The organism is Metallumcola ferriviriculae, assembly GCF_035573695.1.
GTDB classification, from domain to species: Bacteria; Bacillota; JADQBR01; order JADQBR01; family JADQBR01; genus Metallumcola; species Metallumcola ferriviriculae.
Window position 1 is genome coordinate 115344 of sequence record NZ_CP121694.1, and the last position, 42157, is coordinate 157500.

Annotated in this window: 40 protein-coding genes, 4 tRNA genes and 2 other annotated features (2 of these 46 only partly in view); of the genes, 3 read left to right on the top strand and 41 right to left on the bottom strand. The window is 45.3% G+C overall.

Going from position 1 to position 42157, the window contains the following annotated elements:
- The 32 genes from tuf (MFMK1_RS00625) to MFMK1_RS00780 all read right to left on the bottom strand — a co-directional run.
- A protein-coding gene (tuf, locus tag MFMK1_RS00625) for an elongation factor Tu (RefSeq protein WP_366923265.1) crosses the window boundary here: on the bottom strand, positions 1 to 841 show its 5' portion. It extends 362 nt beyond the left edge of the window; 841 of the gene's 1203 nt are visible here — the first part of the coding sequence; it begins with the start codon at positions 839 to 841; the stop codon falls past the left edge of the window.
- A 32-nt stretch (positions 842 to 873) separates the two neighbouring features.
- Positions 874 to 2949, bottom strand: a complete 2076-nt coding sequence (gene fusA, locus MFMK1_RS00630; protein WP_366923266.1) for an elongation factor G — start codon at positions 2947 to 2949, stop codon at positions 874 to 876.
- 51 nt (positions 2950 to 3000) lie between these two features.
- Entirely contained in the window at positions 3001 to 3471 is a 471-nt protein-coding gene (gene rpsG, locus MFMK1_RS00635; RefSeq protein WP_366923267.1) for a 30S ribosomal protein S7, read from the bottom strand.
- A 17-nt stretch (positions 3472 to 3488) separates the two neighbouring features.
- Positions 3489 to 3863 (bottom strand): 30S ribosomal protein S12, encoded by a 375-nt coding sequence (gene rpsL / locus MFMK1_RS00640; protein ID WP_366923268.1) that lies wholly within the window; start codon positions 3861 to 3863, stop codon positions 3489 to 3491.
- 152 nt (positions 3864 to 4015) lie between these two features.
- On the bottom strand, positions 4016 to 4264 hold the full coding sequence (locus MFMK1_RS00645; RefSeq protein WP_366923269.1) for a ribosomal L7Ae/L30e/S12e/Gadd45 family protein: 249 nt from the start codon (positions 4262 to 4264) through the stop codon (positions 4016 to 4018).
- A gap of 49 nt (positions 4265 to 4313) precedes the next feature.
- Positions 4314 to 7811 (bottom strand): DNA-directed RNA polymerase subunit beta', encoded by a 3498-nt coding sequence (rpoC, locus tag MFMK1_RS00650; protein WP_366923270.1) that lies wholly within the window; start codon positions 7809 to 7811, stop codon positions 4314 to 4316.
- Between the two features lie 83 nt (positions 7812 to 7894).
- Positions 7895 to 11335 (bottom strand): DNA-directed RNA polymerase subunit beta, encoded by a 3441-nt coding sequence (gene rpoB / locus MFMK1_RS00655; protein ID WP_366923271.1) that lies wholly within the window; start codon positions 11333 to 11335, stop codon positions 7895 to 7897.
- 318 nt (positions 11336 to 11653) lie between these two features.
- Entirely contained in the window at positions 11654 to 12025 is a 372-nt protein-coding gene (gene rplL / locus MFMK1_RS00660) for a 50S ribosomal protein L7/L12 (protein WP_366923272.1), read from the bottom strand.
- 38 nt (positions 12026 to 12063) lie between these two features.
- On the bottom strand, positions 12064 to 12594 hold the full coding sequence (rplJ, locus tag MFMK1_RS00665; protein ID WP_366923273.1) for a 50S ribosomal protein L10: 531 nt from the start codon (positions 12592 to 12594) through the stop codon (positions 12064 to 12066).
- A 54-nt stretch (positions 12595 to 12648) separates the two neighbouring features.
- Positions 12649 to 12793 (bottom strand) — a sequence feature (ribosomal protein L10 leader region).
- Between the two features lie 44 nt (positions 12794 to 12837).
- Entirely contained in the window at positions 12838 to 13536 is a 699-nt protein-coding gene (gene rplA / locus MFMK1_RS00670; protein WP_366923274.1) for a 50S ribosomal protein L1, read from the bottom strand.
- Between the two features lie 86 nt (positions 13537 to 13622).
- On the bottom strand, positions 13623 to 14045 hold the full coding sequence (gene rplK / locus MFMK1_RS00675) for a 50S ribosomal protein L11 (protein WP_366923275.1): 423 nt from the start codon (positions 14043 to 14045) through the stop codon (positions 13623 to 13625).
- Between the two features lie 57 nt (positions 14046 to 14102).
- A complete protein-coding gene (gene nusG, locus MFMK1_RS00680) occupies positions 14103 to 14627 on the bottom strand; it encodes a transcription termination/antitermination protein NusG (protein ID WP_366923276.1) in 525 nt (174 codons plus the stop codon).
- Between the two features lie 48 nt (positions 14628 to 14675).
- A complete protein-coding gene (secE, locus tag MFMK1_RS00685) occupies positions 14676 to 14903 on the bottom strand; it encodes a preprotein translocase subunit SecE (protein ID WP_366923277.1) in 228 nt (75 codons plus the stop codon).
- Positions 14904 to 14946: 43 nt separating this feature from the next.
- Positions 14947 to 15096: a 50S ribosomal protein L33 gene (gene rpmG / locus MFMK1_RS00690; protein WP_366923278.1), complete on the bottom strand. Its 150-nt coding sequence runs from the start codon at positions 15094 to 15096 to the stop codon at positions 14947 to 14949.
- A gap of 666 nt (positions 15097 to 15762) precedes the next feature.
- Positions 15763 to 16965 carry an elongation factor Tu gene (gene tuf / locus MFMK1_RS00695; protein ID WP_366923265.1) on the bottom strand — a complete coding sequence of 401 codons (1203 nt, stop codon included), beginning with the start codon at positions 16963 to 16965 and terminating at the stop codon, positions 15763 to 15765.
- 204 nt (positions 16966 to 17169) lie between these two features.
- A complete protein-coding gene (locus tag MFMK1_RS00700; protein WP_366923279.1) occupies positions 17170 to 18390 on the bottom strand; it encodes a M48 family metallopeptidase in 1221 nt (406 codons plus the stop codon).
- A gap of 205 nt (positions 18391 to 18595) precedes the next feature.
- Positions 18596 to 18671, bottom strand: a tRNA-Thr gene (locus MFMK1_RS00705).
- Between the two features lie 9 nt (positions 18672 to 18680).
- Positions 18681 to 18756, bottom strand: a tRNA-Met gene (locus tag MFMK1_RS00710).
- Between the two features lie 51 nt (positions 18757 to 18807).
- Positions 18808 to 18893: transfer RNA gene (locus MFMK1_RS00715), tRNA-Tyr, on the bottom strand.
- A gap of 15 nt (positions 18894 to 18908) precedes the next feature.
- Positions 18909 to 18984 (bottom strand) — tRNA-Thr (locus MFMK1_RS00720).
- 103 nt (positions 18985 to 19087) lie between these two features.
- Positions 19088 to 19735: an RNA polymerase sporulation sigma factor SigH gene (gene sigH, locus MFMK1_RS00725; protein WP_366923280.1), complete on the bottom strand. Its 648-nt coding sequence runs from the start codon at positions 19733 to 19735 to the stop codon at positions 19088 to 19090.
- Between the two features lie 169 nt (positions 19736 to 19904).
- Positions 19905 to 20414, bottom strand: coding sequence for an NYN domain-containing protein (locus MFMK1_RS00730; RefSeq protein ID WP_366923281.1), 510 nt, complete (start codon positions 20412 to 20414; stop codon positions 19905 to 19907).
- An 8-nt stretch (positions 20415 to 20422) separates the two neighbouring features.
- Positions 20423 to 21154: a 23S rRNA (guanosine(2251)-2'-O)-methyltransferase RlmB gene (rlmB, locus tag MFMK1_RS00735; RefSeq protein ID WP_366923282.1), complete on the bottom strand. Its 732-nt coding sequence runs from the start codon at positions 21152 to 21154 to the stop codon at positions 20423 to 20425.
- Between the two features lie 12 nt (positions 21155 to 21166).
- Entirely contained in the window at positions 21167 to 21844 is a 678-nt protein-coding gene (gene thyX, locus MFMK1_RS00740) for an FAD-dependent thymidylate synthase (RefSeq protein WP_366923283.1), read from the bottom strand.
- A gap of 3 nt (positions 21845 to 21847) precedes the next feature.
- Positions 21848 to 22264: a Mini-ribonuclease 3 gene (locus tag MFMK1_RS00745; protein ID WP_366923284.1), complete on the bottom strand. Its 417-nt coding sequence runs from the start codon at positions 22262 to 22264 to the stop codon at positions 21848 to 21850.
- 2 nt (positions 22265 to 22266) lie between these two features.
- The gene (gene cysS, locus MFMK1_RS00750; RefSeq protein ID WP_366923285.1) at positions 22267 to 23736 is read right to left on the bottom strand and encodes a cysteine--tRNA ligase; all 1470 of its coding nucleotides are present in this window, start codon (positions 23734 to 23736) and stop codon (positions 22267 to 22269) included.
- The gene (cysE, locus tag MFMK1_RS00755) at positions 23726 to 24391 is read right to left on the bottom strand and encodes a serine O-acetyltransferase (RefSeq protein WP_366923286.1); all 666 of its coding nucleotides are present in this window, start codon (positions 24389 to 24391) and stop codon (positions 23726 to 23728) included. The genes cysS and cysE overlap by 11 nt, the downstream gene beginning before the upstream one ends.
- A 128-nt stretch (positions 24392 to 24519) precedes the next feature.
- Positions 24520 to 24747: a binding site (T-box leader), on the bottom strand.
- Positions 24748 to 24802: 55 nt separating this feature from the next.
- The gene (gltX, locus tag MFMK1_RS00760; RefSeq protein ID WP_366923287.1) at positions 24803 to 26263 is read right to left on the bottom strand and encodes a glutamate--tRNA ligase; all 1461 of its coding nucleotides are present in this window, start codon (positions 26261 to 26263) and stop codon (positions 24803 to 24805) included.
- Positions 26264 to 26365: 102 nt separating this feature from the next.
- Positions 26366 to 26833, bottom strand: a complete 468-nt coding sequence (ispF, locus tag MFMK1_RS00765; protein WP_366923288.1) for a 2-C-methyl-D-erythritol 2,4-cyclodiphosphate synthase — start codon at positions 26831 to 26833, stop codon at positions 26366 to 26368.
- Positions 26824 to 27468: a 2-C-methyl-D-erythritol 4-phosphate cytidylyltransferase gene (gene ispD / locus MFMK1_RS00770; protein ID WP_366923289.1), complete on the bottom strand. Its 645-nt coding sequence runs from the start codon at positions 27466 to 27468 to the stop codon at positions 26824 to 26826. Before ispD ends, ispF begins: the two co-directional genes overlap by 10 nt.
- Before the next feature lie 35 nt (positions 27469 to 27503).
- Positions 27504 to 28631 carry a PIN/TRAM domain-containing protein gene (locus MFMK1_RS00775; RefSeq protein ID WP_366923290.1) on the bottom strand — a complete coding sequence of 376 codons (1128 nt, stop codon included), beginning with the start codon at positions 28629 to 28631 and terminating at the stop codon, positions 27504 to 27506.
- Positions 28632 to 28833: 202 nt separating this feature from the next.
- Entirely contained in the window at positions 28834 to 29310 is a 477-nt protein-coding gene (locus MFMK1_RS00780) for a CarD family transcriptional regulator (RefSeq protein WP_366923291.1), read from the bottom strand.
- 275 nt (positions 29311 to 29585) lie between these two features.
- Between MFMK1_RS00780 and MFMK1_RS00785 the strand changes: the two genes are divergently transcribed.
- Together MFMK1_RS00785 and MFMK1_RS00790 are read left to right on the top strand one after the other, a co-directional pair.
- On the top strand, positions 29586 to 29996 hold the full coding sequence (locus MFMK1_RS00785; protein ID WP_366923292.1) for a nucleoside triphosphate pyrophosphohydrolase family protein: 411 nt from the start codon (positions 29586 to 29588) through the stop codon (positions 29994 to 29996).
- A 205-nt stretch (positions 29997 to 30201) separates the two neighbouring features.
- A complete protein-coding gene (locus MFMK1_RS00790; protein ID WP_366923293.1) occupies positions 30202 to 30570 on the top strand; it encodes a hypothetical protein in 369 nt (122 codons plus the stop codon).
- 4 nt (positions 30571 to 30574) lie between these two features.
- Here the strand turns inward: MFMK1_RS00790 and disA are convergent, their stop codons facing one another.
- The 6 genes from disA to MFMK1_RS00820 form a co-directional block, all read right to left on the bottom strand.
- Entirely contained in the window at positions 30575 to 31651 is a 1077-nt protein-coding gene (gene disA / locus MFMK1_RS00795) for a DNA integrity scanning diadenylate cyclase DisA (protein ID WP_366923294.1), read from the bottom strand.
- Between the two features lie 112 nt (positions 31652 to 31763).
- A complete protein-coding gene (radA, locus tag MFMK1_RS00800; protein ID WP_366923295.1) occupies positions 31764 to 33119 on the bottom strand; it encodes a DNA repair protein RadA in 1356 nt (451 codons plus the stop codon).
- 181 nt (positions 33120 to 33300) lie between these two features.
- On the bottom strand, positions 33301 to 35802 hold the full coding sequence (locus MFMK1_RS00805) for an ATP-dependent Clp protease ATP-binding subunit (protein ID WP_366923296.1): 2502 nt from the start codon (positions 35800 to 35802) through the stop codon (positions 33301 to 33303).
- A 12-nt stretch (positions 35803 to 35814) separates the two neighbouring features.
- Entirely contained in the window at positions 35815 to 36882 is a 1068-nt protein-coding gene (locus tag MFMK1_RS00810) for a protein arginine kinase (protein ID WP_366923297.1), read from the bottom strand.
- Positions 36883 to 36898: 16 nt separating this feature from the next.
- Positions 36899 to 37408 (bottom strand): UvrB/UvrC motif-containing protein, encoded by a 510-nt coding sequence (locus MFMK1_RS00815; protein WP_366923298.1) that lies wholly within the window; start codon positions 37406 to 37408, stop codon positions 36899 to 36901.
- A gap of 3 nt (positions 37409 to 37411) precedes the next feature.
- Positions 37412 to 37891 (bottom strand): CtsR family transcriptional regulator, encoded by a 480-nt coding sequence (locus tag MFMK1_RS00820; RefSeq protein ID WP_366923299.1) that lies wholly within the window; start codon positions 37889 to 37891, stop codon positions 37412 to 37414.
- A 437-nt stretch (positions 37892 to 38328) separates the two neighbouring features.
- Between MFMK1_RS00820 and prpE the strand changes: the two genes are divergently transcribed.
- Entirely contained in the window at positions 38329 to 40221 is a 1893-nt protein-coding gene (gene prpE, locus MFMK1_RS00825; protein WP_366924844.1) for a propionate--CoA ligase, read from the top strand.
- A gap of 98 nt (positions 40222 to 40319) precedes the next feature.
- Here prpE and MFMK1_RS00830 read toward each other — a convergent pair whose 3' ends face one another.
- The 3 genes from MFMK1_RS00830 to lysA form a co-directional block, all read right to left on the bottom strand.
- Positions 40320 to 40802 carry a nucleoside recognition domain-containing protein gene (locus tag MFMK1_RS00830; protein WP_366923300.1) on the bottom strand — a complete coding sequence of 161 codons (483 nt, stop codon included), beginning with the start codon at positions 40800 to 40802 and terminating at the stop codon, positions 40320 to 40322.
- Positions 40803 to 40811: 9 nt separating this feature from the next.
- Positions 40812 to 41231, bottom strand: coding sequence for a nucleoside recognition domain-containing protein (locus tag MFMK1_RS00835; RefSeq protein ID WP_366923301.1), 420 nt, complete (start codon positions 41229 to 41231; stop codon positions 40812 to 40814).
- Positions 41232 to 41399: 168 nt separating this feature from the next.
- Positions 41400 to 42157, bottom strand: the 3' portion of a protein-coding gene (gene lysA / locus MFMK1_RS00840) for a diaminopimelate decarboxylase (RefSeq protein WP_366923302.1). The gene runs 580 nt beyond the window's last position; the window shows 758 of its 1338 coding nt (coding positions 581-1338); its start codon lies off the right edge, out of view — the gene reads right to left on this strand; its stop codon occupies positions 41400 to 41402.

Consider the following 42157-nt stretch of genomic DNA (forward strand, 5'->3'; position numbering starts at 1 on the left):
TATTGTCTCCTGCTTCCGCCTGGTCCATCAGCTTGCGGAACATTTCTACGCCGGTTACTATAGTCTTTCTGGTCGCTTCTTGTAAACCAACGATTTCTATCTCGTCGCCTACTTTGACAATACCGCGCTCTACTCTGCCGGTTGCCACTGTGCCACGGCCGGTAATACTGAATACGTCCTCTACCGGCATCAGAAATGGCTTATCTGTATCCCGTACTGGCGTAGGTATATATTCGTCAACTGCTGCCATCAGATCGTGAATCTTACCACACCATTCGCAGTCTTTTTCACCGCAGCCGCATTCCAATGCCTTTAGTGCAGATCCGGATACTATGGGAATGTCGTCACCGGGGAACTCATATTCACTTAGAAGCTCTCTTACTTCCATTTCTACAAGTTCCATTAATTCTTCGTCATCTACCATGTCCGCTTTATTTAGGAATACTACGATATAAGGTACGCCTACCTGACGCGCCAACAAAATGTGCTCACGTGTCTGGGGCATCGGACCGTCTGCTGCGCTTACTACCAAAATAGCTCCGTCCATTTGAGCTGCTCCGGTGATCATGTTTTTCACATAGTCTGCGTGGCCGGGGCAGTCAACGTGTGCATAGTGCCGATTGTCAGTCTCATATTCTACGTGGGCTGTGGAAATGGTGATGCCACGCTCTTTCTCCTCTGGGGCGTTATCAATCTGGTCATATGCCGTAGCTACGGCACCGCCGCCCTTTGACAGGGTAAAAGTAATCGCTGCTGTCAGCGTAGTTTTGCCGTGGTCCACGTGACCAATTGTCCCTACGTTTACGTGCGGTTTTGTTCTCTCAAACTTTTGCTTAGCCATTGAGTATTCTCCTCCTCACAAATAGATACTTTTTAAAGTGTTCTTTTTTCAATAATTTTCTCAGCAATATTCTTGGGCACTTCATCATAATGGTCGAACTGCATTACGTAAGTACCTCTTCCCTGAGTCTTAGAACGCAGGTCAGTAGCATAACCGAACATTTCCGATAAAGGTACAAACGCACGAATTATCTGGGCACCCGCCCGCGGTTCCATGCCTTCCACCTTGCCCCGGCGGGAACTAACATCACCAATTATATCGCCCATGTATTCTTCCGGGACTGTTACCTCAACCTTCATCATTGGCTCTAGCAGCACTGGACTTGCCTTTCTCGTACCATCTTTAAAAGCCATTGATCCAGCAATCTTAAAGGCCATTTCCGAGGAGTCAACATCATGATAAGACCCATCATACAATGTAGCGCGGAAGTCAATAGCGGGATATCCGGCCATGACACCGTTTTCGGCTGCCTCGCGAATACCGGCCTCCACAGGCGCAATATATTCTTTCGGCACCGAACCGCCTACAATTTTATCGACGAATTCTATGCCGCTACCCGGTTCAAGTGGTTCAAGTTCTACCCGAACATGCCCATATTGACCACGTCCGCCACTCTGGCGAATAAATTTACCTTCGGCCTTCACAGCACCTCGGATAGTTTCTTTATAAGCCACCTGCGGCCGGCCGACATTAGCATCAACCCTAAATTCACGTAGCAAGCGGTCTATAATAATTTCTAAGTGAAGCTCCCCCATGCCCTGAATAATCGTCTGGCCAGTTTCATGGTCAGTATAGACACGGAAAGTGGGGTCTTCCTCCGCTAGTTTCTGTAGTGCAATGCCCATCTTTTCTTGGTCCGCCTTGGTTTTGGGCTCGATGGCTACATCAATGACAGGTTCAGGGAACTGCATGGATTCCAGCATAATAGGATGGTCGCTATCACATAATGTATCACCGGTAGAAGTATTCTTTAATCCTACTGCACCGGCAATGTCACCGGTGTAAACTTCCTCCACTTCTTCCCGATGGTTAGCGTGCATTAACAATATCCGCCCAATACGTTCTCTCTTGCCCGTAGCCGCATTATAAAGATAGGACCCAGACTTCAAGGTTCCCGAATAAACTCTAAAGAAGCATAACTTACCCACATATGGGTCGGTAGCAATCTTAAAAGCCAATGCGGAAAACGGCTCAGAATCGTCAGCAATCCGCTTTCCTTCCTCGTCAGTATCAGGAATAATACCCTGAATGGGAGGGACGTCGGTAGGTGCAGGCATATAGTCTACAACCCCATCCAGCAAAAGCTGAACCCCTTTATTCTTAAAAGAGGACCCACAAAAAACTGGAATTATATCTACCGCCAACGTGGCCTTTCTCACTGCCTCTTTAATTTCTCCGGCAGAAATTTCTTCCCCGTTTAGGTATTTCTCCATTAACGTTTCATCAGAATCCGCAACTGCTTCCAAAAGCTTTTCTCGATATTCCTGAGCTATCTCCTGCATGTCTTCGGGAATATCCGTTTCGTCACTGCGAGTACCTAGATCATCCACATATATAATTGCCCTATTGCGAATTAAATCCACAATACCCTGGAAATTCTCCTCCGAACCTATGGGCAGTTGCATAGCTACCGGGTTAGCGCCCAGACGATCTCGAATCATATTAGTCCCGCGGAAAAAATCCGCTCCGACTCTATCCATCTTGTTGATATATGCAATTCTTGGCACCCCATACTTATCCGCCTGACGCCATACTGTTTCAGACTGAGGTTCCACCCCGCCTACAGAGCAGAAAACAGCCACCGCCCCGTCCAACACACGCAAGGAACGTTCCACCTCTACAGTGAAGTCAACGTGCCCTGGTGTATCTATGATATTTATGCGGTGATCTCGCCAAAAACATGTAGTAGCAGCGGAGGTAATAGTAATGCCTCTTTCCTGCTCCTGAACCATCCAGTCCATCGTCGCAGCACCATCATGAACCTCACCTAACTTATGCACCTTACCAGTATAGAACAAGATGCGCTCGGTAGTTGTGGTCTTTCCTGCATCGATATGTGCCATAATTCCAATATTCCTAGTTTTTTCTAATGAGACTTGACGAGCCACTATTATCCCCCTTTCTGCAAGCAGCAACATCGGCTTCAAGCCGATATGTCACTACCAGCGATAATGCGCGAACGCCTTGTTGGCCTCCGCCATTTTATGCGTATCTTCTTTCTTCTTGACAGCGCCCCCTGTGTTATTAGCAGCATCCATCAATTCAGATGCCAACTTATCCTGCAGGTTTTTGCCACCCCGCTGACGTGAATAATTGGTTAACCAACGAATAGCCAAGGTTTCACGTCTTTCAGGACGCACTTCTACGGGAACCTGGTAGTTAGCACCACCAACGCGACGCGCTTTAACTTCCAATACAGGCATAATGTTTTTCATCGCTTGCTCGAATATCTCGTTAGCTTCTTTGCCTGTTCTGTCAGCAATAATATCCAACGCACCGTAGACTATCTTTTCTGAAATGCTCTTTTTACCATCCAGCATCATCTGATTAATTAACTTGGTAATTCTAATGCTGCCATAAATCGGATCCGGCAGAATCTCCTGCTTAGGTACAGATCCCCTTCGCGGCATACATTTCCCCCCTTTAATTACTTCTTAGGTCTTTTCGCTCCATATTTAGAACGTCCTTGCTTTCTATCCTCAACACCCGCGGTGTCTAAAGCACCACGCACGATGTGATACCTCACACCGGGAATGTCTTTCACCCTGCCGCCTCTAACCAGTACAACTGAGTGTTCTTGCAGGTTATGACCAATGCCAGGGATATATGCAGTAACCTCTATCCCGTTAGTTAGCCTGACCCGAGTAATTTTTCTCAAGGCAGAGTTGGGTTTCTTAGGAGTAGTTGTATACACTCTAGTGCAAACCCCCCGTTTTTGCGGGCTGTTTTTTAACGCCGGTGAGGTAGATTTCTTTTTAATCGACTTCCTGCCTTTTCTCACCAATTGGTTAATAGTTGGCATTTAACTCCACCTCCTTCCTGAAATATTTTAAATCAAGTGAAGAGCAAGCCATGTCTTAAACAACATTGGTCTGCCGCGTTCATACTTCCAACTCAGGAAGTATTCTCGCAGCAAACCAGATATTTAAGTAATGAAACAAATGCCCTGAGAAGCTACTTTAATATAGCCGCAGCAGCGGCCCCTACCTGAATACCACAAACTTCACCTAATTCTTTCATGCTGGGTACACGGTTTACAGGTACCTGATTTTGATGACAGAGATCCGTCAAAGAAGTCACCATCTGTTTATCCGCATCTTCAGCCACAAACACCACCTGCACCAAGCCCTTTTGAACCGCTTTTATTGTTTGTTTTGTCCCAATGGTTTTATTCCCGGCGGTGCGCAGCGTCTCTAAAGGCATAGCACTTCCCCCTTGCCGAACAACACACTAATACATATTATCATTTTAGCTAAGGCGTGTCAACAAGATTTGTTTCCTTAAAAAAATCCTTTGACAGCATATCCTCCCCGGCATTCGCGGGCAGCAATTCTACACTGCGATAACGGGACATGCCTGTGCCCGCCGGAATAAGTTTACCAATAATAACATTCTCTTTAAGCCCCAGCAGCGGGTCTAGCTTGCCTTTGATGGCCGCCTCAGTCAGTACCCGGGTAGTCTCCTGGAAAGATGCCGCGGATAGGAAAGAGTCTGTAGCCAGGGACGCCTTGGTAATTCCTAGCAGCACAGTCTTGGCTGATCCTGGTTCTCCCCCTTTACCCACAGCTTCTCGGTTCGCTTCTTCCAAATCAAACAGGTCAATGGTACCGCCTGGCAGCAATTCAGTATCGCCAGATTCTTCCACCTTAACCTTGCGAAGCATTTGCCTAATCATAACCTCTATATGTTTATCATTGATGTTAACGCCCTGCAAGCGATATACCCTTTGCACCTCTCGCAGGAGGTAATTTTGCACTTTGCGGACCCCTTTGACTTTCAAGAGGTCATGGGGGTTGACTGACCCTTCGGTTAACTCATCCCCAGCTTCAACAGAATCCCCGTCACGTACCTTAAGGCGCGAGCCGTAGGGTGCCTGCTGTGCAGATTTAACTTCGTCTCCATCCACGATGGATACTTCGCGACGCCCCTTAACCTCCTTGAAGCGCACAATTCCGTCCGCTTCGGCAATTAATGCCTGCCCCTTTGGTTTACGAGCTTCAAACAACTCTTCAACCCTTGGCAAACCTTGGGTAATGTCATCGCCGGCAACACCACCGGTATGGAATGTACGCATCGTTAGCTGCGTACCCGGTTCACCGATTGATTGCGCCGCAATAATACCTACCGATTCACCAATCTCAACTTTTTTACCGGTAGCCAGATTGCGACCGTAACATTTAGCGCAAACGCCATATCTTGTTTTGCATGTGAGAATAGACCGCACATCCACTTTTTTAATTCCAACCCGAACGATGTCGTCCGCCTGCTCTTCCATAATCTCTTCATTGGCACGCACAATTACTTCACCGGTTTCGGGGTGTATTATATCTTGGGCAGTAGTACGGCCAACTAATCGCTCATCAAGATTCTCAATGACTTCACTGCCATCGGTAATTTGCACCGCTTCTATACTTTGTTCAGTGCCGCAGTCTTCCTCGCGAACAATTACATCCTGAGCGACATCTACCAACCGTCGTGTTAAGTAACCTGAATCAGCCGTTCTTAATGCAGTATCCGCCAGACCTTTTCTGGCTCCGTGAGTGGAAATAAAGTACTCCAATACTGTTAATCCTTCCCGGAAGTTCGCCTTAATTGGCAGGTCGATAATTCGGCCGGAGGGGTCTGCCATCAAACCCCGCATACCAGCTAACTGTCGAATCTGCTGTACATTACCCCGGGCGCCTGATGTCGCCATCATGAAGATAGGGTTGAACTTATCCAATGTATCCATCAGCCGCTCTGTCACTGTTTCAGTGGCATTATTCCAAAGGTCAATCACCTTCTGATACCGTTCTTCGTCTGTAATAAGACCTCGCCGGTACTGGCGTTCTACGTCTTCAACCACTGCCTCTGTTTTAGCCAGAATTTCTTTTTTATGTGTAGGAACATCAATATCAGCAACGCCGATGGTGATGCCCGCCTTAGTAGAGTAGTGATAGCCAATCCGTTTAATCCCATCCAACAGTTTCGGGGTAGCAGCCAAGCCAAGGTGGCGGTAACAGTTTGCAACTATTTGACCCAATGCTTTTTTATCCGCATCCTGATTAAAATATCCCAGTTCTTTTGGAATAGGAACTTCAAAATTAAAAATCATTCGCCCTGGTGTGGTTTCTATCAGCTTACCATCGATACGGGCCTTGATTTTTGCATGTAAATCCACGGCACCTGTTTCGTATGCCATCTTTGCTTCTTCGAAGGTACCAAATATTGTTCCCTCACCCTTGGCCCCATCCTTGGTAATGGTAAGGTAATAGCTGCCCAGCACCATATCCTGGGTTGGCGTAGCCACCGGCTGCCCATCTTTGGGATTAAGGATGTTGCCGCTAGAAAGCATAAGCAGTCTCGCTTCAGATTGCGCTTCGGCTGAAAGAGGTACGTGAACCGCCATCTGGTCACCGTCAAAGTCGGCATTATAAGCAGTACATACCAAAGGATGTATTTGTAATGCCCGCCCTTCTACCAATACAGGTTCAAACGCCTGGATGCCCAAACGGTGAAGGGTAGGCGCACGGTTTAGCAGCACCGGGTGCTCTTTAATGACTTCTTCCAGAACATCCCATACTTCGTTTTTCAACCGCTCTACCAAACGCTTAGAACTTTTTATGTTATGGGCATATCCTTTATCAACCAAGCGCTTCATCACAAACGGTTTAAACAGTTCAAGAGCCATCTCTTTTGGTAAACCGCACTGATGCATTTCCATTTCCGGGCCCACAACAATTACAGAACGCCCTGAATAATCCACCCGTTTGCCCAAAAGGTTCTGGCGAAAACGCCCCTGCTTACCCTTAAGCATATCGCTGAGAGATTTTAAGGGCCTGTTGCCCGGACCAGTAACGGGTCTCCCTCTCCGCCCATTGTCAATCAATGCATCCACTGCCTCTTGCAGCATGCGTTTTTCATTACGAACAATAATATCTGGCGCGCCTAAGTCCAACAGCCGCTTTAAACGATTGTTTCTATTAATTACCCGTCGGTAAAGGTCATTGAGGTCGGAGGTGGCAAAACGGCCGCCGTCCAGCTGCACCATGGGACGAAGCTCCGGCGGAATAACAGGAATAACATCTAAAATCATCCAGTCAGGTCGATTGCCCGAATTTTTAAATGCTTCCGCAACTTCCAACCTTCTGATTGCCCTTACTCTGCGCTGTCCGCTGACTTCCTTAAGCTCTTGGCGTAACGCCGCGGTCAATTCCTCCAGATCGATCTTTTCCAGGAGCGCCTTAACAGATTCAGCACCCATGCCGGCTTTAAACTTATTACCATACTTGTCCCTATATTCTCGATATTCCGTTTCTGTCAAAAGTTGTTTCTGCATCAACGGCGTTTCTTCAGGGTCTACAACGACATAGGCGACAAAATATAACACCTTCTCCAAGGACCTAGGGGACATATCCAACAATAGCCCCATGCGACTAGGTATTCCTTTAAAATACCAAATATGAGAGACAGGCGCCGCCAATTCAATATGTCCCAGACGCTCGCGACGGACTTTAGAACGGGTTACCTCAACGCCGCAGCGGTCACAAATAATACCCTTGTAACGTACCCTCTTATATTTACCGCAGTGGCACTCCCAATCTTTAGTTGGGCCGAAGATTTTTTCACAAAAGAGACCTTCCCTTTCGGGTTTTAACGTCCGGTAGTTAATGGTTTCCGGTTTCTTTACTTCACCACTGGACCAAGCCCTAATTTGCTCCGGCGAAGCTAAACCAATCCGCATCCCATCAAAGTTGTTCACATCTAGCAAGGGCCTCGCTCCCTTCAAATTTGTTGATGATGTTCGATTTAATAATACAGACGAACCCACTCTCGCTACACTTGCCAAGGAATTTAGCTATCTTCCTCATCACCTTTGTCCGGGAGTTCGTCAAAATCGTCCTCATCAATGTCCGAATCGCCCTGGTCATCGTCTTCGTCCAGTTCGTCATCGCCTTCGTCCAGTTCCAAATCCGTATCGTCTTCCTCATCTTCTTTATCGCCTGCCACCGGGGTCAGTCCATCGTCAATCTCTTCATCTTCTTCACCCTTGACATCAATACCCAGTTCTTTAGCTGTCTCGCTAATATCTTCATCTTCTTCACGAATTTCTATTTCTTGTTCGCCCTCAGACAGTATTTTAACATCCAAACCCAGACTCTGAAGCTCTTTTATCAGCACCTTGAAAGATTCTGGCACCCCTGGTTCGGGAACATTTTCGCCCTTGACAATGGCCTCATATGTTTTAACCCGCCCTACCACGTCATCAGATTTCACAGTAAGGATTTCCTGAAGAGTATACGCTGCGCCATAGGCCTCCAAAGCCCAAACTTCCATTTCGCCGAAACGCTGACCACCGAACTGAGCTTTACCGCCCAGCGGCTGTTGAGTAACTAATGAATATGGACCAGTAGAACGCGCGTGAATCTTATCATCCACCAAGTGTGCCAGTTTCAACATATACATATATCCTACAGTAACTTCATTATCGAATTTTTCACCGCTGCGTCCATCAAATAGCCTGGTTTTTCCGTTTCGCTGCAAACCGGCCTCTTCCAACAGATCGAAAACATCTTCCTCGCTAGCCCCGTCAAACACCGGGGTAGCCATATGCATTCCCATCGCTGCAGCGGCCATGCCTAGATGACATTCCAGCACCTGCCCAACGTTCATCCTGGAAGGCACCCCTAGCGGGTTGAGTACTATTTCCAACGGTGTCCCATCTGGCATAAAAGGCATATCCTCTTCGGGAAGGATTCGGGAAATGACACCCTTGTTACCATGACGACCTGCCATTTTATCCCCCTCGGATATTTTCCGCTTCTGGGCGACATAGGCGCGCACCAGCTTATTTACGCCAGGCGCCAGTTCATCACCGTTTTCCCGGGAAAACACCTTGACATCCACAACTTTACCAGTTTCCCCATGGGGAACTCTCAAAGACGTATCCCTAACTTCCCGAGCTTTTTCACCGAAAATTGCTCGCAGCAACCTTTCCTCGGCGGTTAGTTCAGTCTCCCCTTTGGGAGTAACCTTACCGACCAAAATGTCACCGGGACGCACCTCGGCACCAACACGAATAATTCCACGGTCGTCTAAGTCCTTCAATACATCTTCGCCAACATTTGGGATGTCTCTTGTGATTTCTTCAGGGCCTAATTTAGTGTCCCGAGCATCCGCTTCATATTCTTCTATGTGAATTGATGTAAATACATCATCTTTAACTAATTTTTCGCTAATCAGAATAGCGTCCTCATAGTTATAACCTTCCCATGTCATAAAACCGATAAGAATATTTCGCCCCAAGGCCAATTCTCCTTGGTCGGTAGAAGCCCCATCCGCAATTACATCGCCCTTTTTCACACGGGCATTCTTCTTGACTATAGGCTTTTGATTAATACAAGTGCCCTGGTTAGACCGGGAAAATTTCTGGAGATTGTATGAATCAGTAGTACCTCCATCGGTACGAATAACTATTTTATCAGCGGTTACTTTTTCCGCAATACCATCATTCAGCGCCAATAAAACCACGCCAGAATCCCGGGCGGTTTTCCATTCCATACCTGTACCAACCAGCGGCGCGGCCGTTTTAAGCAGCGGCACTGCCTGCCGTTGCATGTTAGCCCCCATTAAAGCTCTGTTAGCATCGTCGTGCTCCAAAAATGGAATTAACGCCGTAGCCACACTGACCACCTGTTTAGGTGATACATCCATAAAATCCACTTTCTCAGCCGGTACCACAAGTATTTCACTACCGTGGCGTGCATTGACTTTACTGTGAATAAATTTACCGTCATCATCTAACGGCGCATTAGCCTGCGCCACTACATAGTTATCTTCTTCATCGGCCGTAAGATATTGGATCTCTTCAGTTACCGCGCCTAGTTCCTTATTCACTTTGCGATACGGAGTCTCAATAAAGCCAAACTCGTTAATCCTGGCATAGGTACTTAGTGATCCAATCAAGCCAATGTTAGGACCTTCCGGGGTTTCAATGGGACACATGCGCCCGTAATGGGAGTGGTGTACGTCACGAACCTCGAATCCAGCCCGTTCTCGGCTCAAACCACCGGGGCCTAATGCACTGAGACGCCGCTTATGTGTCAACTCAGCCAAAGGATTAGTCTGATCCATGAACTGCGATAGCTGACTACTGCCAAAGAATTCCTTGATAGCAGCCACAACCGGACGAATGTTTATCAGCACCTGAGGGGTAATAACATCTACATCCTGAATGGTCATCCGTTCACGGACCACTCTCTCCATGCGAGATAGCCCTATGCGAAATTGGTTTTGTAAAAGCTCACCCACGGAACGCAACCTACGGTTCCCCAAGTGGTCGATGTCATCACGGCGCGCTTTTCCATCCATCAATTTCAGGAAATAGCGAATAGCTGCTATTATGTCATTACGGGTAATATGTTTTTCGGAACCTTTTAACGCTTCCGGAGGAAGTTCATTCTTTAATTTTTTATTCATTTTATAGCGCCCGACATTACCAAGATCATACCTTTTGGCATCAAAGAAAAGTGTTTCTAATAATGAGCGGGCACTGTCTACGGTGGGCGGCTCGCCCGGACGCAAACGCTTGTATATTTCAATCAACGCTTCATCTTCACTGTCAGTGTTGTCTTTTTCCAATGTCAGTTGAATACGCTCATCTTGCTGAAACAGTTCCAAAACTTTACTATTACTGCCCCAGCCCAAAGCGCGCACCAGAACCGTAGCGGGAAGCTTTCTAGTGCGATCCACCCTGACATAAATATAGTTATTGACATCGCTTTCGAATTCCAACCAAGCACCGCGGTTGGGAATCATTGTAGCACCAAAAAGTTTTATGCCGCTAGAGTCAATACTTTCTTTGTAGTAAACTCCGGGGGATCGAACCAGCTGACTGACAATAACCCTTTCAGCACCATTTATAATGAACGTTCCCTTGTCAGTCATGAGCGGGAAATCACCCATAAAGACTTCCTGTTCCTTCACCTCACCGGTTTCCTTATTAATCAACCTTACTTTCACGCGTAACGGTGCGGCGTACGTGACATCCCGTTCTTTACACTCTTCCACCTCGTATTTTGGATTACCCAGGTTATAATCGATAAATTCCAACACAAGGTTTCCCGTAAAGTCTTGGATAGGTGAGATGTCACGAAACATCTCTTTTAGACCCTCATTTAAAAACCACTCATAAGAATTCCTTTGAATCTCGATCAGGTTGGGCATATCCAAAACTTCTTCAATCTTGGCAAAGGTCCACCGTTCCCTGCTCCCTACCTTTACAGGATAGGCCATTAACACATCACCCCCGTTTAAATATGTAGCAAAACAGCAGCACAATTAATAAATATACCCTGCTGCTATAAATACAGTAAAAGTGCTAAAAGCAAGGTTCTAATATCAAACCTCGCTTCTTCAAAATTATGGCAACAAAACTCCACTTGTATAGGCTTTCCTGAAAATACGTGAAATATTCCATTATACATGTAAATTTTACCTTAAGAGATAGTATTTTTTAAGACTAAACGCCATTTTAATATGGTAGCATAAGCGGGGGTCACTGTCAAGAACAAAAATTTAGCCGACCCATTAGGATCGGCTAAATTGCTAAATCTACTTCATTTCTACGGAAGCGCCAGCTTCTTCAAGCTTGGACTTAACTGCTTCTGCATCTTCTTTACTAGCCTTTTCTTTAACTGCCTTGGGCGCTTCGTCAACAAGTGCTTTAGCTTCTTTCAAGCCAAGACCGGTGATCTCGCGAACAACCTTGATAACGTTGATTTTCTTATCGCCAGGGCCCGTAAGAATTACATCAAATTCTGTTTGTTCTTCTTGAGCTGCCTCAGCAGCAGGGGCAGCAGCAACTGCAGCCACCGGGGCGGCAGCGCTTACACCAAACTCTTCTTCAAAAGCCTTAACTAATTCAGCAAGTTCCAATACGGTCATTTCTTTTACGGAATCTAGAATTTCTTGTACTTTAGACATTTTATTTCCTCCTCTTAATTTATAAGTATTGGGCGGCTCTATGCCGTTTGTTCTTTTTCTTTACGAACAGCTTCCAGTACATAGGCCAGATTACGAATAGACCCTTGTAATACATTGGCCAATCCTGCCATGGGTGCCTGCATCCCTCGTACAACCTGGGCCAGCAATTCCTCGCGCGAAGGCAGGTCTGCCAGCGCTTTAACTTCCTCAACACCAATGACCTTGCCCTCTAAAATACCTGCCTTGATCTCCAGTTGTTTATGATCCTTAGCGAATTTAGAGAGCACCTTAGCCGGAGATACAGCATCTTCCACGCCAAAAGCGATCGCTGTAGGTCCTTCAAGGTAAGGATTCAATCCCCCCAGGCCTAAATCTTGGGCAGCAATTGTAACTAAAGTATTTTTCAATACTTTATATTCTACATTGGCCTCCCTCAGCTTGGCACGGAGTTCTGTCATTTCAGCCACATTCAATCCCCGGTAATCCGTAAGCACTGCACCCCGGACTTTATCCAGCTTTGCCTTAATTTCCTCAACAACTTGAACTTTCTGCTGACGTTGCTTGTTCAAGCATTACACCCCCCCTCAATTTGAGGTCTAGTTCAATATCCTACTTTAGAAATCACGCCAAAATTAAAATAGCCCCCGAGACATACGAGGGCAATAAAGCATAAAGGATAAACTCCCTTATCATTTTATTAACCTCGGTAGGCGGAAAATCATTATACCTTTCGGTACCTACTGTCTGCGGTCCAATATACTGTTTTAGTAATTAGCGTACCTATACTAACATATTGTAGCAGCAATCGTCAATTACTTAGCAACAGCTTTTTGTGGACTAACTTTAACTCCCGGGCCCATGGTGGCAGACACTGTAATACTGCGTAAGTATTGACCCTTAGTCGCAGCTGGACGAGCCTTTGCCAACACATCCAAAAAGGCCTTAAAATTTTCTTGAAGCTTTGCCGCATCGAAAGAAGCTTTGCCAATAGGAACATGTATGATACCGGCCTTATCAACACGGTATTCAATTTTACCAGCTTTAACTTCTCCGACTGCTTTTTCGATATCAAAAGTCACTGTACCGGACTTAGGGTTAGGCATCATACCCCGGGGTCCTAAAATTCTTCCTAGTTTACCCGCAACACCCATCATATCTGGAGTAGCAATTGCTACATCAAAATCCATCCAACCGCCTTGAATTTTTTCCGCAAGTTCCTCCGCTCCAACATAATCCGCACCGGCAGCTTCTGCTTCCTTGGCTTTTTCACCTTTGGCAAAAACCAGAACCCTCTTAGTCTTGCCGGTACCGTGAGGTAATACAACAGTACCGCGAACCTGTTGGTCCGCATGCCGCGGGTCCACACCCAATCTTACCGCTACATCTACAGTCTCGTCAAACTTTGCATTCGCAGTCTCTTTTACCAATTGCACCGCTTCTGCAGGTTCGTAAAGTTTGTTACGGTCAACTTTCTTTATTGCCTCTTGATATTTTTTACCAATCTTTGGCATTAATAAACCTCCTTAGTGGTTAACGGAATAATCCTCCCACGCAAATATACTGCCGCCAAGCGGCGGCTCAAAGGTATTCTTTCTAATTAAATAACCTCAATACCCATGCTGCGAGCAGTGCCTTCAATCATCCGCATGGCGGATTCTACGTTAGCTGCGTTAAGGTCCTGCATTTTCAATTCAGCAATTTCTTTCACCTGGTCCCGGGTAACCTTAGCCACTTTAATGCGGTTAGGTTCACCAGAAGCGCGTTCAATACCAGCAGCTTTTTTCAGTAATATTGCCGCCGGTGGTGTCTTGGTAATGAAAGAAAAAGAACGATCTTCGTATACAGTAATCTCTACTGGTATAATCAAACCTGTATCCTTAGCGGTTCTTTCATTAAATTCCTTACAAAATCCCATAATGTTTACCCCGTGTTGCCCCAATGCAGGACCAACCGGCGGGGCAGGATTGGCTTTACCGGCAGGTACCTGCAGCTTAATTAGGCCGATAACTTTCTTAGCCATTTGCTCCACCTCCTTAAAATTTTGTGGTAACAGGGAATTACCCTCCCACTGGAAAACCTAAACCCGCGTTACCTGAGAGAACTCAAGCTCTACGGGAGTTTCCCGTCCAAACATAGACACCATTACTTTTAATTTTCCCTTATCGGGATAAACTTCTTCAACAGCACCAATGAAATTTTCAAAAGGACCGTTGATGACACGTACACTTTGACCAACCTCAAATTCGACTTTGGCCTTAGGAGATTCCATTCCCATATGACGCAGAATTGATTTTACTTCCGGTTCTCTTAAAGGAATGGGCTTTGCACCGGTACCCACAAAGCCAGTTACTCCGGGGGTATTTCGGACAACATACCAGGAATCATCCGTTAAAACCATTTCTACCAGCACATACCCAGGATAAACCTTACGCTTAGAAATAGTCTTTTTGCCGTCTTTCACCTGGACTTCATCTTCCATAGGTACCAAAACCCGAAAGATCTTGTCGCCCATGTTCATGGATTCCAGACGTTTCTCTAGATTAGCCTTCACCTTATTTTCATAGCCTGAATAAGTGTGAATAACATACCACTGCTTTTCCATAACACCCAAGGAACCCGTGATAGGCTCCTCACCCCCGTTCCTCACAATTTACAGAATGAAATCCAACAAGAAACTTAATATGGAGTCAGCCACCCAAATTAATGCTGCTACCATCAATGTCGCCGCAAGCACTACCCCTGTATAGGTAACAAGCTGCTTACGATTGGGCCAGTGCACTTTTTTCAGCTCGGACCAAACTCCGCGGAAAAACTTGCCTGTCTTCTCTACAAATGACTTGTTTTCCTTAGTCTTATTAGCCACAGCTTTAGCAGCCATTCTACTCACTTCCTTAAATAAAAGGTTTAACCAAAATAAACAGTTACTTTGTTTCCTTGTGTATCGTATGAGTCTTGCAATAAGGGCAATACTTCTTTAACTCTTTGCGGTCCGGATTCGTGCGCTTGTTTTTCGAAGTTATATAATTCCGCTGCTTGCAATCAGTACAAGCTAAGATTATGCTCACCCGCACTTGTTACACCCCCTGTATATTTAAACGCTCTTGATGAATGCCCGCCCGAATTACGCAAGCACAACCTTCAACACTATTACTTCACGGCACATTAATTTCACCGGGCATTCTGCCTACAAATTCAGTACCCTAATAATTTATCACATTTACCGTTTTAGTGTCAACTTTTAAAAATTGTCCGAAATTTTTTGTACTCTTTAATAGCTTTCTCATTTGTAGGTGCTTTTAAACCCCTTACGCATTCTATTGATTACTTGATCAGGCATGAACAAAAGCATTTCATGCCTTTCGGCACTTAAAGGTAATGCTTTTGCACCCAAGGGCATTAAGATCGACTAGGCAACAAGTTGCCAAGTCTCTCTATATTCTTACCCAGGGAACCCCTGGGTGCTACGCACCCGGCCGCCTCACCGACTCGGCGGCGCTCGTACCTTGGCGTCACTTATCCGTGACGCCACTCGCCCTAGGTCGCTTCGCTGTTGCAAAACTCTTAGCAACTTGTTGCTGTAGAGTTTTGGCATGCCCCTTGCGGGTAGACCCTCCTGCATTTAACATAAGGGGGCAAGCCCCCTTAACAACCCCCATGCATAGGAAATTATCCACAACCCATAATTTCCTATGCATTAAAAAAGCAGGACCTGCTTAGTCCCGCTTTTTTCAGTAATACTACTCTGAAATTGCGCTTACAACTCCGGCACCAACAGTGCGTCCGCCTTCGCGGATAGCGAAGCGCAGTCCCTCTTCAATAGCGATGGGGATAATTAAGTCTATTTCCATCTTGATGTTATCCCCGGGCATTACCATCTCTACACCTTCGGGTAGTTCTACGATGCCGGTCACGTCTGTGGTCCGGAAGTAAAACTGGGGACGGTAGCCCTTAAAGAATGGTGTATGGCGGCCACCCTCTTCTTTGGTTAATACATATATCTCTGCGGAAAACTTGGTGTGTGGCTTAATGGAACCGGGCTTGGCCAATACCTGACCACGCTCAATCTCTTTCCGGTCCACACCTCTCAGCAGGGTACCAATATTGTCTCCTGCTTCCGCCTGGTCCATCAGCTTGCGGAACATTTCTACGCCGGTTACTATAGTCTTTCTGGTCGCTTCTTGTAAACCAACGATTTCTATCTCGTCGCCTACTTTGACAATACCGCGCTCTACTCTGCCGGTTGCCACTGTGCCACGGCCGGTAATACTGAATACGTCCTCTACCGGCATCAGAAATGGCTTATCTGTATCCCGTACTGGCGTAGGTATATATTCGTCAACTGCTGCCATCAGATCGTGAATCTTACCACACCATTCGCAGTCTTTTTCACCGCAGCCGCATTCCAATGCCTTTAGTGCAGATCCGGATACTATGGGAATGTCGTCACCGGGGAACTCATATTCACTTAGAAGCTCTCTTACTTCCATTTCTACAAGTTCCATTAATTCTTCGTCATCTACCATGTCCGCTTTATTTAGGAATACTACGATATAAGGTACGCCTACCTGACGCGCCAACAAAATGTGCTCACGTGTCTGGGGCATCGGACCGTCTGCTGCGCTTACTACCAAAATAGCTCCGTCCATTTGAGCTGCTCCGGTGATCATGTTTTTCACATAGTCTGCGTGGCCGGGGCAGTCAACGTGTGCATAGTGCCGATTGTCAGTCTCATATTCTACGTGGGCTGTGGAAATGGTGATGCCACGCTCTTTCTCCTCTGGGGCGTTATCAATCTGGTCATATGCCGTAGCTACGGCACCGCCGCCCTTTGACAGGGTAAAAGTAATCGCTGCTGTCAGCGTAGTTTTGCCGTGGTCCACGTGACCAATTGTCCCTACGTTTACGTGCGGTTTTGTTCTCTCAAACTTTTGCTTAGCCATAAAAATTCCCTCCTAATATGTAACTTCCTTCGAGGAGCAACAGCGCCCCCGTATACCCTATAGTTTTTTTCTATAAAAAGCCACCTATTCCTGCTAATAATATTTGGAAAATTTAAGTTTGTACATTCAGTTTTATTTTATATTATTTTATATTTACTGTCAAATAATACCTAACCGGCAAAGGACGTTTTTCAGGTGCTTTGACTATCGTCTCAAGCTATCAATAGCTTCTATTCTCCCCCCAACTGCCGGGTGGCTGTAGGAGAACCATTCTACAAAACCTGGCGGGTCAATATCTGCCATATCTTTTGCTGCTAAGTGCCTCAGCAGGGAGATTGAACCACTTGGGTTGGCGGTCAAACCAACCGCCATAGTGTCTGCCTCTGTTTCCATTCCCCGCGATAGTGCATTTTGAAAAGGATTTGCTAGAAATGAAACCAGCACTATAAACAACATTATTGCCGCTAATACCTCAGGTCCGAAGAATCTTTGAATGGTTAGTCCGGTTATGCCTAACCATAGATACAAAATAAACCACAATAAAAGAGTGCCCGCAAATGCGTAAAAAAGTCCCCGGCTGATGTGGCCAAGTTTCCAATGCGCCATTTCATGGGCAACTACCGCCTCTACCTCCTCCGGAGTATAGTCATTCAACAAATTATCATATAAGACAATCCTTTTAGTTTGACCCACTCCGGTGAAATATGCATTGGCCTTGGTGGTACGCTTACTTGCATCCATTATTAATACTTGGTTTATATCTACTCCGGCTCGTTCTGATATCTGTTCTACCATTGATAATACTTTAGCATCGGTGACCGGTCTGAATTGATTAAATATAGGCGCTATCAACACCGGCCATAAAAATGCCTGCACTAACATCCAAGCACCCATTAAGATGCTGATTATCAACCACCAATGACTAGGACTGCGCTGCATTACAGCAATCAAAACCGCAACCCCCGCTGTCGTAAGCACCAGCTCCAACCCGCTGCTAATCAAGTAGTCTTGCCACCAACTGCCCAGTGCCTGAGTAGAAAAACCCCATTGGTGTTGTAAGTAATACCCGCTATACATCTGAAACGGAAGAACTGCCGCTTTTAATAACAGCCACAACACTAAAAAAAATATTATCGCCGCAGCCAGACGACGCCCACCCGCCGCGTTCATCGCCCATCCAGCCAATTCAGACCCCTTGCCGCTAAATAATAACCACGATAATACGACCACCTGCACCGTAAAGGAAAGCACAAAGACCAACTGTCCGCTTTTCTGATACCGCCGCCCATTCATCACCTGCTCCAAAGAAAAATACTTAAATACGCTTGGTTCCACCTTGCCCGGAAATAAGGTGAAATACAGGTAAAGTACCATTGTTGCCCCACTGACCGCAATTAATGCTAACAATATCCCTTTTCCTTTCATATTTAATATCTCCCCCACCAATTCTAAAGTTTCCTAATTAATATACTATAATACCGGCAATTTAGAAGTATGCTCTTAGTTTCCGAGAATGAAAAGCTGCTAAAGACCGATCCAGCGTCACGTCATTCAACCCCATGAAGCTGATTTGCAGCTTAAAACGAAAAAATTCCAAACCCCGCAAGGCCTGGAATACTAATGTTTTTTCTGGAGCCCATATCCGGGGTTGAACCGGAGACCTCCGCCTTACCAAGGCGACGCTCTACCTCCTGAGCTATATGGGCCTAAAAAAATGGTTGCGGGGATAGGATTCGAACCTATGACCTCCGGGTTATGAGCCCGACGAGCTGCCAACTGCTCCACCCCGCATTAGGATAAGTGAGAGGTGGAATCTGTCCACCTCTCGGTATCATTCAATTTTGGTGGAGAGGACTGGATTCGAACCAGTGAAGGCTGAGCCAGCAGATTTACAGTCTGCCCCCTTTGGCCAACTCGGGAACCTCTCCATGTGTATTAAAGTGTGGAGCCGACGATGGGACTCGAACCCGCAACCTGCTGATTACAAGTCAGCTGCTCTACCAATTGAGCTACGTCGGCTCGACGGCGACAAGGAGTATTATAGCATTTTAAAAATAGGCCGTCAACATATTACTGCTGAAAAATTATGGTAGTTTAAAAAAACATCCCGAACAGGCCCTTATTAATTGCTATCTCGCTTTTCCAGATATCTTTCTAACTTGCGTTTAACCCGTTGCAAGGCATTATCAATGGACTTGACATGTCTTTTTAATTCCATGGCAATTTCCTGATAAGACTTGCCTTCCAAATATGCCATAAGAACTTTCCATTCCAATGAACTTAAAATTTCTCCCATCTTTTCTTCGATGTCATCAAACTCTTCACGGCTGACTATCAATTCTTCAGGATCCGTAATTTTAGAGCCCGAAATCACATCCAGCAAGGTGCGGTCAGAATCTTCATCATAGATGGGTTTATTTAGGGATACATAGGAATTAAGCGGAATATGCTTTTGGCGTGTAGCTGTTTTGATGGCAGTAATAATCTGCCGGGTAATACAAAGTTCAGCAAAAGCTCTGAAGGAAGATAACTTATCACAGCGGAAATCACGTATAGCTTTATATAAGCCAATCATGCCTTCCTGGATAATGTCTTCCCGGTCCGCGCCGATAAGAAAGTAAGACCTTGCCTTTGCGCGGACAAAATTCTTGTACTTATTGATTAGGTATTCTTGAGCTACATCATCCCCGTCCTTAGCTAAGGTTACAATGTCTTCGTCAACCATTACTTCATAAGTTTGGTACGTTTCTTTCGGGGCGTTAATGCTCATGACATCGCCTCCATTTTTTAATTTTCAGAAGGCATATAAAATGCCTTTTTAATCAAATGGAGCATAACAAAAATGCTAGGTTGTCCAGCACATAAGTAATTATACATAAAATATCCCTCTAAATCAAGCTAAGTTTACAGGCTGCGCCAAATCTGGAATATCCTCATCCCTATTTGCCTCGCCGCCATTTTTCCAGTGTTTTCCTCACATTTTCAGCTAATCTCAAGTCCAACGCAGCTTTATCGTTTTTTTTATTAATGAAATACTTTTGGCTGTTCTGTTTTGCATGAGTTACTTTCCGCAGTAAGTCACGAGCAGATAACCGCATTGCCCCACGCTGCATAACCAGCCTTTGTTCCGCCCAATCCGATGTTGCCACCGCAATAGCCATTTCCCCGGGTAATTGATCAACCAGTTTTTCAATAATCATATCAGCAGTTTCCCCTTCACCACTGAAAATAACTTGGATTCCCGCCAGTGTTTCCCCGCGTTGGATACCACCCTTTACCAAGTGCGCGTCAAAAACCACCACAATTTCTATACCGGTAAATCCCCGATAGTCACTGAGTATTTGCAGCAATTTGTCCCTGGCGTGGGCATAACTGGTATTCTTGAGCGCAATTAATTCCGGCCAGGCGCTGATAACATTGTAGCCATCTACGATTAAAATGTCTTCCATTACATCACCTATCCGTCCAATCGCTGGCGTAATGCCTCAAAAATTACCACTGCAGCCGCGCTGGCAGCGTTTAAAGAATTTAACTTACCCATCAGTGGGATACTCACCAAAAAATCACACTTTTCCTTAACCAAACGACTGAGTCCCTTACCTTCGCTGCCTATTGCCAGCACCAACGGCATGCGCATGTCTGTCTGATAGATACTCTGTGCCGCACCCGCTTGTGCACCCATCACCCAGAATCCTTGGTCTTTAAGCTGGTCTATAGTACGGGCTAAATTGGTTACAGCAACCACCGGAACGTGCTCAACAGCACCAGCAGCTACCTTTAATACCGCGGGTGTCATGCCCACGGCACGGCGATTGGGAATAATTAACGCCTTAACTCCCGCGGCCTCTGCCGTACGTAAAATCGCGCCAAAATTTTGTGGATCCTGCAGGTGGTCCAATAACAAAAAAATGGGGTCTTCCTCAGCATTAATTGACCCCATTACCTCCTCAATAGCTGCATATGCTACGGGTTTGGCAAAAGCAATGATACCTTGATGACCCCCGGTAACCGCTAATTGCTGAATTTCCTTTTTATCCAGCCATTTAACGGGAATACTCGCCCGGGCGCACAATTCAGCTATTTCTGATATGACCTGCCCTTTACTCCCTTTAGCAATGCAAAGCTTTTCCATTTCCCGGTTGGCCTTTAATGCTTCTACCACCGGATTGCGTCCTTCGATTTGATCCAAGATACATCCCACCTAACCTCGTGTAACTACATTTTTTATCCTGCCGCAGGACATAGCACCTTCATAGCAAACTCCCTGAGAGACACATGCGGCCCCTGCCTTTTGAAAAATTACCGGGGCAACCTGACGGACTTGACTCAACATTTCGTCTGCCAATTGCCGTATTTCCCACTGCGCTCTGCGGCAACAGCGGTGTTGAAAGAAATTAAGCAGACTGCGCGCATTAAAAGTGGCTACAAATTTAGTTTCACAAGCAGACGGCAGAATATACCTCGCGTCTTCTTTTGCAACAATTTTCGCTAACTCCGCATAAGCATCAGCAATAACACTCATTTGTTCACGATATAATACCAGCGCCTGTTCATTTTCTTTAATCGCAGGGGGAACTATGTATTGAAAATCTTGCTCACTAACATAGCGTTGGGACTTCTGAGAATATGAGGCAATACGATGTCTGACCATTTGATGACTGAGTACCCTGCTTACACCTTCGATGGCAAAAGTAAATGAAATGTGCTCCAGAGGGGATAAATGGCCCATGGATATCAATTTGCTCAAAAACTCCTGGGTTCGCCCATCATCCATATCTTCTAATAATTTATCAGCCCCTATTGGAGAGTAGCATAATCTAGCTGCAGCAGCTACCTTCTTTTCGGGTTGGTCGGTGTAGCTTAATAGCGATACTTTCATATTCTAGCCCCCATTCTTCCTGTTTGTATCCAGCTCTTCTAAAAATGATAACAACTCCTCCACCCGCTTCTCCTCGCCGCAAAGATGAAGAAAACCAATCAGACACTCTAAACCCGTACTGTGGCGGTATGTGGCAACATCGGTATACTTGGGAACACTACCTGTTTTCACATTTCTGCCTCTTCGGGCAACGGCTCTCTCATCCGGCGTAAGACGGTCTACTAAAAAATGAAACAGTTCTGCCTGGGCAGATGCATTTACCAGACCCACTACTCGTTTGTGCAGGGCATTTATACGTGCAGGTTTTTGCAGAACTATTTTACGCCGGACATATATTTCATAAACGGCATCGCCTATATATGCCAGCGCTGCCGGCGACATCTGGGAAACTTCCTGACGAGAAAGGGGTGTCCATCCCATGTTTAAGCCCACTTCCAGCGGCATCCTTGGGGAGTATCTTCCAGATTGATACCCTTGTCAGCCAGTTGGTCACGAATAAGATCCGCAGCAGCCCAGTCTTTCTTTGCCCGAGCCTGTTGCCGCACTTCTATCAGCAGCTCAATTAAGTCCTGCACCATTCCCTCATCGCCAACCGCCTTTTCATTCGCATCAAAAATGCCCAATACATCAACGCCAAAGTCATTATATAATTTATCACAAGCCGAAAGAACCGAAGACTGCTGCGCCGTCAAGCTGCCTCCCTCCTTAATTAACCCATCCCTATACTTGTTGATGTCTTTGCTTATCTCAAAGAGCACCGCTATTGCCAAAGCGGTGTTAAAGTCGTCATCCATGGCCTCTGTAAACTTGCCCCGGGCCTGTTCAACTAATTTATACATTGCCAGCTCATTACCAGATAGTGCTTCTATTTCCCGCGGGTCAACATCTTTCCCGTCAGCCAATAATTCCCGGACACCATCCCGAGCGGTTTTCAACCTCTCCAGCCCCCGGGCACTCATTTCTAATTTCTCATCATCAAAATCCAATGGGCTCCGGTAATGGGTGGAAAGTAGATAGAAGCGTACTACATCGGAACAAAACTTGTCTAATATTTCCCGTACCAAAAAGAAATTTCCGAGAGACTTGGACATCTTTTCTTGGTTTACCGTAATAAATCCATTATGCAGCCAGTGCTTAACAAATGGCTGCTGATTGGAATACGCCTCCGCCTGGGCGATTTCATTTTCATGATGCGGGAAAATTAAATCGAAGCCGCCGCCATGAATGTCGAAACCATTAAATAAATATTTTAAAGACATGGCTGAACACTCTATATGCCATCCGGGCCTGCCCAAGCCCCAGGGGCTTTCCCAAGCGGGCTCAGTAGGTTTAGCCGCTTTCCACAGGGCAAAATCCAGCGGGTCTTTCTTACTGGTATCTACTTCCACCCGGGCTCCAGACCTAAGGTCATCGAGATCCCGTCGGGAAAGCTTCCCATAACTCGGGAAACTTCTTACATCAAAGTAGACACTGCCGTCTAGTTCGTAGGCATGTCCATTGTCAATAATGGTGCTTACCATCTCAATTATTTCATCCATATGCTCCGTGACCCTAGGATGATAGTTTGCCCGCCGTACCCCCAGAGCATCTGCATCTTTAAAGTATTCATCAATATATTTTAGTGCCAATTGAGCCGGAGTCTCGCCTTCCTCCTTGGCCCGATTGATGATTTTGTCATCGACATCGGTAAAGTTTTGTACATAAACTACCTGGTAGCCACGGTACTCCAAATAACGTCGGATCACATCGAAAACCACTATCGGCCGAGCGTTGCCTAAGTGAATATAATTGTAAGTGGTGGGCCCGCAGACATACATATGTACCTTTCCCGGCTCACGCGTAGTTAAGTCTTCCTTCGTCCGAGTTAACGTGTTGTAGAGTTTAACCATCATTTTTCCCCTCCATTTCTTCTATTCTCGCTTCTAACCTTTCAATCTTTCTCTGCAGGCAGAGAATCATCTCACCCATCGGGTCGGGCAGTTGCCCGTGCTGCAGGTCAACGACGCTGATATCTATATCTGCGATACTTCTACCGTTTCTAACCACAATTTTACCCGGAACCCCTACTACCGTACAATTGTCAGGGACGTCCCGAAGCACAACCGAACCTGCCCCAATTTTAACATTAGTGCCAATTATTATTGAACCAAGGACCTTTGCCCCGGTACTAACTACTACATTATCACCTAGGGTGGGATGCCTTTTGCCTTTCTCCTTACCCGTTCCACCCAGGGTAACACCCTGGTATAATGTTACGTTGTCTCCGAGCTCGGCGGTTTCCCCAATTACTACTCCCATACCATGATCAATAAACAACCCCTCGCCGATATGGGCTCCGGGGTGAATCTCTATCCCGGTTAGCCATCGGTTAAATTGGGAGGTAAACCGCGCCAAAAAATAGCGCTTACGAATAAACAGCCAATGGGCCACACGGTGCATCAGCACAGCATGGAAGCCCGGATAAGTAGCAATTATCTCCCAAACACTACGTGCCGCAGGATCACGCTCAAATACTACCTGAATATCTTTTTTTACCCTGGTAAACATTATCTGGCCTCCAAACATATCAGTACCGTAAATAAGAAAAGTGATTTCATCGCCTTCGTTGGTCTGAAGGCAATCTCTTATCCGCAACCCATAAATTTCCCATACATTAAAATAGCCCCTCAGACTCTTTCAGAGACGAGGGGCCGCGGTTCCACTCTGTTTAAACCGAATTTTGGTTTCACTTTTACATGATGTGGTAACGGCACAACCGGCACCGCCTACACAAGATAGCTATCCCTTCGGCAGATGCTGCTCAGGAATGCACTTCGGTGCAGCAGTTCTTGGACCGCTTTCAGCCGGTGACGGGTCCTCTCTTGAAAGCTTACTGCATCTACTCTTTCCTTCATAGCATTTAGTCAATTGTAATTTGTCATTATTATAACCTTGCTTTTTATTTATTGTCAACAAAAGCTATTGCTGGTTAGCCCTGGCCAGGCTGCTATTAACACGATTGGTACAAGTAGAAACCCCCAGTACAGGAATTAAGTCGTGCAGTTCCGGGCCGCGAGTTTTTCCAGTTAAAGCCACCCTCAATGGCATAAAAACCTGCTTGCCGCCGAGCTTAAGCTCCTTAGTGATGCTTTTAAGCATTTTCTTAACCACAGCCGGCTCCAGCTCTTCCAACTGAGCTAACTTTTGCTTAAAGCTTTCCATTACCCCGGGTACCTGCTCGTCCCTTAAGACGGCTAAAGTATCCTTGTCGGCAAAAGTTACTTCTTCCCCCAGCAGCAGCGGAAAGTGTTCTGATGCTTCAGCCACTTTAACCAGGTATGGCTGTATTACCCTAACCTGGGAAAGAAATACATCCCAATCTATCTCCTGTTCGTCATCGGGTACCAGCCCCGCCTCCTGCAAAAATGGCAGCGCCATTCGGGCAATCCTTTCAGTGTCTGTCTGACGAATATATACCCCGTTCAGCCAATTAAGTTTTTCGATGTCAAATACGGCCGGATTTTTGGCCACCCTGTCCAAAGAAAACTCTTGAACCAGCTCTTCAAGGGTGAACTTCTCTTCTTCCCCTTCCGGTGACCAGCCCAATAATGCCAAAAAGTTGACCAACGCTTCAGGCAGATAACCCTGTTTTTTATACTGAACCACGGAAGTAGCTCCATGACGCTTACTCATCTTAGCCCGATCCTTGCCCAAAATAAGGGAAATATGTGCGAATTTAGGTGCCTCTATGCCCAGTGCCTGATAAAGTAATACCTGCCTAGGAGTGTTGGAAAGGTGTTCCTCACCTCTGACAACGTGGGATATATTCATTAACGCATCATCCATTACCACGGCGAAATTATAAGTGGGTATCCCGTCAGATTTAACAATAATGTAATCACCCACACCATCACTATCAAAAACTACCCTGCCGCGCACCAGGTCATTAATAACTATCTGCTGCCCTTCAGGTACCCGGAAACGAATGACCGGTTTTCTACCCTGATTAAGAAATTCTTTTTCCTGTTCTTCGGTAAGACTGCGGCATCGTCCTAAATACCGGGGCAGTTCACCCTTTTCCATTAACTCCTGCCTATCCGCTTCTAATTCCTCCGTACTACAATAGCAGCGATAAGCATGTCCCGCTTCCAAAAGCTTATCCGTGTAATTTTTGTATGTATCTAACCGCTCCATTTGACGGTAAGGCCCATGCTCCCCACCGACCTGGATGCCTTCATCCCATTCCAACCCCAGCCATTTAAGCGAAGCCAGGATGTTTTCTTCCCATTCCAAAGCCGAGCGTTCTCGGTCTGTATCTTCAACTCTAACAATAAACTTTCCACCGTTTTTTTTAGCCAGCAAGTAATTAAATAAAGCCGACCGAGCTCCCCCAATATGTAAAGGTCCCGTAGGACTGGGCGCAAATCTTACTCTGATCATTACCAATACCTCCCTAGATATGTTTCACTAGCAATTATACCTTCAGCATTTTGCTTACGCAAACGCAAACAACCTTTACAAGACCAAGGTTGACCCAGGTATTTAAAGTACCATAGCAATAGCCTGAGCGGCTATGCCTTTACCTTCACCGGTATACCCCAGCCCTTCCGTAGTGGTGGCTTTAATGTTTATCTGGTCCTCTTTTAAAGCTGTCACATTGGCGAGCCGCGTAACCATTCGGGGGATGTAGGGACTCATTTTCGGCCTTTCCGCAATGATAATCCCGTCAATGTTACCTATTTCATAACCCTGTTCCCTAATCTTCCCTACCACTTCCGCCAACAGTTTTAGGCTAGAAATTCCCTGATACGACGGGTCGCTGTCTGGGAAATGTTTACCAATATCCCCTAGACCCACAGTGCCCAACAATGCATCCATAATTGCATGGGTTAAAACATCCGCATCAGAATGCCCCAACAGACCTAAGTGATAATCTATTAACTCACCGCCGACAATTAATTTCCTCTCCGGCACCAACCGGTGAACATCGTAACCAATTCCTACTCGCATGCGCTTTCCTCCATCATTACGGCTGCTATTTTAAGATCTGCGGGTGTGGTGACCTTAATGTTGCGGTAATCCCCCTCCACCACTCGAACATCACCTTGACACAGCTCCACCAGCATCGCATCATCATAAACTACGTCTGGCAAAGCTTTGTCATACGCTTCCTTTAATACTGAATAGCGAAAGGCCTGAGGTGTCTGGGCAGCCCAGAGGCAGCTTCGCTCAAGCGTCTGCCTCACATGCCCCTCGTCTCCTACTTCCTTAATGCAGTCCTTAACGTGCACTGCTGCTATGGCAGCACCGCATTCCAACGCCTTTTCCAAAACACGCTGAAGTAGAGACAATGTTAAAAGTGGCCGCGCTCCATCATGCACGACCACTAAATCAGTATCTTCACTACACTGCGCCAATCCTTTGGCAACAGAATGGACCCGTTCATCACCACCGGCTACCAGGGCTTTGATTTTCTTAAAAGCATGTTTGTCTAAAACCGCCGAGCGGCAAAGCTCTATTTCCTTATCTCTTACTACAACTATTATATCGTTAATCAGCGGGCTTCTCTCAAATTTTTCCAGCGTGTGAGCCAGGACCGGCTTGCCCTTCAATGAAATAAACTGCTTATTTACATTGCTTTTCATTCTGTTTCCCTGCCCCGCAGCAGGGATTATCGCAGTTATGTGAGGCATTGATATTCCCCTCGCTCTATTTGCTGGTTATTTGCTTTGTCTTGGCTTTTAGGCTTTGCAAAAATCATTCTTCCGGCCGCAGTTTGCAGCACGCTGGTTACCAAAACATTGATCGTTCGACCGATAAATCTTCTGCCATTTTCCACTACTATCATGGTGCCATCATCTAGATAACCAATCCCTTGTCCTGCTTCCTTACCATCCTTAATTACCTGCACGGACATCTCTTCGCCAGGCAGCACTACCGGCTTTACCGCATTTGCAAGCTCATTAATATTCAGCACCTTTACCTCTTGCAATTCAGCCACTTTATTTAAATTAAAGTCATTAGTAAGGATGTCCCCGTTAAGCTTCTGGGCTAATCGTACCAACTTGCTATCCACCTCTGATATATCGTCAAAATCCTCTTCATGAATTTTAACCAGTACATCAAATTCCTTACGCATTTTGTTTAAAATGTCTAATCCTCGACGACCGCGATTTCTTTTTAACAAATCGGAAGAATCGGCAATATGTCGAAGTTCTTCCAGGACAAATCCGGGAATAATTAATACCCCTTCAACAAACCCGGTTTTGCATATGTCTGCAATCCGTCCGTCAATAATGACGCTGGTATCTAAAATCTTCACCCTCGTTTTAGTGCCGCCAGTCTTTCCCGAATGCTTTTCTTTACCTGAGCGGGAAGGAAAAATAGCAGTAATATTTAACAATTCTTCCTTCTTTTTAACTCCAACACTCATGCCCAGATAACCAAAAATCAAACTTGCAAATAAGGGCAGCCAATTCCCTATCAAAGGAATTGTTTCTAAGGATGAACCTAACAACCACGCAATAATAAGACCAAAAATAAGTCCAACAGCCCCGCCAACAATATCCTGGATTGGCGTTTTGTAAAGTTTAACTTCCAACCAACCGGTAAACTGCACCACAAAACTGATTATGTATGGAGCGATGTAAAATCCAATTAATGCAGAAATAATGGCGCTTAGACCGATGATGGCCCATTTAACTTCTAAGGGACCGGTATACCACAAAAGAACCAGCGCATTGCTTAGGGAAAACCCTCCCCAACCTGCTAATACAGCAATTAATAATCTAACAAATTTTTTAACCATCTTCTCACCTCCTTGTATATTTTTACTTATTGACAGTCACATTATACGGCCTTCTGGAAATTAATTCAAGTAAGACAATATAACAAAAAACTTTGATTAAAAATTTAAGCAAGATTTTGTTGATGTCCGAAAATCATGCTTTGAAGACTTCAAAGCATGATTTCCTTGACATTAAAAAAAGACCAGGAACCGAAGTTCCCGATTAAGCGAATACGCCCTCCAGCATGTTTTCCACCTGTTCCTCTTCCTGTCCTTGAGCCAAGACAAGTTCACTAACCAAAATCTGCTTAGCATTTTCGAGCATTTTTCTCTCACCGGTAGAAAGCCCTTTTTCCTGGTCGCGCAACACCAAGTTTCTAACAACTTCCGCAACCTCAAAAATATTTCCGCTCTTAATCTTTTCCATATTGGCACGATAGCGATGATTCCAATTAGCGCTCATTGTACTCTTTTTATCTCTTAGAATACCAAACACTCTCTGAATACCCGCCTCGTCAATTACTTGCCGTATACCCACTTCCCCGACACTATCCATAGGTATCATTACCTTCATATCACCAATGGGCATCCGCATAACATAGTACCTACGCTTCTCGCCTAGAACCTCTTTTTCCTCGATGGACTCAATAATACCTGCTCCATGCATAGGGTAAACAACTTTATCTCCTACTTTAAACATCTACCTGTTCTACCCCCTAGTCACACTTGATGACATTATTATACCAAACCGAAGTATCATGTGTCAAAAATTATTACATTATATCACAGTGTTTTTGGCAATGTCAATTACTTTTGCTGTGTTGCGCATTAATATTACCCCCAAATTTGCCGACTTTTAATTCTATGCATCCAACCACTAATTTTTTCAGTTTTTTGGAAGATACCCTTCATTGACAACCACGCCGTAATAACATTATAATTAAACAGTAGCGAGAAAGGAGCTGAGCGATAGCGGTGAGTACCAATGGAAAAGATAAAGTAGATGTACAAAATTTTCAGGATACAATCTCCCAATTTCTCGTCAGACACCAGAGTATTCTGGATGTATTATCAAAACATCAGGAAGCTAATGCGAGGGTCAACCGCGCTGTTGTCAAAAGCGTTACCAACTGCGGTTGTATAAAGGTAAAAGCGGAGAAAAAGGCTTTGCCGGATTCCGTTTGTCTCAGCGACCTAAAGGAACTGTTGGAAACCCATGTTGAAGGGCGTCTATGCGAAGAGTGTCAGGATGTTATAGAGGCTGAACTAGGCAAGGCACTATTTTACACTACCGCTCTTTGCCAAACTCTTGGACTTAACTTAGAACAAGTAATGGCTAAGGAAAACCAAAAAGTATCAACCTTGAGGTTGTTTAATTTTACTTAAAATTTAAGGCTGTCCGAGCTTATGCTCAGACAGCCTTTTCTTTTCAACTTTTTCCTTCATAATCCCCACTTATTTATTCCATTTCAGCGTACTAAAAAAAATCTTGCCATTAGTTTCTTATCTACTCTATTTGTAAAGTTACACCCCCATCCATACATAAATTAAGGGCCATGTATCAAGATAGGTAAAAAGGAGTGGAGTTAATATGGCCGGCTCAAAACTACCAGCAGAATTAGTTTCAGTATATCTTTCCCTTCCTTGGGAAGACAAAACTCTTTGGGACCGCTATTCTTTAGAAATGCCAGCAGAGAATGCAGTCACCTATTTACACATATTAGTTGCGAATTTAATTCCCCAAGGACATTACTCCTTGGCAAAGCACCTACTGTATAAAGCATTAACCTTTCCCTCCGAGCCAGCGCAAGAGGCATGGCTTTATGCAAACCTATACCAGATTGCAGCCGACCAACAGCAACCTTTACTGTGCCGCGAGTACTGTGAAAAAGTCTTGGCAACCGGACATCTCAGTCAATGGGCAAAGAATACTATCAGCGATCTACCGCCCTACAGCTAATCTTTTACCCCCTAAATGGATTATAATAGTCCAGCATCAAATGTTCTTGCAGTCTTTTGATTCCATCCTTAATTGCCCTGGCACGAACCTCACCAATACCCTCGACATTTACCAGATCCGTGGCATCCGCCTCCATCACCGCTATCAGTGAACCATAGTTGCTCACTAAGTCCTCAATAACTGGCATAGGGATACGCGGTACCTTAGCTAACAGACGATAACCTCTAGGGAAGACCGCCAAATCCAAACTGCCAAGGGTTCCCCCGTAGCCGAGTATACGACTTAATACTACCAATTCCTTAAGCTCTTCCACACCGCACTGGCGCATTGATGCAATTACCTGCTTTGACCGTTTTTCTTTATCCGATTTTACATAATCTCTCACCAATAAACTTTGTTCTTCTTCTACACCCATAATCAATTCGTCCAACTGCATCTGTATCAGCCTTCCTTCAGAACCCAACTGCGCTATATAAATTTGTATCTCTCCAGCAACCCGGTGCACCACTTCCACAGCGTGTACCGCACGTAGTACTTCATGTAAGGACGTGACACCTTTGAACTCTAAAATACTCAGGTTCGATAATTTCTTTTCCATGGATATTTTATATTTTTCCAAACTTTGTAGCGCCTGATTGGCCTTTGTAAGAATAAAACCAGTATCTTTAAAGATATATTTAAGGTTCCCCTTATACAATGTGATGACGCTTCTTCTTTGAGAAATCGCGATAACCAACGCTCCGGTTTGTCGGGCCATTCGATTAGCAATCCGATGTCTGATGCCCGTTTCCGCAGATGGTATCGCTGCTGGTGGTACCAAATGGACATTAGCTTTTAGAATTCGATCCACCGGCGCAGTCAAGATAATCGCCCCATCCATTTTGGCTAATTCATACAATGCTGCCGAGTTAAAAGGAACATTGATTTCAAATCCACCTTCACAAATAGAAAGTACCTGTTCTGAATCGCCAATCACTATCAAACCACCGGTGTTAGCCTGTAAGATACTATCTACCGCTTCCCGAAGGGGTGCTCCAGGTGCCAAGAGTTCTAATGCTTCAATAAACCTAGCTTCCCTCAAGAAATTCCCTCCTTAAAGAGCTTTCTATTATAGTATCCAATTACTATGCGAACTCTACCAAAATAAAAGAAAAACCCGGGAAAATCTCCCGGGTAAAACATTTTTTCCTGAATTAAAATAATATCCTTAGTACCTCTTGAATAGTATCAACACCCACCAGTTCCATCTGCCCCGACTTTACTTTTTCCTTATTAAGGCGTGGAATGACACACCGCTCAAAGCCCAGTTTCTCCGCTTCGTGTACCAGTCTGTCTATGTTATATATGGGTCTCACTCGTCCGGCCAAATCCAGTTCACCCAGCACCACAGTCTTACTGTCCACAGGGCAGTCGCGAAAACTAGAGTATAGTCCCACAGCTATCCCTAAATCAATCGATGTTTCTTCTACGCTGACACCACCAAGCAGGGAAACATAAATATCATGGGGTCCCATAGCGACCCCTGCCCTTTTCTGCAATACAGCTACAATTAAACTAAGCCTGTCACGATTTACACCAACCACTGTTCTTCGCGGCGGTATACCCATTTCATTTGCAATTACCAAGGCCTGCAGTTCCACCAAAATAGGTCGGGAACTTTCTACGCTTGCTACCACTACCGCCCCAGATACGCCTTCGCTTTTGTCACTAAGGAGAAACTCCGATGGGTTGGTTATCTCCACCATTCCTTGCTCAGCCATTTCGTATACTCCCAATGCATTGGTAGTGCCAAAACGGTTTTTAAATGACCGCAGCATTCGGAAGCCAAAATTTCTTTCTCCTTCCAGGTAAAGCACCACGTCTACCATATGGTCTAATAATCTAGGACCGGCTATATCACCCTGTTTAGTGACGTGAGCGGAAATAAAACAGGGAATATTTTCGGTCTTTGCAAACTTCAGAATATGCCCCGCACACTCCCGCACCTGAGAAATGCTGCCCGGAGCAGATATTATTGCTGTGGCAAATAGCGTCTGTATAGAATCTATAATAACCATGCTTGGTCGATACTGTGTAACCAACTCTCGAATAGCCTCCACATTGGTCTCAGCTGCCACTAGTAATTTATCGTTGGCCACAGCCAGGCGGTCGGCGCGAAGTTTGATTTGTTCCCCGGATTCTTCTCCGGATATGTAAAGCACATTACCATGCTTTTCTGCAACCTTGTCCGCCACTTGGAGTAACAGAGTAGATTTTCCGATACCCGGGTCCCCGGAGATTAAAACCAGCGAGCCAGGCACAAGTCCGCCCCCCAAAACTCTATCCAGCTCCTCACTTCCCGTAGCCATTCTCCTATATGTATCGCCCTTGACAGCAGTGACGGGAACAGGTCGGCCGTCAGACACCAAACCCCGCTCAGTATTGGGGTTGCTTTTGGTTATAGCTTCCTCTACAAAAGAATTCCAAGCGCCGCAGCTACACTTTCCCAGCCAGCGCGCACTTTCATAGCCGCATTCTTGACAGACAAAGACGCTTTTCTTTTTAGCCACCGACATCACCTCCACCAACCCCATTATAGCAGAGCATAAGTATAGAACAACTAAAAACCTTCATCTTCGCCCAAACATCAGGTTATTAGGTGTTTTACCTACTGAATTAAGTAATATTAAAATGACCCCGTAGGGTAGGCCCACGGGATCAACTAACGTTTTCTCAGTCACCGAAATAACTCTATTTTTTGTCTACTTTTACTTTACCCTTATCCACGGTCATCCGCAAGGTATCACCAGCCTGATACCACCCTTCCAGCAGCCCTTCAGAAATTGGGTCCTCAACTAATTTTAATATGGCCCTTCTTAAGGGTCTGGCACCATACTCCTCATCATAGCCTTCATCGGCTAAAATTTCTTTGGCCTGCGGCGTAGCTTCTATGGTCAACTCCTGTTCCTTCAGGCGCTGGTTCAACTCCTCCAACATCAATCCCACAATTTCCTTAATCTGTTCTTTACTGAGCGAATGAAAAACAATGGTTTCGTCAACACGATTTAAAAATTCGGGTCTAAACGACTTGCGCAGCTCCTCCATAATATTTCGCTTCATATTTTCATGTTGGTCTTCTTCTCCCGCCTTAAAACCAACCTTGGTTTCCCTCTTAATGGTAGCTGCTCCTACATTGGATGTCATGATTACCACTGTATTGCGGAAATCCACTTGACGCCCTTGATTATCTGTCAGTCGGCCGTCCTCTAAAACCTGCAGCAATACGTTAAACACTTCCGGATGTGCCTTTTCAACCTCATCAAAGAGCACTACGGAGTACGGTTTCCTGCGTACCGCCTCAGTCAGCTGACCGGCCTCATCATACCCCACATATCCAGGAGGAGCCCCTAGCATTCTCGAAACTGCATGTTTCTCCATGTACTCAGACATATCTAAACGCACAAGGGCATTTTCATCCCCGAACATCGCTTCGGCCAGCGCCCGGGCCAACTCGGTCTTTCCTACACCGGTAGGGCCTAAGAAGATAAACGAGCCAATGGGGCGCTTGGGATTTTTCAAGCCGGCTCGGGCTCTTCGAATAGCCCTGGACACAGCCTTTACCGCTTCATCCTGCCCCACCACACGCTGGTGCAGCAATTCCTCTAGCTTGAGCAGCTTCTCACTCTCCGTCTGCTCTAACTTACTTACAGGTACACCCGTCCAGTTAGAAACTATCCGTGCTATATCCTCTGCTTCTACAATAGATTTACTTGATCCTCGCTGTTTTTCCCAGCTGCCCCGCTGCCCTTCGATAGCTTCTTTTAGCTGCTGTTCACGATCCCTAAACTCTGCTGCTTTTTCAAACTCCTGCCCATAAACAGCCGCTTCCTTTTCCTTCTGGACTTCCTCCAGCTCTTTTTCCAGTTGTTTTAACCCGTCGGGTGCAGTGCTGGTATCCAACCTCACCCTACTAGCTGCTTCATCCACTAAATCAATAGCTTTATCCGGTGAAAAACGTTCGGTAATATATCGATTACTCAGCTTTACTGCCGCTTCAATAGCTGCATCGGTAATTTCCACCCGATGATGTGCTTCATATTTGTCCCTCAGTCCCTTAAGAATCGCCACTGCCTCTTCCCCGGACGGTTCCTCTACCTTGATTGGCTGAAATCTTCTTTCTAACGCTGCGTCTTTTTCGATATACTTTCGGTATTCATCAAGGGTAGTAGCCCCAATACATTGCATTTCGCCTCTAGCTAGGGCAGGTTTTAAGATATTAGCCGCATCAATAGCGCCTTCCGCCGCCCCTGCACCAACTAATGTATGCAATTCGTCAATAAATAAAACCACATTACCGGCTTGAATGATTTCATTAATGACTTTTTTAAGGCGCTCCTCAAATTCGCCGCGGAATTTTGAACCAGCAATTAAGGAAGCCAAATCTAATGATACCACCCTTTTGTCTGCTAAGGTTTCCGGTATTTGATTATTAACAATTTTTTGAGCCAACCCTTCAGCTATGGCGGTTTTTCCCACACCAGGGTCACCGATAAGAACAGGGTTATTCTTTGTGCGCCTGCTTAAGACTTGAATTACCCGATCTATTTCTTTAGCGCGCCCAATAATCGGATCCAAATGACCTTCCCTGGCCATTTGTGTCAAATCCCGGCCAAATTGGTCCAGGGTTGGGGTTGTTGGACCTGTCTTCGCTGGAGCTTTGGTACCACCTTTGGAAAGGGGATTCTGCTGCTGGCCGCTGCTGTTATTATCAAAAAATGACTGGAAAAATTGATTAGGTCCTTGGTTTTTTGTGGATTGATCGATGCCTAACAGTTCATAAACCTTCTGCCGGACATTTTCAAGTCTAACACCCATGTCTTCCAACACTTGAGCGGCTATTCCTTCCCCTTCGCGCAATAACCCAAGTAGAATGTGTTCTGTACCAATGTACTTTACCCCTTGCCGGCTCGCTTCATATGCAGCCAATTCCAGGACCTTTTTTGAGCGCGGCGTTAAACCGATTTCTTGACCCGGCTGCTGTTCCGGCGTGCCAATTACATCCCTGACTTTGCCGCGTAATACATCTAAGTCCACACCTAACTGGTGCAGCGACTGTGCTGCCACACCATCACCTTCTCTTATTAGACCCAGCAATAGATGTTCAGTGCCTATGGCCGGATGAGACAAGCCCGCTACCTCCTCCCGCGCCAAAGCTAATACTCTCTGCGCTCGTTCAGTAAATCTCGATAACACAGCAAACACCTCCTATATGTTGTCAATTTTAATCCTTTCCCGCAACAGGCGAGCACGATAGATATCTCGCATATCTTCATCCATTTCCAGTGCCATTATTCTTTGTAAACATCCTGGTTGTAGCATTACCATCAGTTCAGTAAGAATTCTCGGGTCAAGACCATCAATTAGGCCTAAATCTATCCCCAGTCTCACCTGGGATAGTAAAGAAAGTGCCTTTTCCGCACTCATAACCCTAGCGTATCTCAAAGTCCCATAGGCACGCCAAACCCTATCTTCAAGGCTAATTCCCAATTCATCCTTCAATAGCTGCCTGGTCTCTCTCTCTTGGTCTACAATCTTTTGAGTTATTCCGGAAAGATTGTTGATAATTTCTTCCTCGGTACGGCCCATAGATATCTGATTAGAAATCTGAAATAGGTTTCCCAATGCTTCAGTTCCTTCACCATACAGGCCGCGCACCACCAATCCCACCTGAGATAAAGCGGAAAAAAACTTTCCGGCCCTTTTTGTCGTTACCAAACCTGGTAGGTGAAGCATTACCGACGCCCGCATCCCGGTACCAACATTGGTTGGACATGCAGTAACGTAGCCGAAATTTTCGTCAAATGCATAATCAAGTGTTTTTTCCAGGCCATTATCTACCTTATCTGCCGTCCGCCACGCTTCGTTTAACTGCAAAGCTGGCAGCAAACATTGAATGCGCAGATGATCCTCCTCATTAACCATAATACTTACTGCCTCGTCCTGATCCAGCGCAACGGCACCGTAACGGGCATGCTCCAACAGATTAGGACTTATTAGGTGCTTCTCTACTAGTATTTGTTTCTGCATCATGTCTAATTCGGTAAGACTTGTAAAATCAACCGTAGGAAAATCCTTTATCACTTCAGCAGCAACAGCATTTTTCACCATCTTTTTAACCGCGGACGCGTCCTCCTCACCCAATTGCTGAGGAAAAGGAATACCTTTTAAGTTTCGAGCCAAACGAATCCTACTGCTAATAACAATATCCCCATTTGCGCCGGAACCTTCCATCCATTTGCTGCGAATGTCTTTAATAATATCTTTAAAGGACACCTATATCCCCCCTTAATCATTCAGTGTTTTCCAATTCCCTAATCTTATCCCTAACCTCAGCAGCCTTTTCAAATTCCTCTTTTTGAACCAATGACTGCATCTCCCGCTTTAGACTTGCTATATCCTTTTGCAGTTTAAGCCTTTTACCGCCCCTGGTAGGAATCTTACCTGTATGTCGTTCATTTCCATGGATACGCCGGATTATCGGTGATAGCTGTGCATTAAAAGTATCATAGCAATTACCACAACCCAATTTGCCGGTCCGCCTAAAGCTATGATATGTTTGGCCACAGGTTTTACATTTCGTTGGTACTTGGGTTTTACTTTTTGCAAACCCTATCCCGGGTTCCACTTCCTCAAACAAACTGCTCAGCAAATTAAACGGAAACTCTGTCTCCCAGTTCATCGCCTCTCCCTGCATCTCCGCTGCACATTCCTGGCATAGATGTAGTTCTGACTTTTCGCCGTTAACAATTTTCGTTATTCGCACCGTAGCAGGTCTTTGCTCACACTTTTGGCAATGCACCTCTTATCCCTCCTCATTAAATTCTTTTCGAAGCAACGTCAATAAAACAGCCCGAATGATATTAGCTCTGACCATATCACGCAAGGGCAGTTCGACCGGTAATGCATCTCTACTAATCATGGCCTTCACCAATAATGTCTCCCTCGAGGAGAGAAATCCCTCCTCGGCTAATCGGTCAGTCAAACCTTCGCCTGCTTGTTGACTAATTAACTTATTCGCTGTTTGATCTATCAGACGCAGCAGCTCGTTATCCTGCCCCATCGATATTTTAGTAATACGAATATATCCCCCGCCGCCTCGGCGACTTTCTATTAAGTATCCATGTTCTAAAGTAAACCGGGTACCCAAGACGTAATTTATCTGGGAGGGTACACATTGAAAAACTTGCGCCAGGTCGTTGCGCTTTAATTCCAGAGTGGCTGTCTGCTGTTCTTTTAACATACTTTTAATATATTGTTCTATCTTATCGGCCAAACTACGCAATATCCATCACCTCTTCTGACTTTGCCTAACCTTTTGACCTTTATTGACCTTTATATTGATATTATAAACCCGATTGGTATATTTTATGCAACATGTATTTTTAGACGATTATTACCTATATTACCCTTCCCCGCTATTCTACGCACTTTGTGTCCATCATTCTTCTATTTACTTTAAATAGCACTACTTATAATTGAAAGTCATGTAATGGACAGCCACTGTTTCACCTCCCACTTAACATTCTACATTAACCATTTAGGCCGGAAATACTACCATCCACCGTAAAATTCTTGAGCTTCCACTCAGGAGGTTTTAATATGAAGGCACATGAGGTAACCGTCAGAAACTTTATAATATTTAGAAAGGTGCAGATGCTCTTTTTGGAGGTGACTGGTACATCTGCGAAACCCTTAAAAAAACTTAGGAGGTTTACTAATATGGGGTATCAAGATACTTACCGTTTATCCACTGAGCAGCCTGATTTATTCTGGGCTGAAGTAGCTGACAACCTTCACTGGTATAAAAAATGGGACAAAGTGTTGGATGATACCAACGCACCATTTTACCGTTGGTTTGTGGGCGGTCAAACGAATCTCTGTTACAATGCAGTGGACCGACATGCTTTAGGATCAAAAAGGGGCCAGGCAGCGATTATTTGGGAAAGTCCCGAATCTGGTCAAAGCAGAACCTTAACCTACTATCAACTGTATAAAGAAGTTAACCGGTTTGCCGGGGTGTTGAAAAATTTAGGTATCGGCAAAGGTGATCGGGTAGTAATTTACCTGCCGATGGTCTTGGAAGCAGCTATAGCCATGTTAGCCTGTGCCCGGATCGGTGCGATACATTCAGTAGTTTTCGCCGGTTTTAGCTATGATTCTCTTGCGGAAAGAATTGACGATGCCAAGCCGAAAGCTATACTTCTGGCCGATGCCGGTCTGCGCGGCGGCAAGGTTGTCCCCTTAAAGGGTATTGTTGACAAAGCTGTTGATGCTGCCAAGCATAAAGTGGACCATTGTATCGTCCTTAATCGGGGCTATGCAGAATTTGACATGACAAAGGGTAGAGATTTAGACTGGGAAGAAGCCCTTGCCAATAAAGGGGAAAACTTTGTTGAACCCGAAGCGATGGACAGCTCTGATCCATCATATATTCTCTATACCTCCGGTACCACCGGCAAACCCAAAGGAGTAGTAAGAGATACCGGTGGTCACCTAGTGTCCCTGCATAATTCGATGGGCCAGATTTACGATGTCAATGACGGAGATGTATACTTTTCCACTTCTGATATAGGATGGGTGGTAGGCCATTCATATATTGTTTATGCACCCCTTCTAAAAGGCACCACCACCATCATGTTTGAAGGCACTCCCATTCACCCGGACCCTTCAATCTGGTGGCAGATTGTTGAAAGATACGGTGTCACGCATATTTTTAGTGCTCCAACCGCTTTTAGAATTTTGCGCAAGCACCCTGAGCACTATATGACCACTTATGACCGCAGTTCACTAAAGTACCTATTTTTAGCTGGGGAGCCGTTGGATGAACCCACCTGGCACTGGGCTGCCGATACACTGGGCGTTAAGGTTATCGACCATTATTGGCAGACAGAGACTGGCTGGCCCATAATATCCAACATGCCCGGAGTGGAGTCCCTGCCCATCAAACCGGGTTCTCCCACAAAGCCAGTGGTTGGATATAAACTGAAAGTAGTGGACCCTGATGGCAATGAAGTTGAGAAAGGTAAAAAGGGTTTCTTGGTTATTGAACCTCCCCTTCCTCCAGGTAATCTGTTGACTGTTTGGGGAAATGATGAAAGATATAAAAACTCTTATTTTGGCTTCTTTAAGGACAAATTGCTATACATGACCGGGGATTATGGCATTGAAGATGAAGATGGCTATTTCTGGGTACTAGGCCGTGCAGATGAGGTCATTAATGTTGCCGGTCACCGTCTCGGTACTAGAGAAGTAGAAGAGGTTATATCCTCTCATCCTGCGGTAGCGGAAGGCATGGCTATCGGTGTGAAGGATGAACTTAAGGGTCAGGCAATTGTCTGCCTAATCGTCGTGAAAGAAGGGCACAAGCCCAATGATGATAACAAAAATGCCATTCGCAACCTGATTCGGGAAAAAATTGGCCCCGTAGCTACCCCCAAAGAAATTAAGTTTGTAAAAATGCTGCCAAAAACCCGGAGTGGTAAAATTATGCGCCGCGTCATTAAGGCAGTTGCCGAAGGAGAACAACTAGGCGATGTCAGTACCATTGAAGATGGCGCCAGCATTGAAGAAGTGATTAAAGCCATGGAGGGCCTGCGAGAAGAACTGGCATAAAAATTTAGAAAAAATTAAGCCGCCTTGCCGGGCAGAACCCCTGGTAAGGCGGCTTTTTATCTTGTAGACAAACATTATGCAGCAATGTACAGCAATACCTATTTTATGTTCGTTACTCTAGAAGAAATATTGCTTACTTCGTTTTTATGCAGTGTATACCTGGATAATGCAAAGGTAAGAATTATGGCAGTAACTAATCTAAATAATAATATCAACCAGCCATTGGCCCCAATAGCCACAAATAACATGGTGTCTTCAAATACCGAATGACAAATTACTAAAAAGGTATTAACCACCAATAGATCACGCTGGGACAGCTTCCCTTCCTTAGCAGACTGAATGATCGCTCCTGCCCCATATGCTATACCGAAAATCAAACCGGCAAGCAGCGGCAGTCCGGCTTCATCAGGCACTTTAAACAACCTGCTGATTGGACTAATAAGTCGAGACATCCATTCCAATATATCCAAGTCCTTGGCAATTTCCAGAGCTACCATCAGCGGAAAAACAATTAAAGCAATGCTTAAAATACTTTCACTACTGCCTTGAATGGCTTCTGCGAAAATTCTTACAAAATCCATAGCGGCCTCCTAAATAAGCTGATTTAATAATACTCCGGCAAAAACCGCCAGGAGAAAACGCATTAATACGATACCCTTGACCGGAACTCCGGTCTTTTTTGCCACCGCCGTCTCAATAAATAGGCTGTGGCATAATAATAACATAGTAGATAGAATTGTTATCTGCTTCTGGGTTAAATCCAAGGGAATGATGGCGGCAATGGCAAAATAAATGTTAAGCACCATACCAAACACTAAAGGCAAAGATGCTTCTCCCGGCAGGCCAAATATTTTCATAGCCGGTTGAAAAACTTTAGCTATCCAATCCAACACTGGAGTATGTTTTAAAAAAGTGACAATAAAATATACGGGAACAATTGCTTTGGTTAACTCCCAAGTAATCCACACCCCGTTTTTGCCACCCCTGATAAAAGTCTGCCTTGTCAGCATATATTACTTACCACCATTCAGATGTTTATTTATCTCAATAGATATTATTTTACCGCAAAGAGTCCTGTCTCGGCAAGAAAAAAAGATGCCGCATACCAGTGGCACCTATTAATACCTAATATAGTTACTTGCTACTGGTCTCGAACACCAGCGCGCCTCTTAATTGCCCTAGCTCCAATGCTCGGTGAAAACTTGGTACTCTTCTAAACGCAAGTCATTCTTGATAACATCTTTATATGTCTCCCTCTGAATGATAAGTTTGGCATTACCACTGTTCACCAATACCATTGCCGGCCTGGGCAGGCCATTATAGTTACTCGACATGGAATAGGTGTATGCCCCAGTACAAAAAACTGCTAGAATATCACCGGATTCAACGTCAGGAACAGGCAAATCCCATATTAGTATATCTCCACTTTCGCAGCATTTACCAGCGATAGTTACCTGGGATGTGGGTTCTTGATTAACTTTATTTGCAATCATCGCCTCATACTCCGCGTCATAAAGCGCAGGCCGGGGATTATTTGGCATTCCCCCGTCCACAGCCACATAAGTTCGTATTTGGGGAATTTCTTTACATGAACCCAAAGTGTAGAGAGTGGTACCTGCTTCGCCGACGATTGACCGCCCCGGCTCTAGAATAATTTTAGGCAGCGGCAGCTTGTATTCATTAGCTTTACTTATCACCGTATTAGTGATCGCTTCTACAAAGGCATCTATATCGGGCGGCTGCTGGTCAGCAGTGTATTGAATACCCAAACCTCCACCTAAATTCAGGACATCCAAGACCAAACCCAGTTCCTCTTTGACCTGTTTAAAAAACATTAACGCTACTTCAGCTGTAGCCTGATAAGAACCCGGTTCAAAAATTTGCGAACCGATGTGGCAGTGAATTCCTTTAAGGTTAATCCGCTGATTTTGCATTG

What these genes read in the sequence shown, in the direction of transcription:
- rpsG (WP_366923267.1), bottom strand. Translation starts at nt 3,471, where the DNA reads ATGCCGCGAAGGGGATCTGTACCTAAGCAGGAGATTCTGCCGGATCCG.
- rpsL (WP_366923268.1), bottom strand. Translation starts at nt 3,863, where the DNA reads ATGCCAACTATTAACCAATTGGTGAGAAAAGGCAGGAAGTCGATTAAA.
- MFMK1_RS00645 (WP_366923269.1), bottom strand. Translation starts at nt 4,264, where the DNA reads ATGCCTTTAGAGACGCTGCGCACCGCCGGGAATAAAACCATTGGGACA.
- rpoB (WP_366923271.1), bottom strand. Translation starts at nt 11,335, where the DNA reads ATGGCCTATCCTGTAAAGGTAGGGAGCAGGGAACGGTGGACCTTTGCC.
- rplL (WP_366923272.1), bottom strand. Translation starts at nt 12,025, where the DNA reads ATGTCTAAAGTACAAGAAATTCTAGATTCCGTAAAAGAAATGACCGTA.
- rplA (WP_366923274.1), bottom strand. Translation starts at nt 13,536, where the DNA reads ATGCCAAAGATTGGTAAAAAATATCAAGAGGCAATAAAGAAAGTTGAC.
- rplK (WP_366923275.1), bottom strand. Translation starts at nt 14,045, where the DNA reads ATGGCTAAGAAAGTTATCGGCCTAATTAAGCTGCAGGTACCTGCCGGT.
- nusG (WP_366923276.1), bottom strand. Translation starts at nt 14,627, where the DNA reads ATGGAAAAGCAGTGGTATGTTATTCACACTTATTCAGGCTATGAAAAT.
- secE (WP_366923277.1), bottom strand. Translation starts at nt 14,903, where the DNA reads ATGGCTGCTAAAGCTGTGGCTAATAAGACTAAGGAAAACAAGTCATTT.
- tuf (WP_366923265.1), bottom strand. Translation starts at nt 16,965, where the DNA reads ATGGCTAAGCAAAAGTTTGAGAGAACAAAACCGCACGTAAACGTAGGG.
- MFMK1_RS00700 (WP_366923279.1), bottom strand. Translation starts at nt 18,390, where the DNA reads ATGAAAGGAAAAGGGATATTGTTAGCATTAATTGCGGTCAGTGGGGCA.
- sigH (WP_366923280.1), bottom strand. Translation starts at nt 19,735, where the DNA reads ATGAGCATTAACGCCCCGAAAGAAACGTACCAAACTTATGAAGTAATG.
- MFMK1_RS00730 (WP_366923281.1), bottom strand. Translation starts at nt 20,414, where the DNA reads ATGGAAGACATTTTAATCGTAGATGGCTACAATGTTATCAGCGCCTGG.
- thyX (WP_366923283.1), bottom strand. Translation starts at nt 21,844, where the DNA reads ATGAAAGTATCGCTATTAAGCTACACCGACCAACCCGAAAAGAAGGTA.
- MFMK1_RS00745 (WP_366923284.1), bottom strand. Translation starts at nt 22,264, where the DNA reads ATGGGATGGACACCCCTTTCTCGTCAGGAAGTTTCCCAGATGTCGCCG.
- cysS (WP_366923285.1), bottom strand. Translation starts at nt 23,736, where the DNA reads ATGATGGTTAAACTCTACAACACGTTAACTCGGACGAAGGAAGACTTA.
- cysE (WP_366923286.1), bottom strand. Translation starts at nt 24,391, where the DNA reads ATGTTTACCAGGGTAAAAAAAGATATTCAGGTAGTATTTGAGCGTGAT.
- gltX (WP_366923287.1), bottom strand. Translation starts at nt 26,263, where the DNA reads ATGATCAGAGTAAGATTTGCGCCCAGTCCTACGGGACCTTTACATATT.
- ispF (WP_366923288.1), bottom strand. Translation starts at nt 26,833, where the DNA reads ATGCGAGTAGGAATTGGTTACGATGTTCACCGGTTGGTGCCGGAGAGG.
- ispD (WP_366923289.1), bottom strand. Translation starts at nt 27,468, where the DNA reads ATGAAAAGCAATGTAAATAAGCAGTTTATTTCATTGAAGGGCAAGCCG.
- MFMK1_RS00775 (WP_366923290.1), bottom strand. Translation starts at nt 28,631, where the DNA reads ATGGTTAAAAAATTTGTTAGATTATTAATTGCTGTATTAGCAGGTTGG.
- MFMK1_RS00780 (WP_366923291.1), bottom strand. Translation starts at nt 29,310, where the DNA reads ATGTTTAAAGTAGGAGATAAAGTTGTTTACCCTATGCATGGAGCAGGT.
- MFMK1_RS00790 (WP_366923293.1), top strand. Translation starts at nt 30,202, where the DNA reads ATGGCCGGCTCAAAACTACCAGCAGAATTAGTTTCAGTATATCTTTCC.
- prpE (WP_366924844.1), top strand. Translation starts at nt 38,329, where the DNA reads ATGGGGTATCAAGATACTTACCGTTTATCCACTGAGCAGCCTGATTTA.
- MFMK1_RS00830 (WP_366923300.1), bottom strand. Translation starts at nt 40,802, where the DNA reads ATGGATTTTGTAAGAATTTTCGCAGAAGCCATTCAAGGCAGTAGTGAA.
- MFMK1_RS00835 (WP_366923301.1), bottom strand. Translation starts at nt 41,231, where the DNA reads ATGCTGACAAGGCAGACTTTTATCAGGGGTGGCAAAAACGGGGTGTGG.